This is a genomic window from Actinomadura sp. NPDC000600, from assembly GCF_040492135.1.
Lineage (GTDB): Bacteria > Actinomycetota > Actinomycetes > Streptosporangiales > Streptosporangiaceae > Spirillospora.
Window position 1 is genome coordinate 1 of the sequence record NZ_JBEUPD010000040.1, and the last position, 55,910, is coordinate 55,910.

The following is a 55,910-nucleotide window of genomic DNA, read 5'->3' on the forward strand; positions in this document are numbered from 1 at the left end:
GAGCCCGATGAACATGCCGTCCTCCCGGCCCGCGGGCGCCCCAGGGCGCGGCGGTCCCGGCGGTGGCGGCGGCGGTCGCGGTCCCGGCGGCGGCGGTCGCGGCCCGGGTGGCGGCGGTCGCGGTCCCGGTGGCGGCGGCCGTCCCGGTGGCGGCGGCGGCTTCGGCGGCCCCCGCGCGGGTGCCGGCGGTCGTCCCGGCGGTGGCGGCGGCTTCGGCCCCCGTCCCGGTGGCGGAGGTCGCGGTCGCGGCGGCACGCAGGGCGCCTTCGGTCGCCCCGGCGGTCGCCCGGCGCGCGGACGCAAGTCGAAGCGGGCGCGTCGTCAAGAGTTCGAGAACATGCAGGCGCCCGCCGTCGGCGGCGTCTCGGCTCCGCGCGGCAACGGCAAGACGATCCGGCTGCCGCAGGGCGCGTCCCTGACCGACTTCGCCGAGAAGATCGGCGCCAACCCGGCGTCGCTCGTCGCGATCATGATGCACCTCGGCAAGATGGTCACCGCGACCCAGTCGGTCGACCCCGACGACCTGATGGCGCTCGGGCTCGAGTTGGACTTCGACGTCCAGGTCGTCAGCCCCGAGGACGAGGACCGCGCGCTGCTCGAGTCCTTCGACATCGAGTACGGCGAGGACGAGGGCGGCGAGGAGAACCTCCAGTCGCGTCCGCCGGTGGTCACCGTCATGGGCCACGTCGACCACGGTAAGACCAAGCTGCTGGACGCCGTCCGGCACGCCAACGTGCAGGCGGGCGAGGCCGGCGGCATCACCCAGCACATCGGCGCCTACCAGGTCGAGACCGAGGTCGACGGCGAGGAGCGCAAGATCACCTTCATCGACACCCCGGGCCACGAGGCGTTCACCGCCATGCGTGCCCGCGGTGCCGACACCACCGACCTGGTGGTGCTGGTGGTCGCGGCCGACGACGGCGTCAAGCCGCAGACCACCGAGGCGATCGACCACGCCACCGCGGCGGGGGTCCCGATCGTCGTCGCGGTCAACAAGATCGACGTCGAGGGCGCGGACCCGAACCGGGTCCGGGCGCAGCTGACCGAGTACGGGCTGGTGGCCGAGGAGTTCGGCGGCGACACGCAGTTCATCGACGTGTCCGCCAAGCAGGGCACCAACATCGACGGGCTGCTGGAGGCGATCGTCCTGACCGCCGACGCCACGCTCGACCTGAAGGCCAACCCCGACATGCCCGCCCAGGGCTCGGCCATCGAGGCCCACCTGGACAAGGGCCGGGGCGCCGTGGCGACCGTGCTGGTGCAGCGCGGCACGCTGCGGGTCGGCGACTCGATCGTCTGCGGCGTGGCCAACGGCCGCGTCCGGGCGATGCTCGACGAGAACGGCAACAGCGTCGAGGAGGCGGGCCCGTCCCGTCCGGTGATGGTGCTCGGCCTCGCGGCCGTGCCCGGCGCGGGCGACAACTTCCTGGTCGTCGAGGACGACCGGGTCGCCCGGCAGATCGCCGACAAGCGGGTCGCGCGCAAGCGCAACGCCGAACTGCTCAAGAGCCGCAAGAGCAGCTCCCTGGAAGAGCTGTTCAAGGACCTGGAGCGGGGCGAGCGGCAGGAGCTGCTGCTCATCCTCAAGGGCGACGTGTCCGGTTCCGTCGAGGCGCTGGAGGACTCCCTCCTCAAGATCGACGTGGGCGACGAGGTCAACCTGCGGATCATCCGCCGCGGCGTCGGCGCGATCACGCAGGACGACGTCAACCTGTCGCTGGCGTCCGAGGGCGCGGTCATCATCGGCTTCAACGTGCGGCCGGAGCGCAACGCGCAGGAGCTGGCCGACCGCGAGGGCGTCGACATCCGGTACTACTCGATCATCTACCAGGCGATCGAGGAGATCGAGGCGGCCCTCAAGGGCATGCTCAAGCCGGAGTTCGAAGAGGCCCAGCTCGGCACCGCCGAGGTCCGCGAGATCTTCAAGGTGCCGCGGATCGGCAACGTCGCGGGCTCGATGGTCCTCTCGGGGATCATCCAGCGCAACGCCAAGGCCCGCCTCGTCCGCGACGGCGTCGTGGTCGCCGACAACCTCACGGTGTCGTCGCTGCGCCGCTTCAAGGACGACGCGACCGAGGTCCGCGAGGGCTTCGAGTGCGGCATCGGTGTCGGATACAACGACATCAAGCTCGGTGACGTCATCGAGTGCTTCGAGATGCGGGAGAAGCCCCGCGACTGAGGCGGTCGGCAGGTCCGCGCGGCCCCGCGAGGGGCCGCGCGGGCGGTCGGCACGGCGGGCCCGTCCGGGCTCGCCGGCGACGTGATCGTTTAATCGGGTGACAGGGCGCCAGGCGGATCTTCTAGCCTGGCGTCCGTCATGTCCTGCCGGGAACACGGCGGAAGACCTCCGTCGTTCCACCTTCTGACGACCCCCGAGGTGATCGACCAGGTGTACGTGGGTGCGTTGACGCTCGACCTGCTGCTGGGAGACGTCCGCTCGCTGAAGCAGAAGCGGTCCGTCCTCCGTCCCCTCATCGCCGAGGTGCACAAGCGCTTCCCGGCGGTGGCCGTCGCCGAGACCGGTGACCACGACCTGCACCGCAGGGCGGAGATCGGGGTGGCGGTGGTGTCGGGCACGGCGGCGAACTGCACCGAGGTCCTCGACCAGTGCGAGCGGCTCGTGGCCGGACGGCCGGAGATCGAACTGCTGTCCGCCCGGCAGCGGCTGTTCAGCAGCGAGGACTGACGGCCGGGCGCGGAGGCGGGCGCCGCCTCACAATGAAGGAGCGGGGACCGACCTTCCCGCTCAGACCATAGAAAGGGAGTGCGATCATGGTGGACGCAGCTCGGGCGCGCAAGCTCGCCGACCGCATCCAGCAGATCGTCGCCGAGATGCTGGAGAGGCGGATCAAGGATCCGCGGCTCGGCTTCGTGACCGTGACGGACACCCGCATCACCAACGACCTGCGCGACGCCACCGTGTACTACACGGTGTACGGGTCGGATGGCGAGCGCGCCGAGACGGCCGCCGCGCTGGAGAGCGCCAAGGGCGTCATCCGGTCGGAGGTGGGCAGGAAGACGGGCGTCCGCCACACGCCCAGCATCACCTTCGTCATGGACTCCCTCATGGAGAACGCGGCGCACATCGACGACCTGCTGGCCCAGGCCCGCGCCAAGGACGCCGAGGTGGCACGGGCCGCGCAGGGCGCGTCTCCCGCGGGCGACGCCAACCCCTACCGCGAGCCCGGTTCGGCCGAGGACGAGGACGACCTCGACGACGACCTCGACGACGACTTCGACGAGGACGACCTCGACGAGGACGGGCCCGCCTTCGACGGGCGCGACGCCGCTGGGGACGGTGAGGACGGCCGCCCCGGACGCCCGTCGTCGTGAACGGCCCGGCCGACACCGCGGCCCCCGCCGAGCCGGGCGCACCGCCCGCCGACCTCGAATGGGACCGCGCGGTCGAACTGATCCGCGGTGCCCGTGAGATCTGCCTGGCGTGCCACGTGGCGCCCGACGGCGACGCGCTCGGCTCGATGCTGGCGCTCGGGCAGGCGCTGCGCGCGTGCGGCAAGCGCTGCGTGGCCTCGTTCGGGGAGCCGTTCGGCGTCCCGGCGATCCTGCGGTTCCTGCCGGGCCAGGAGCTGCTGGTCGAACCGTCCCGGGTGCCGCGCGCCCCGGAACTGATGATCTCGCTGGACGCGGCGGGCCGGGCGCGGCTCGGCTCGCTCGCCGGCGCCGCCGACCGGGCCGGCGCCCTGATCGTCATCGACCACCACGCGTCCAACACCGGGTTCGGCGGCGTGCGGCTGGTCGACCCGGCCGCCGCCGCGACGGCGGTGCTGGTCGAGGAGCTGATCCGCAGGCTCGGCGTGCCGCTCGACCGCGACATCGCCCAGGGCCTGTACGCGGGCCTGGCCAGCGACACCGGCTCGTTCAAGTACCCTTGCACCACCCCCGAGGTCCACGACCTGGCGGGACGGCTGCTGACCGCGGGCGTCCGGCCGGAAACGGTCAGCCGCGAGCTGTGGGACCGGGCCCCGTTCGGCTACCTGCAGGTCCTCGCGAGCGCGCTGGCGCGCGCCCGGCTCGAGCGCGACGCGGCCGGCGGCCGCGGCCTGGTCTGGACGGCGATCGCCCGTGCCGATCGGCGTGGACTGCCGTACGAGCAGCTCGAGGGGATCATCGATCAGCTGCGCCGGACCGACGAGGCAGAGGTCGCCGTCGTCTGCAAGGAGACCGATGACGGCCACTGGTACTTCTCCGTCCGGTCCAAGGGCCGTATCGATCTGAGCAGGGTGTGTGCGGCGCTCGACGGCGGCGGTCACCGCGAGATGGCGGGCTTCGTCTGGGCAGGGCCGGTCGACGAGGCGCTCGACCGGCTGCGCGCCCTGCTGCCCGCCGAACACTGACCGGTCGGGCGCCGGGTCGGCGGTCAGTCGAACCGCTGTTCCCGGCGGGCCCGGTCGGCCACGTGCCTCATCCGGCGCCGCGCCCAGCAGAGCAGCAGCGGCCAGACCACGGCGGTCGCGACCGATCCCGCCCCTGCCGTGACCGCGCTGCCGGCCTCGAAGGCCATGCGGACCGCCGCCGCGGCGGCTCCACCGTACGCCGCCGCGGTGATCAAGCCGATCTGGCGCCGGTTGACGCTGCGCGGCCGCGTCACCCAGGTCGAGGGGCCGTCGGTGTGGCGCCAGCTCACGTGGGGGGCGAGGCGAGGGTACTCGGTCACGAAATAGTGCCGGATCCGCGCGGCGTTGCGTGCGCAGGCGTCGGTGCCGATGTCGCGGACGACCAGGCCGATGTAGGCGTTGGTGCCGACGACCGCGATGAACAGTGCGGCGGCCAGCATCACCCGGAGCAGAGCGTCGGAGGCGAGCCCCTTGGCGCCGCTGAGGGCCGCGACGAGGCCGAGGGTGGCGCCCACCAGGGTCAGGAAGCCCGTCATCCGGGCGTGGCCCTCGGCCCGGAGCCGACGGAACTCCGCTTCGGCGTTGTGCAGTTCCTCCAGCAGGAAAGCGGTGGCGTGCTCCTCTTCGCGCCTCCTACGCGCACGCATCGCGGATCCGCGCGATCGCAGCGGTGGCCGGCGCCGGCGCCGGGCGGAGCCCCCGCATGGCGAACAGCTCCTCGACCGCCACGTCGTCGTTCGCGTGAACGGACCAGCTCCGCATCGGCGTCGCCCTCTCCTTGGTGCCGACCGGCCTCAGCCAGAAGCCGGGATCCGTTCTCCGGCAGAACGGATTGTAAGCGGGTATGCGCTCTTCGTATGGCGACGTCGGCGGATCTGACTGGTAGGCACCGGCCCGGACGAGGATCCGCCAGCCCGGCATCGGAGCGGCGCCAGGCCGGTGAACCGCGCGGGCCCCGAAGGAGACAGCGCGCCCGTCCCCGCAGGGAGTGCATGGACGGCCGGCCGAGATCCATGTCCTGATGTGCTCGGCCACATCCCGGCTCCGGGCCCATCCGCCGGGAAGCGGGAGGCCGCCCGGTGCCATGGCGAACTCGGTGCTCGCCTCCGAGGTGTGAGCGTCCGGCGCTCGATGTGGGGCGGGCGCCTCCGGGCTGAACAGGCTGACCAGTGCGAAGCTGCGCCGATGCGTGAGGTCAGAGGTGTCGTAGCGTTCCAGCGCACCGGTCCCCGCGATGGCGCCGGCCCGGTCGATGTGCCAGTCGGGCCGTGCACCGGGAACCTGGCCCCGGTCGAGCCACAGGGCCGCGACGGTGATCCGGATGACGAGCCCGTGGTCGGCCTGGACCGATTCGATGATCCCGTCCAGGGCGCCAAGGGTGAGGAGTGCGTCGAGAGCAGAGGCTCCTACGGGACCGGCATACCGGGCGAAGGCTTCGAGGGAGCAGAGCGTCAGCGACGGCTCGTGCGCGAGAGAGCCGACGCTCGCCGGTTCCACCCTCCCATGGATCCGGCAGGGTGCGTCCGGGGCGCTGAAGACGCCGGGCTCGGGCTGTCCTCTGCTCATGGTCGGACCTCGCCGGGGACGTACGGCTAGGAGGCACAGTGGATCGCGGCGGAGCGCGCCCCGCAAGGGAAAAGGACACAGAACAGACCCTTCGCCGCGTGGAGGCGGCGCTGTGCGGGAAACCCGCGAGGGCGACGGGACGGCTAGTATCGCCGTCCTCCGTTCGCCCGCCGTCTTCGAGGTGAAGCAAGAGCATGGATTCGGGACTCGTCATCGTGGACAAGCCCGCCGGCTGGACCTCGCACGACGTCGTGGGGAGGATGCGGAGGCTGGCGAAGACCCGGCGGGTCGGCCACGCGGGCACGCTCGACCCGATGGCGACGGGCGTGCTCGTCCTCGGGATCGGCAAGGCCACCCGCCTGCTCGGGCATCTCGCGCTGACCCGCAAGGGCTACGACGCCACGATCCGGCTGGGCGAGTCGACCAACACCGACGACGCGGAGGGCGAGACCACCGCGACCGCGTCGGCTGCGTCCGTCACCGAGGAGGCGCTGCGGGCCGGCGTCGCGGAGCTGACCGGGACGATCCAGCAGGTCCCGCCGCAGGTCAGTGCGATCAAGGTGAACGGGGAGCGGGCCTACAAGATGGCGCGCAAGGGCGAGGAGGTGGAACTCGCCGCCCGGCCGGTGACCGTGGACGAGTTCACGATCCTGGACGTCCGGCGGCACGGCGACCTCGTCGACGTGGACGCCTCGGTGTCCTGCTCGTCCGGGACCTACATCCGGGCGCTGGCCCGCGACCTCGGTTCCTCGCTCGGCTGCGGCGGCCATCTCACCGCGCTGCGCCGCACCCGCGTCGGACCCTACGACCTCTCCATGGCGCGGACGCTCGACCGGCTCGGCGAGGAACTGGAGATCCTGCCCATGGCCGAGGCCGTGGCGGCGGTGTTCCCGCGCCGGGACGTGTCCGAGGACGACGCCCGCAAGGTCGCCCACGGCGGACGGCTGGCGGCCGCCGGTCTCGGGCCGGGCCCGGTGGGCGTCTTCGCGCCGGACGGGACCCTGCTCGCGCTGGTCGAGGAGCGGGGCCCGGTGGCCAAGCCCCTCGCCGTGTTCGTCCCGTGAGGGGCCCGCGGCGGAGCCGTGGCGAGCATCACCGGGCGAATTGGATGCGCAGTCAACCTACGCACGCGTAACCTACGTAAGCGTAGGTTAGTGAGGAGGTGTCCGTGACCACGGTGAAGGACAATCCCCCGGTGGCGTCCCCCACCCGGCCGCGGCTGCGCGGCTGGCTGCACCTCGGCGCGTTCCCCGCGGTGCTCGTCGCGGGGCTCGTGCTGGTGGCGCTCGGCCCCAGCCTGGAGGCGCGGCTGGCGTCGGCGCTGTACGTGGCGACATCGGGGATGCTGTTCGGGATCTCGGGAACGTACCACCGGCAGCAGTCGCACCGGCTGATCGAGGTGCTGCGCCGCTTCGACCATGCCAACATCTACCTGATCATCGCGGGGACGTACACGCCCTTCGCGGTGCTGGCGCTGGACGGCGGCGTGCGCGTGGCCGTCCTCGCCATCGTGTGGACCGGGGCCGTCGCCGGGGTCGTCTTCCGGACGACCTGGATCGGCGCTCCCCGCGCCCTCTACGTCGCCCTCTACATCGCGCTGGGCTGGGTGGCGGTGCTCTTCCTGCCGCAGTTCCTGTCCGGGGCGGGCGTGGCCGCCTGCCTGCTGGTCGCGATCGGAGGCATCTGCTACAGCGTCGGGGGAGTGGTGTACGGGCTGCGCCGCCCCGACCCGTTCCCGGACTGGTTCGGGTTCCACGAGGTGTTCCACGCCTGCACGCTGGCGGCCTACGTGCTCCAGTACATCGCGGTGTCCCTCGTCGTCTACCAGTCCGGCTGAGAGCGTCGACCCGGCCCGTGCCGGGCCGGGTGCCGCACACCACGCACCCTGGGTGCGACCGGTACCGCCCCCGCATGGCACTCTTGAGGACGGCAAGAAGTACCGGACAGGAACGTCCTACGCAGGGAGAGCATGGTGCGGCGCTGGAATGGCCTCGACGAGGTTCCCGCAGACTGGGGCCGTTCGGTGATCACGATCGGGGTGTTCGACGGCGTGCACCGCGGCCACCAGCGGATCGTGGGGGCCGCCGCCGAGGAGGCGCGCCGCCGCGGGCTGCGCTCGGTGGTCATCACGTTCGACCCGCATCCGGACGAGGTCGTCCGGCCCGGCACGCACCCGCCGCTGCTCGCCACCACCAAGCGCCGCATCGAACTGCTGGAGGGCCTCGGCACCGACGCGGTCGTGGTCGTGCCCTTCACGCTGGAGCTGTCGAAGGTGCCGCCGGACGAGTTCGTCCAGTCGGTCCTGGTCGACCGGCTGCACGCCGCCCACGTGATCGTCGGTGAGGACTTCCGGTTCGGGCACAAGGCCAAGGGCGACGTGGCGCTGCTGCGGGAGCTCGGCGAGAAGTACGACTTCACGGCCGAGGGCATGCCGCTGGTGGCCGACGGCGACACGATCTCGTCCACCTACATCAGGGGACGGCTCGACGCGGGTGACGTCGAGGCGGCCGCGCACGCGCTCGGCCGCCCGCACCGGGTCGAGGGCGTCGTCGTGCGGGGCCACCAGCGGGGCCGCGCGCTCGGTTTCCCCACGGCGAACCTGGAGACGCTGCCGCACACCGCGATCCCGGCGGACGGCGTCTACGGCGGCTGGCTGGCCTGCGACTCCGACCGCTACCCCGGCTTCCGCTGGCCGGCCGCGATCTCCATCGGGACGAACCCGACCTTCGAGGGCGCGGGCGAGCGCACCGTCGAGGCCTACGCCCTGGACCGCGACGACCTCGACCTCTACGGCGAGCACATGGCCGTGGACTTCGCCGCCCGCATCCGCGACACGTTGAAGTTCGACTCGATCGAGGCCCTGATCGAGGAAATGCACCGAGACGTGGCCCGCGCCCGGGAAATCACGTCCTAAGCCCGTTCAAAGCGCCCCGCCAAGCTGGTAAGGAAGCCTCAACCGCCACGCGAGCGCGCGACGTGACCGGTGGTCGAAGCCGGCACCAGAGAACATCAGCCGTCACGCGAGCGCGCGACCTGACCGGTGGGACGAAGCCGAAGGCGAGCCCACCGGGAAGCTCGCGAAGCGAGGTCGCGCTCGCCTCAAGAACGGTCGAGGTGCGAGCCGCCAGGCGAGCATCTCGGGCCGGTCTTGTATCCAATACAGCATGGTACGGTGAAGAGTCGCCGGGAAGGGCCCCGGCGCGGCTGGCTGCACCCTCATGCGGCCCGCCACCCTCTTAACACGCACCATGCGGACCCGTGCGCCCTCCGGGCCAGGATCTGCGGGTGACGAATCCATCGAAGGAGCCACGTGTCGCTCGACACCGCCACCAAGAACCAGATCATCGCCGAGTACGCGACCACTGAGGGTGACACCGGATCCCCGGAGGTCCAGGTCGCGCTGCTGACGCGCCGCATCAACGATCTGACCGAGCACCTGAAGGAGCACAAGCACGACCACCACAGCCGCCGCGGTCTGCTGCTGCTGGTCGGTCGTCGTCGCCGCCTCCTGAAGTACCTCGCGAACAAGGACATCAACCGCTACCGGCAGCTGATCGAGCGACTCGGGCTGCGCCGCTAGCACGGTGAGGGAGTGGCCCGCGGGGCCACTCCCTTCCTTTATGGCCGGCGGGCCCGCCCGGCCCCGGCCGCCAATTACAGAGCAAGCCTCGCGGACACCGCTGGTGCGGGCCGGTCCTCGGTAGTGGCTTCCGGATCCGTTCCGCCGCATCGGCGGCGCTCTCGATCCGGGTGCTTCGATCGAAGACCGGCAGCGTGAACAGCCAACGGGAAACGGCCGCGAGGACCGACATGGAACCCTGAGGAGGTTTCCCGTGACAGAAGCCGTGCGCATCGACGGTGCGCAGAGCACCGAAGCCGTGATCGACAACGGCACGTTCGGCACCCGCACCATCCGCTTCGAGGCCGGCCGGCTGGCCCGGCAGGCGGCCGGCTCGGCCGTCGCCTACCTCGACGACGAGACGATGGTGCTGTCGGCGACCACCGCGTCGAAGAAGCCCAAGGAGAACCTGGACTTCTTCCCGCTGACCGTGGACGTCGAGGAGCGGATGTACGCGGCCGGGCGCATTCCCGGCTCGTTCTTCCGCCGCGAGGGCCGTCCCTCCGAGGACGCGATCCTGACCTGCCGGCTGATCGACCGGCCGCTGCGCCCGTCGTTCACCAAGGGCCTGCGCAACGAGATCCAGGTCGTCGAGACGATCATGGCGCTGCACCCCGACCACCTGTACGACGTCGTGGCGATCAACGCCGCCTCGATGTCCACGCAGCTGGCGGGCCTGCCGTTCTCCGGCCCGATCGGCGGCGTCCGCGTCGCGCTGATCGACGGCCAGTGGGTCGGCTTCCCCACCCACCCCGAGCTTGAGCGCGCGACCTTCGACATGGTCGTGGCCGGCCGCGTGCTGGCCGACGGCGACGTCGCGATCATGATGGTGGAGGCGGAGTCCACCCGCGACACCATCCGGCTCGTCGGCGAGGGCGCGACCGCCCCGACCGAGGAGACCGTCGCCGAGGGCCTCGAGGCGGCCAAGCCGTTCATCAAGGTGCTGTGCAAGGCGCAGAGCGACCTCGCGGCCGTGGCCGCGAAGGAGACCGCCGAGTACCCGATCTTCCTGGACTACCAGGACGACGTGCTCGCCGCCGTCACCGACGCCGTCAGCGGCGACCTGGCCCAGGCGCTGACCATCGCCGGCAAGCAGGAGCGCGAGGCCCGGCTCGACGAGATCAAGGCGGCCGCCGCCGAGAAGCTCGCCGAGCAGTTCGAGGGGCGCGAGAAGGAGATCTCCGCCGCCTACCGCGCCGTCACCAAGAAGCTGGTCCGCGAGCGGGTCATCCGCGACGGGCTGCGCATCGACGGCCGCGGCACGAAGGACATCCGCCAGCTGACCGCCGAGGCGCACGTCGTCCCGCGGGTGCACGGCTCGGCGCTGTTCGAGCGCGGTGAGACGCAGATCCTCGGCGTGACGACGCTGAACATGCTCCGCATGGAGCAGACGATCGACACGCTGAACCCCGAGCGCACCAAGCGCTACATGCACAACTACAACTTCCCGCCGTACTCCACCGGCGAGACGGGCCGCGTCGGCTCCCCGAAGCGCCGCGAGATCGGCCACGGCGCCCTCGCCGAGCGCGCCCTGATCCCGGTGCTGCCGTCGCGCGAGGAGTTCCCGTACGCGATCCGGCAGGTGTCGGAGGCGCTCGGCTCCAACGGCTCCACCTCGATGGGCTCGGTCTGCGCGTCCACCATGTCGCTGCTGGACGCGGGCGTCCCGCTCAAGCAGATGGTGGCGGGCATCGCGATGGGTCTGATCAACGAGGGCGGCGAGTACGTCACGCTGACCGACATCCTCGGCGCCGAGGACGCGTTCGGCGACATGGACTTCAAGGTCGCCGGCACCCGTGACCTGATCACGGCGCTGCAGCTGGACACCAAGCTCGACGGCATCCCGGCCTCGGTGCTGGCCGCCGCGCTGAAGCAGGCCAAGGGCGCCCGCCTGGCGATCCTGGACGTGATGCAGGAGGCCATCGAGGCGCCCGCCGAGATGAGCCCGAACGCGCCGCGGATCATCACGATCAAGGTCCCGGTCGACAAGATCGGCGAGGTCATCGGCCCCAAGGGCAAGATGATCAACTCGATCCAGGACGACACCGGCGCCGACATCACGATCGAGGACGACGGCACCATCTACGTCGGCGCCACCGACGGGCCGTCCGCCGAGGCCGCGCGGCAGGCGATCAACTCGATCGCCAACCCGCACATGCCGGAGGTCGGCGAGCGGTTCCTCGGCACCGTCGTCAAGACCACGACGTTCGGCGCGTTCGTGTCGCTGCTGCCCGGCAAGGACGGCCTGCTGCACGTCTCGCAGATCCGCAAGCTGCACGGCGGCGCCCGGATCGAGAACGTCGAGGACGTGATGGGCGTCGGCGAGAAGATCCAGGTCGAGGTCACCGAGATCGACCAGCGGGGCAAGCTGTCGCTGGTGCCGGTCGAGGTGGTCGAGCGCGAGAGCGCCGAGAAGGCCGAGCGGGCCGACGGCGGCGCGGGCGAGGAGCCCGCGACCGCGTCCGGCGACGGCGACGGCGACACCGGCGAGCGCCGGGAGCGCCGGGACGACGGCCGCGGCGGTCCGCGGCGCCGCCGCACCCGGCGCGGGTCCGACGACGCCGGCCAGCGCAACTCCTGATCCAGACGATGACCGGCCGGCCGGTTCCGCAGCGCGACGAGCACTGCGGGACGGCCGGCCGGCCGCTTTCCCCCGACGGAATGTGAGCGACACGTGACCCTGCCGGCGAGGGCGCAGGAGCCCGGCACCACCACCACGATCCACACCGACGAGGCCGGCGCGGTGCGCCGCACCGTCCTGCCCGGCGGGCTGCGGATCATCACCGAGACGATGCCGACGGTGCGCTCCGCCGCGTTCGGCATCTGGTCGGCGGTCGGCTCCCGCGACGAGGACCCCGCCGACGCGGGCGCCAGCCACTACCTGGAGCACGTGCTGTTCAAGGGAACGAGGCGGCGGTCGGCGCTGGAGATCTCCGCGGCGGTCGACGCGGTCGGCGGCGACCTCAACGCGTTCACCGCCAAGGAGTACACCTGCTACTACGCGCGGGTGCTGGACTCCGACCTCCCGCTCGCCGTGGACGTGGTCTCCGACATGGTCGCGGAGTCGGTGAACCGCCCCGAGGACGTCGAGGCCGAGCGCGGCGTGATCCTCGAAGAGATCCACATGCGCGACGACGACCCGGGCGACCTGATCCACGACGAGTTCTCCACGGCGCTGTACGGCGACACCCCGCTCGGGCGCCCCATCCTCGGCACCGAGGAGTCGATCAACGCGCTGTCCCGGGACCGGATCCACGGCTACTACCGGCAGCACTACGTCCCGTCCAACCTGGTGGTGTCGGTGGCGGGCAACATCGACCACGACGAGGTGGTCCGGCTGGTGTCCGCGGCGTTCGCCGAGCACCTGCACGGCGACGACGCGCCCGCGCCGCCCCGGCTGGACGGCGCGGCCGTGCCGCTGGACCCGCGCAGCGTGGTGATCGACAAGGACACCGAGCAGGCCCACATCATCCTCGGCGGCGCCGGGACGTCCCGCACCGACGAGCGCCGGTTCGCGCTCGGCGTGCTGAACGCGGCGCTCGGCGGCGGCATGTCGTCCCGCCTCTTCCAGGAGATCCGCGAGAAGCGGGGCCTCGCGTACTCCGTCTACAGCTACACGGCGCAGTACGCCGACTCCGGCGTCTTCGGCGTGTACGCGGGCTGCCAGCCCGCCAAGGCCGAGGAGGTCCTGTCGATCTGCCGTGAGGAGCTGGCCGGCGCCGCCGAGGGAGGCCTCACCGACGAGGAGCTGGAGCGCGGCAAGGGCCAGCTGCGCGGCGCCATGGTCCTCGGGCTGGAGGACACCGGCTCGCGGATGAGCCGCATCGGCAAGAGCGAGCTGGTGTACGAGTCGCTGCTGCCCGTCGACGAGGTGCTGGCGCGCATCGAGGCCGTCACGCTCGACGACGTCCGCGCCATCGCCCGCGACGTGCTCGCGGGCCCGCAGGCGCTCACCGTGATCGGCCCGGTGGGGGACCGCGAGTTCGGCGCCTGACCCGCGGGGCGGCCGCCTCGCCGGCGGCGCCGGACACCCCGACTTGTTAACCGGACCAGGGTCCGCTACTCTCCAGGGAGTAAGCGGACTCTGGTCCGTATGCTTGTCGGAGAGGATCCCTCATGTCCCGTCTGCTGCACGTTTCCGCCTCCCCGCGGTCCGCCGCCTCCGAGTCGCTGGCGATCGCCGAGGTGTTCCTGGACGCCTACCGCGAGACCCACGGCGACGTCGTCGACCACCTCGACCTGTGGGAGGCCGGCCTTCCCGCGTTCGGCCCCGCCGGAGCCGGCGCGAAGATGTCCGTCTTCGCGGGGGAGGAGCTGTCCGGGGAGCAGGCCGCCGCATGGCAGGCCGCCCGGGAGGTCTTCGAGCGTTACGACTCCTACGACCGCTACCTGTTCAGCGTCCCGATGTGGAACTCCAGCGTCCCCTACATCCTGAAGCAGTTCATCGACGTGGTCTCGCAGCCCGGCTGGGTGTTCCGGTTCGACCCGGAGAAGGGCTACTCGGGCCTTCTCCAGGGCAAGAAGGCCGCCGTCGTCTACACGAGCGCCGTCTACGGCGAGGGCCGCCCGCCCGCGTTCGGCAGCGACCACCAGGCCCCGTTCTTCGAGGGCTGGCTGCGCTGGACGGGCGTCACCGACATCAGCACGGTCGCGTTCCGCCCGAACCTCGCCACGGCCGATGCCGAGACCGGGCGCCGCGCCGCGCACGCCGAGGCGAGGGAGCTGGGCAAGCGCTTCTGACGATAGGGTCGGGGCGAGGCCAACCAGGAGGAACACGTGACAAAGGTCGGGGTGCTGGGCGCGCAGGGGCGGATGGGCGCCGAGGTGTGCCGTGCCGTCGACGACGCCGACGACATGGAGCTCGTCGCCGCCGTCGACCAGGGCGACAAGCTCGACGCGCTGACCGCCGCCGAGGTCGTCGTCGACTTCACCCATCCCGACGTCGTCATGGACAACCTCCAGTGGTGCGTCGAGCGCGGCCTGCACGCGGTCGTCGGCACCACCGGGTTCGACCCGTCCCGCCTCGACACGGTCCGCTCCTGGCTGACCGACGACTCGTCCGGAAACGTGATCATCGCCCCGAACTTCGGGATCGGCGCGGTGCTCATGATGCACTTCGCGCAGAAGGCGGCCCCGTTCTTCGAGTCCGTCGAGATCGTCGAGACGCACCACCCGAACAAGGCGGACGCCCCGTCCGGCACCGCCTACCGAACCGCCGAGCTGGTGGCCGCCGCGCGCGCCGAGGCGGGCGTCGCCCCGCCCCCGGACGCCACCACCTCCGAGATCGACGGCGCCCGCGGCGCCGACGTGGACGGCGTGCGCGTGCACGCCGTCCGCATGTCCGGCGCCGTCGCCCACCAGGAGGTGGTCCTCGGCGGCCACGGTGAGCTGTTCACCATCCGGCACGACGCGATGAACCGCGAGTCGTTCATGCCCGGGGTGCTGCTGGCCGTCCGCAAGGTCCCCGAGCTCGACCGCCTCACGCTCGGCATCGAGGCGCTCCTCGGCCTGTGATGGACTTCGACGCCGAGCCCTGGGACTACCTCGCCGCGTCCGAGGCGGTCGACATCGAGCATCCGCTCGTCCAGTCGATCGCCTCGGAGCTGCGCACCGGCGACGACATCGCCTACGCGCACGCGGCGTTCGACCACGTCCGCGACCGGATCTCGCACCCCATGGACACCGGCGACACCCGTGTCCCCTGGAGGGCCTCCGACGTCCTCGAACAGGGCACCGGCCTCTGCTTCGCCCAGTCCCACGCCTACGTCGCCCTCCTGCGCGCGGGCGGCATCCAGGCGGGCCTGTGCTACCAGCAGCGCCCCGGCTTCGTCCACGGCCTGGTCGCCGCCCTCATCGACGACCGCTGGGTCCGCCTCGACCCCCGCGACCCGGCCGTGCGGTTCTCCGCGTCCGCCGACGCCCTGGCCTACCCGGACGACCCGATCCACCCGACGGTGCACGCGGCCCCGCATCCCACGGTCCTGAACGCCCTGAAGGGCATGACGGCCCTGGACGCCGCGGCCCTTCCCGCCAGCCTGTGATGCGTGTCCGCCCGGCGGCCCCCGCCGACTACGACCGCATCATCGCCGTCGTGGACGGCTGGTGGGGCCGGGAGGTCCACGGCATCCTGCCCCGCCTCTTCCTCGACCACTTCCATCGCACCAGCCTCGTCGCCGAGGCCGGTGACGACCTCGCGGGCTTCCTCGTCGGTTTCCTCTCCCCGTCCCTCCCCGACACCGCCTACATCCACTTCGTCGGCGTGAACCCGGCCTTCCGCGGCGCGGGCCTGGCCCGCCGGCTGTACGAAGACTTCTTCGCGCTCGCCCGCGCGGACGGCCGCACGACCGTCCGCGCCCTGACCTCGCCCCAGAACACCGGCTCCATCGCCTTCCACAAGGCGATGGGCTTCACCGCCGGCCACGCCCCCGCCCACGACGGCCCGGAGACGCCCAGAGTCCTCTTCCGGCGCTCCCTCACCTGAGGCACGTCAGCCGGGGTAGGCGACGTCGAGGGCGGCGAGGCGGTCGGGGTCGGCGAGGATCTCGATCGCGGTGACCCTGTCGTCGGTGACCGTGAAGGCCAGCACGGACCGCGGGCGTCCGTCCTCGAACCACACGATCCCCGCGGTCCCGTTGACCAGGGCGGGCATGACCTCGCCCGGGGTCTCCCTGCGGAACATGAGGGCCCGGCCGGCGACGTTCTCGGCGCCGTCGACCCGGGTCCATCCGCCGGCCGTGGCGCCGGCGTCGGCGCGCAGCACCACGTCCGGGTGGAGGACGGCGACGAGCGCCTCGAAGTCGCCGTCGCGGGCGGCGGCGTTGAAGGCCTCGACGACCGCGCGCTGGCGGACCGGGTCGCGCTCGGGCTCCGGGGCCGTCCCGCGCACCCGGCGGCGGGCGCGGCTGGCCAGCTGGCGGGCGGCGGCCGGGGACCGTCCCACGATGGGCGCGATGTCCTCGAACGGCACCCCGAAGGTGTCGTGCAGGACGAACGCCAGCCGCTCGGCCGGAGTGAGCGACTGCAACACCACGAGGAGGGCGAGCCCGACCGAGTCGGCCACCAGCGCCTCGTACTCGGGGTCGGGGCCGTCGGCGGGCCTGATGACCGGGTCGGGGAGGCGCTCCTCCAGCGGGTCCTCCCGGCGGGACGTGCGCGAGCGCAGCATGTCGAGGCACACCCGCCCCACGACGGTGGTCAGCCAGCCGCCCAGGTTCTCGATGTCGTCCGCGTCGGACCGGTTGAGCCTGAGCCACGCCTCCTGGACGGCGTCGTCGGCCTCCGCGAGCGAGCCCAGCATCCGGTAGGCGACCGCCTTCAGATGCGTGCGGTGGCCCTCGAACCGCTCTGCCAGGAACTCGCGCTCGTCCATCACGTCCCCCTCGGTATCACTCGGTCGTAACACTGACGGACGCCGCGGCCCGGATGTGACCGGGGGTTGTGCCCGGAGAGCGGCGGGCCTAGCGTTCGGCGGGTGGAAGCGTCGTTCGCGCGGGACATGTGGAAGGTCGTCGAACCGCTGCACGCGGTGACCTACTTCGCCGAGGAGTGCCGGAAGGCCAACGGCGACGTCGGCCTCAAGGGCTTCTGGATGGGGTACTTCGGAAGCCGGGGGGCGCCGCTCGGCGCGGTGTCCGCGGGGACGATCCAGGCCACCTTCTTCGGCTTCCACCCGGCGCGGGTGCGGCGGGCCGTTCCGGACGCGTGGCGGTTCGCGTCCCCGGAGAGCATCCTCCGGGCACGGAGCGACGCGGCGGCACGCGTGCTGCGCAGGACCGTCCCCGGCATCGAGGACGTGGCGGTGAAGGCCGCACCGCTCCTGCAGGAGGTCGTGATGGCGGCGGACGCCTCCGGCCGCCCGCTGTTCGCTGCCAACCAGGACCTGCCGCTCCCAGAGGACCCCGTTGAGGCGCTCTGGCAGGCGACGACGTCCTTGCGCGAGCACCGAGGAGACGGGCACGTGGCCCTGCTCGCCGCCGAGGGGCTGAGCGGCCTGGAGGCGAACGTCCTCGTCTCTGCCATCGGCGTGGTGCCCCCGGAGCGCTTCTACGAGAGCCGCGGCTGGTCGCCCGAGGACTGGGCCGAGGCCACCGAGGAACTGACCCGACGCGGCCTCGTGGCCCAGGGAGAGGCCACCGCAGAAGGACGCGGCCTGAAGGCGCGCATCGAACAACGCACGGACGAACTGGCAGCAGTCCCCTACAACGTCCTGAGCGACCCCAAAACGCTCTACGAGTCCCTCATACCGGCCTCCAAGGCCGCAGCGACCGAGATGCCCTTCCCCAACCCGATAGGCTTTCCTAGACCCGCGTAGACCCGACGGGGACGCTCCTCAGCCCTGCCCGCCGGGGGTCAGTGGTGGGATTTTGAGAGGTCTACTTCGCGGATGGTGCGGTCGATGCCGGCGGCGGCGTAGGCGGCGGCCTCGTCGAGGGTCTCGTTCTCCAGGAGGGCGGCGGCGAGGGAGTCCAGCTTGTCGCGGTTGGCGCGGAGGGTCTCCACGGCCTCGGCGTAGCACTCGTCGACGATCCGGCGGGCCTCCAGGTCGACGGCGTCCAGGGTGCCCTGGGCGGCGTACTGGCCCATCGGGTCCGATCCGTCCGCGGGCAGGATCGACAGGGGGCCGATCTTCTGCGACATGCCCCAGCGGCCCACCATCCCGCGGGCGATCTTGGTGACCTGCTCCAGGTCGCTCTCCGAGCCGGTGGTGACCACGCCGAAGACCAGCTCCTCGGCCGCCATGCCGCCGAGCGCGCCGATGATGCGGCCGCGCAGGTAGCGCTCGTCGTAGGCGTAGCGGTCGTCGTCCGGGGTGGACACGGTGACGCCGAGCGCCCGGCCGTGCGGCACGATCGTGATCTTGCGGACGGGGTCGGCGCCCGGCTGCAGCATGCCGAGCAGGCCGTGCCCGGACTCGTGGTAGGACGTGCGGCGGCGCTCCTCGAACGGCATGACCAGGGAGCGCCGGGTGCCGAGCTGCACCTTCTCCAGCGCGCTCTGGAAGTCGTCCATGTCCACGGCGCCCTTCTCGCGCTTGACGGCGAGCAGGGCGGCCTCGTTGACCAGGTTGGCCAGCTCGGCGCCGGTCATCCCCGGCGTCATCCGCGCGATCGAGGTGAGGTCGGCGTCGGCGGCGAGCGGGACTTCGCGGGTGTGCACGCCGAGGATCGCGACGCGGCCTTCCAGGTCGGGCGGGGACACCGCGACCTGCCGGTCGAACCGGCCGGGGCGCATGAGGGCGGGGTCCAGGATGTCGGGGCGGTTCGTCGCGGCGACCACGACGACGCCCTCGGAGCCGGAGAAGCCGTCCATCTCGGTGAGGATCTGGTTGAGGGTCTGCTCGCGCTCGTCGTGCCCGCCCATGCTCGCGCCGCCGCCGCGCGCCCGCCCGATCGTGTCGATCTCGTCGATGAAGATGATCGACGGGGCGGTCTTGCGGGCCTCGGTGAACAGCTCGCGGACGCGGGCGGCGCCGACGCCGACGACCATCTCGATGAACTCCGACGCGGCCGCGGAGTAGAACGGGACGTCCGCCTCGCCGGCGACCGCGCGGGCGAGCAGCGTCTTGCCGGTGCCGGGCGCGCCGGTCAGCAGGACGCCGCGCGGGACGCGGGCGCCCATCCGGCGGTACTTGCCGGGGTCCCTGAGGAAGTCGACGACCTCGCTGAGCTCCGCCTCGACCTCGTCGATGCCGGCGACGTCGGCGAACGTGGCGCGCTTGTCGTCCGCCGCGACGGGCTTGGGGGAGCGGTTGAAGCCGCCCATGAGGCCGCCCCCGCCGGCCATGCGGCGCTGCAGCCACACCATCACGCCGATCCACAGGCCGACGAACAGCAGCGTCGGCAGCAGTGACAGCAGCAGGTTGGCGAGCAGGCCGCGGTCCTCGTTGACCGGCTTGGCCTCGACCTCGACGCCCTTCTGCACCATCTCGGTGTAGATCTTGTCGTCGGCGAACGCGGGGCGCAGCGTCTCGAACGAGGTGTAGGTCTTCTCCCCGTGCCCGGGGACGGGCTGCCTGCTCTTCAGCTGGCCCTGGATCTGGTAGCCCTTGGTGTAGACGTCCTTGACGTTCCCGGCCGCGACCTGCTGGGTGAACGCCGTGTAGGGGACCGTCACCCGCTCCTTCTGGCCGCTGAGGTGCATGGAGACGTAGCTCAGACCGAAGACGACCAGCAGCAGCGCCCAGAAGACCGCGTTGTTGCGGTTCGGCTTCCACCCGCCTCCGCGCAGGCCTGGCGCCCGGCCGTCCCGCCGGTCGGGGACGCCTTCGGCGCGCCAGGGCTGCTCGGGGTCGCGGCGGGGCGGCACCGACTGGCGCCTGCCGGGCTCGGCAGTGCCGGAGCGATGCGCGCCGGCGCTCGGCGGCGTCCCGTTCGGTCGCGGTGTCCCGTCGGGCTGTGGCGCGGGTCGCTCGTCCGGCACGTCTCGCATCTCCCCGTCCAAGGCGCCCCGCGGACCGGGGCGGTCAGGTGGTCGTACTGGGGCCCGGCGCCGCGGCGCCGTGCCCGGAACCCTGGGGGCTCCGGGGAGGTAAACGGAAGTCGGCGCCCATCCGTTCCCCGCGCGTCACTGGGGGGCGGTCGGTGTGACGAAGCCGTACTTGTTGAACAGCCGCTGCGCTCCGGGCGTGAGCAGCCACGACACGAACGCGTCCGCGGTGTCCTCGTGCTCTCCGCCGCGGACGGCGGCGGCGGGGAAGGCCGCGGTGACGTTGAGGTCCGCGGGGATGGGCACGCTGCTCGCCGCGATCCCGGCCGAGCGGAGGTCGGTGATGAAGACGAGCCCCGCGTCGGCCTCGCCGGCGCGGATCCGGTCCAGGACGGCCCGGGCGCTGGTCTCCTCGCTGGTCCACCGCACCTGGACACCGGCCCTGGCGAGGACCTGGCGGGTGTAGCGGCCGACCGGGACCGTCCCGGCGCCGACGGCCACCCGCAGGCCGGGACGCGCCAGGTCGCGCAGGTCCCGGACGCGGCGGGGGTTGCCCGGCCCGACCGCGATCGTGAGCGAGTCGTGGGCGATGACGCGGCGGCGCCCGCCGAGGTGCTCGCGCTCCTCGTCCATGCTCGCCCCGTCGGCCGTCACCAGGACGTCGGGGGGCTCGTGCTCGGCGAGGCGGTCGGCGATCTCGGGCGTCCCGCCGAAGGCGAACCGCACCCTGACGTCCGGGTTCTCCTGCTGGTAGGCCGTCCCGATCTCGCCGAGCACCTCGGTCATCGAGGAGGTCGCGAGGACGGTGAGCGTGACCCGCCCAGACGAGTCGCCGCAGCCGGCGCCGAGGGCGGGCAGGACGAGCGCGGCGAGCAGCGCGGACGCGCGGAGGCGGCGCCGACGGGGGGAATCGGGCATTTGATCTCATCCTAGGGTCGAGGGGTCCGGAGTCCCCGGATTCGGCCCTGGCGTGTCAGAGGCCCGCACTAGTGTTCCGACCAACTGGAGATCACTTCTCGGAGGCCCGACGATGTCCCTCGACCTGATGGAACTGCTGCCCGGCGACTGGCGGGAGCGGCTCGAACCGCTGCTCGACCCGATCGGCACCGCCGCGCTGGGCGCGTTCGTCGCGGGGGAGTACGCCGGGCAGACCGTCTACCCGCCGCGCGAGGACCTGTTCAACGCGTTCCGGCACTGCCCGTTCGAGGGCGCCCGGGTCCTGATCCTCGGGCAGGACCCCTACCACGGCCCCGGCCAGGCGCACGGGCTCAGCTTCAGCGTGCGCGAGGGCGTGCGCCTCCCGCCGTCGCTGCGCAACATCTACAAGGAGCTGGCGGCCGACCTCGACGTCCCGGCGCCGGTGTCGGGCGACCTGACCCGCTGGGCCGACCAGGGCGTCCTGCTGCTGAACGCGGTGCTGACCGTCCGCGGCGGCGAGGCGGGCTCGCACGCGGGCAAGGGCTGGGAGGACTTCACCGACGCCGCGATCCGCGCGCTGAACGACAAGAGCGAGCGCGTCGTGTTCGTCCTCTGGGGCGCCTACGCCCGCAAGAAGGCCCGCCTGATCACCGGCCCCCAGCACACCGTGATCGAGTCGGCGCACCCGAGCCCGCTCAGCGCCAAGAAGTTCTTCGGGACGCGCCCGTTCAGCGCCGTCAACAAGGCCCTCGTCGACGCCGGCCGCCCCGAGATCGACTGGGCCTAGCGGGCCTGTCTCGAAGCGGCCTCGGCCACGCGCGAACGCGTGACCTGCCCGGTTCTGCGAAGCCGGAGGCGAGCGGAACCGGGCTGATCGCGAAGCGATGCCGCGTTCGCCCAGGCCCGGTCACGTAGCGAGCCGCCAGGCGAGCGAAGCGGGCCGGGACTCTGAAACACGGCGGCCTCACCCGCGCGGGGGACGGGGGCGCCCGGGCTCACCCCGCGGCGGGAGGCGCGGGGCGGCCGGTCCGGTGGATCGTCGTCGCATGACCGTTTCCGTTCACCGGCCCGCCGTACGCGCGCGCGCCGCGCACGGCGGGCCCGGGCCGCTGCGCCTGGCCGTCTGCGCGGCGACGATCGCCGCGTGCGTCCCCTACCTCACCATCAAGATCGCCTGGCTGTCCGGCAGCACGGTCGGCTGGAACGACGCGTCCGCCGCCGAGGGCTCCGCGCTCTACGTGGGCAACGCGATCACCCTGGGCATGGACGCGGCGGCCGTGCTGGTGGCGCTGGCGTTCACCTTCCGCTGGGGCCGCCGCATCCCGGCGTGGCTGGTGCTGGCGCCGATCTGGATCGCGGTGGGGCTGCTCGCGCCGATCGTCCTCGCCGTCCCGCTGGGGACGCTCCTGCAGGCGCTGTTCTCGTCCGAGCCGCTGACGGGCGGTGACAACGCGCTCCAGGGCTGGGTGTACGGCATGGTCTACACCGGCTTCACCGTGCAGGGCGTCGGGCTGCTGGCGGCGTTCGTCCTGTACGCGCGCGACCGGTGGCCGCGGATCTTCGAGATCCGCACCAGGAGCGTGCCCAAGGGGCCGACCCACTCGCTGCAGGTGCTGCTGGCGCGCGGGGCGGCCGTTCCGGGCGCGGTCTTCGCGGCGGCGCAGCTCTTCTGGGCGTTCGGGGGGACGGCCGGCCTGCGCGGCCACGAACTCGCCGACCGGAACCTGGCCCAGCAGCTGGCCGACGGCGTGGAGGGCCTGCTCGGGGCCGCCTGCGTGGTCGCGCTCATCCTGATCGTCCAGCGCGCGGGCCGCCCGGCCCGGTTCGCGGTGCCGCTCGCCGTCGCCTGGGCCGGCTCAGGCGCGATGTTCGCGGCGTCCCTCTACGGGCTGCTCGTGGTGCTCGCCCAGCCCGGCTTCCTGGCCCCGGACGCCGCGTCCGCCACGGGGCTGGTCGCCCTCGCCGGGGTGCTCACCGGGCTCGTCACCGGCCTCACCGGCGCGTTCCTGCTGGCCGAGGGTCAGAGCGCCAGGCCGATGGCCAGCAGCACGCCGTAGGCGATCTGGAGCCGGCCGGTCTCGCCCAGCACCGGGATCAGGGCGGGGCCGGTCGCGCCGTTCAGGACCTTCTGCGTCGGCGGCAGCGAGAGCGGCGCCGCGAGCAGCGCGAGCAGCGCCCACGGGTGCGCGGCCCCCAGGACCAGGGCGAACATGAACGGCAGGGCGGTGCACGCCGCGTACATGATCCGGGTCCAGCGGTCGCCGAGCACGACGGCGAGGGTCCGCTTGCCCGACTCCCGGTCGGTGGGGATGTCGCGCAGGTTGTTGGCGACGAGCAGCCCACACGCCAGCAGCCCGATCGGCACGGCGGCCGCCCACGCCTCCCACGGCAGCTCCTCGATCAGGACGTAGGTCGTCCCGACGACGGCGACCAGGCCGAAGAAGACGAAGACCGAGACCTCGCCCAGCGCGCGGTAGCCGTAGGGCGTCTTGCCGCCCGTGTAGAACCAGGCCGCGAGGATCGCGAACGCGCCGACGAGCAGCAGCCACCACGTCGTGACGGCGGCCAGCACGAGCCCGGCCACGGCGGCGGCGAGGAAGCAGCCGAGCGCGGCGGCGAGCACCTGCTTGGGCGGCGCGACCTTCGATCCGACGAGCCGCAGCGGGCCGACGCGGTCCTCGTCGGTGCCGCGGATGCCGTCGCTGTAGTCGTTGGAGTAGTTCACCCCGATCTGGAGGACGAGGGCGACGACCGCGGCGAGGGCCGCGCGCCACCAGACGGGGTCGCCCGCTCCGGCGGCGGCGCCGGTGCCGACGACGACGGGTACGAGGGACGCGGGCAGGGTGCGGGGCCGGGATCCGGCGACCCATTGGGAGAGCGTGGCCACAGTTACCGCTTGTTCTCGTAGGACGACAGGGGGACTAGCGCTTCGATTCTTCCCGATGATCATCAGTGCTCGGGCGCAGCCGCAGCGCCGGCCCGAGCCCGAGCGCGAGGATCGCCGCGGTGGTCAGGGCGGCGTTCCGGGTCGCGACGGCGAGGCTGGCGTCCGCGGCGTGCGCCTCGGCGGCGAGGCCGGGGGTGGCGTGCAGCTCGCGCCCGTACGTCCCGGCGCTGCCGCGCAGGTCGTGGGCGACGGCCGCGCGCCGCTCCGGACTCAGCGACGAGCCCGCGAGCCGGTCGGTCATCGCGTGCCCGAGGCTCGTCGCGAACACCGTCCCGATCGCGGCGATGCCGAGCGCCGCGCCGACCTGCCGGGCCGTCGACTGGGTCCCGGACGCCTGGCCCGACTGCGCGGCCGGGACGTCCGCCAGCGACACGTTGGCCAGCTGCGCCGAGGTCAGCCCGAGGCCCAGCCCGTACAGCAGCATCCACGGCGCGAGGCCGAGCCCGCCCGTCGTCGCGGAGACCGTGAGGGCCAGCGCGACGACCGCGGCCACCTCCAGCACCATGCCGATCTGCACGACGCGGTGGGCACCGCGCCGGTTCGCGAGCCTGCCCGCGTACCCGCCGGACAGGAACGCGCCGACGGCGAGCGGCAGGATCGCCAGGCTGATCTGCAGCGGGTTGGTGCCGTGCACGCCAAGCAGGAAAAGCGGCAGAACGAACAGCAACCCGAGCTCGCCGACGCTGATCAGTGCGGAGGCCAGGTTGCCGCGCCGGAAGTTCGGGACGCGGAACAGCGCGAGGTCGAGCATCACCGGCCGCCCGGACGCCGCCCGGGCCCGCTCCACCAGGACCAGCGCCGCGATCAGCACGACGCCGAACGCCAGCACCGCCGGGACGGGCGACAGGGCGGACTCCGGCCAGTCGAACCCGGCGGCGGAGAACGGGCGCGTCGGGGCCCACCAGCCGTACGTCTGCCCCTCGATGATCCCCCACACCAGCGCGCCGAGGCCGAGGGCGGCGAGCGCGCCGCCCGCCCAGTCGATCTCGTGCCGCGCGCCGCCCGGCGCGGGCGAGCGCGTCTCGGGCAGGAACCGCAGCGCCCCGGCGATCAGGGCGGCGCCGAGCGGCAGGTTGATCCCGAACGCCCACCGCCAGCCGCCGCCGGTGGCGAGCGCGCCGCCGGCGAGCGGCCCGAGCGCGGCCATGCCGCTGATCATCGAGCCCCAGACGCCGAAGGCGACGGCCCGGTCCCGCCCGGTGAACACCGCGTTCAGCGTGGACAGCGTCGCGGGCATGACCATGGAGGCGCCGACGCCCTGCAGCGCCCGCGCGCCGATGAGGGCCGAGCCGCCGGGGGCCAGCACGGCGCCGAGGCTCGCCGCCGCGAACACCGCCACCCCGAGCACGAACATGCGGCGGCGCCCGACCAGGTCGCCCGCCCGCCCGAACGGGATGAGCAGCGCGGCGAACACCAGCGAGTAGACCGAGGTCGCCCATTCGGCGTCGGACGTCGACAGGCCGAGGTCGGACACGATCCGGGGCAGCAGCACCCCCATGATCGTGGCGTCCACCACGACCAGCGAGACGCCGAGGCTCAGCACGACCAGGCCGAGCCGGCGATGCCGGCCGGAGGGCGCCGGCGCGGAGGCACGAGGCGGCGTCAGGGAGGTGGACTCGGGCACGACCTCAAAGATATGGCCGGGGCGCCGGTGCGTCTCACCGGCCCCTCGCTAGGAGCCCGCCTCGTCCGGCGCGGTGCTGATGTCGGTGTGCAGCCGGATCTGCCGGACGGGCTCGCCCATGTCGAGCGTGCGGGCCGTCCCGTCGGGGGCCCACCCGGCCGAGCCGAGGAACGTCCGGGTGGCCTCGTCGCCTTCGAACACCCAGGAGACGAGGGTGTCGAAGCCGTCCTCGCGGAGCAGGTCCACGGTGGCGGCGAGCAGCCGGCTGCCGTGCCCGGCGCGGGTGTGCGGCGGGTCGACCAGCAGGGTGATCAGCTCGGCGGCGCCTGCGGGGTCGAGGTCGGCGTCCTCGGCAGGGCCGTGCGCGGCGAACCCAACGACCAGGTCGGACGCCACCGCGACCAGCAGCCGGTGCCGGGGGCTCGGCGGCGCCGTCGCCGCCTCGGCCCACTTCTCCCGCCACCGCTCCAGAGCGGCGTCGCTGGTCACCTGGCTCAGGACGTCCGCCGGAAGCAGGTCGCCGTACCCGTGCCGCCACGCCCGCACCTGGACGGCGGCGACGGCGGCCGCGTCCGCGCGCCGCGCGGGCCGCACCCCCACATCCGCCATGCCGTCCCACGTCCTCTCGCCGGGATCCGCGCCCTCCGCCGGGCTCGCGGTCCACCCTAGCGAGCGCCGGCTACCCGGGAGCGCGCCGCCGTGCCCGGTAGGCGCGGGTCTTGGCGCGGTTGCCGCAGACCTTCATCGAGCACCAGGTGCGCGAGCGGTTCTTGGAGGTGTCGAGGAACGCCCAGCGGCAGTCGTCGACCTGGCAGGTCTTCAGCCGCGGCCAGGTCCCGGCCGCGACCGAGTCCATGATCGCGGCGGCGATCCGGGCGAGCCCGCCGGCGGCGGTGCCGGGCGGGTCGATCGGGACGAGCGCGGGACGCGGGCCGGTGAGGACGACGCGCAGTGGCAGGGCGGCGAGGGCGTCCTCGAGTTCGTCCGGAAGGTCGGCGTCCTGCGTCCCGTGGTGGGCGGCCATGGCCTCGCGCAGGCCCTCACGAAGGGCGACGGCGGTGCCGAGGTCGGCCTCGGCGGCGACGGTGCCGCCGGGGACGAGCCCGCGCCCGGCCAGCCATCCGGCGAGCCCGGCGGGCGTCGCGATGTCGTCGGCGGCGGATTCGACGTCGAGGGTGTTGACGAAGTCGATCAGCAGCGCCGCGGGGTCGCTCGGCGGCGCCGCGGGCTCGTCGCCCGTGTGAGTGCCGGCCATTGCGTCCTCCCGCTCGTCCACGGAGAACTCTACCAAGTGGCGACACCGGCATAAAGCTTTTACTGGTTGCGCGGACCGGGACACCGGCATTACGGTTTAGATGGTGTCAACGAACGAGGGGACGACATGAACGAGCTGCCGTACTTCGGGGTGCTCGCGATGCGCCATGCCTGGGCCGACCGCGAGTACGCCCGCCTGCACGCCGACATCGTCGAGGCGCGGCTCGTCGCCCGCGCCCGGGCGGAGGAGCGCGCCGCGCGGCGGCGGGCCCGGGTCCTCGGCATGGTCGGCGGGCTGCACCGGGCGCGCCGCACGCCGCCCGGCCCGTACTGCGCCCGCGCCGCGGCGCACTCCGCGCCTACGGCGGGAGGCGCGCGATGATCCCGAAGGTGGGCAACCTCGTCATCGACTGCGTCGACCTGGACGCCATGGCCGCCTTCTGGGGCGGCCTCCTCGGCATGAAGACGACGGCGGCGAGCGGCGACTGGCTCGACCTGGAGCCGCTCGGGACCGGCGGGCCGATCCTGTCGTTCCAGCGCGTCCCCGAGGGCAAGAAGACCAAGAACCGGCTCCACCTGGACCTCGACGTCCCGGACATCCGCCTCGCCGGCGAGCGGGCCGCGAGCCTCGGTGCGACCCCGGCCGCCGGGCCCATGGGGAACCCCGCGAACCCGTTCCAGGTCTGGCGCGACCCCGAGGGCAACGAGTTCTGCTTCTGCACCGCCTCCTGACCGACACCCGCCCGTAGGGGCCGACGCGGCACGGCCGGGGCGGTTCAGGAGTGCAGGACGGCGGCTAGGCGGCGCACGCCCTCGGCCAGTTCCGCCTCAGAGGCCGCCGTGCCGTAGCTGATCCGCAGGTGGGGAGCGGGCGCCTCGGCGGGGAAGAACGGCCGGCCCGCGCTGACCAGGACGCCGGCGCGCAGCGCGGCCTCGGCCAGTGCGGTGTCGTCCACGCCGTCCGGCAGCCGGGCCCACAGGTGCAGCCCGCCCGCCGGGCGGTTCGCCCGCAGTTCCGGCAGGTCGCGGGCGAACGCGGTGAGGAGGGCGTCCCGGCGCGACCGCAGGGCGGCCCGGACGGTGCGCAGGTGCCGCGGCCAGCCCGGCGAGCTGACCAGTTCGAGCAGCGTCTCCTGCAGCGGCCTGGCGGGGAAGAACTCCTCGACGAGTTGTGTCGCGCGGATCCGCTCGGCGACCGGGCCCCGGGCGATCACCGCGGCCACCCGCAGGCTGGGCGCGGTCGCCTTGGTGAGCGAGGCGATGTGGACGACCCGGCCGTCGGCGTCCTGCGCGATCAGCGGCGGCGGGGGCGGCGGCGCGTCGATGCCGAGGTACCGCGCGAAGTCGTCCTCCACCACGAACGCGCCCGCCGTGCGCGCCGCGGCGAGGACCCGCTCGCGCCGCTCGGCGGCCAGCACCGTGCCGGTCGGGTTGTGGAAGGCGGGCTGGGTGTAGAAGGCGCGTGCCCCGCTCATCGCGAACGCCTCGGCGAGCAGGTCGGGACGGACGCCGTCCGCGTCCACCGGCACGGGCACCGGATGCAGCCCGCTCGCCCGCGCAACCGCGAGGACGCCGAGGTACGTGGGCGACTCGACCAGCAGCGGGGCGCCCGGCGGGAGCAGCGCGCGCAGCACGGTCGTCAGCGACTGCTGGCCGCCGCTCGTGATCAGCACGTCGGCGGGGGAGACGCCGCCGCCGACCGTGCGGGCGAACCAGGCGCACAGTTCCGGCACGCCGCCGAGCCGCGGCATCTCCCACGCGTCCGGCCGGCGGGCCGCCCGCGCCGCCGCCGTGGCGAGCGCCCGCACCGGCTGGAGCGTCGGATGCAGGTAGCCGCCGCTGAGCGCGGCCGTGCCGTCCGGCGCCGGGGTGAGCAGCCACGACACCCCCGACGCGTCCACCGACCGGTCTCCGAGCGTCACCGCCTGCCAGTCGTGGTCGGGCGGTTCACAGGCGGCCTCGGGCCGCGGTGCGGCGAACGCCCCGCTGCCCGGCCGCGTCACGACGAGGCCCTCGGCGGCCAGGAGGCCGAGCGCCCGCGACACCGTGACCGGGCTGACGCGGTGCCGGTCGACCAGCGCCCGGCTCGACGGGAGGCGCTCCCCGGGGCTCATCCGGAGGAGCTCCGCGCGCAGCCTGCCGGCCAGCGCCGCCACGCTGCTATCGTCTTTCATGAGGACACAAGATAGCGCTACTGCCCCCCGGGCGATAGCGGCCGGAACTTCGGGGGCTGGGCTGGGGCTCGCTGCCCTTGGCGTCCTGACCTTCTCATTCACCATTCCGACCACGGTCCTCGGGCTCGAAGGGCTCGACCCGTACGTCATCGGCATCGGCCGTTCCGCCGCCGCGGGCGTCCTCGCCGTCATCGCACTGCTATCGGTCCGGGCGCGCCCGCCGCGCCGCGGGCAGTGGGCGAGCCTGGCGGTCGTCGCCGCCGGAGTGGTCTTCGGGTTCCCGCTGTTCTCCACCCTCGCGCTGGACCACGGCGCCTCCGCCGCCCACTCGGCCGTCGTCGTCGGGCTGCTGCCCGCCGCCACCGCCGTGCTCGGGGTCCTGCGCGCGGGAGAGCGCCCGTCCCGCGTCTTCTGGCTGGCGAGCGCGGCCGGCGCGGCCTGCGTCACCGGCTTCGCCCTGGTCCGCGGGGCGGGCCGCGTCACGCCCGCCGACCTGCTGCTGTTCACCGCCCTCCTCACCTGCGCCGCCGGCTACGCGGAAGGCGCGCGCCTGGCCCGCGACATGCCGGGCTGGCGCGTCATCTCCTGGGCGCTCGTGCTGGCGGTCCCCGTCACCGTCCCGGTCACCGGGTGGCTGCTCGCCACGACCCGTCCCGGCTGGACGGCCCACGCCGTGCTCGGCTTCGGCTACGTGTCCGTCTTCTCCGCCTACCTGGGCTTCTTCGCCTGGTACGAGGGCCTGGCGCGGGCAGGGATCGCCCGCGCCAGCCAGATCCAGCTCACCCAGCCCATGCTCACGCTGCTCTGGTCGGGTGTGCTCCTCGGCGAGCGGATCGACGCCACGACCGCGCTGGCGGCCGTGGCCGTGCTGGTCTGCGTGGCCCTCACCCAGCGCGCCCGGATCCGGCGCACCCTGCCCGATCTCGCGCAGGAGCGCGCGGTCGGCATGCCCGCCGGGCACGCCCGGCACGGGTGAGGTCAGTCCTTGACGATCTGGGCCAGGAGCGTGACGACCGCCACGCCCACCCCGATCGGGATCGCCAGATCCGGGGCGGCGGCGGCGAGCGCGGCGGCGCCGACCGCCGCGAGGACGATCACGAGGGCCCGCGTACTGATCAGGGGGCGGGGCTCGCCCTGCCTCGGTGGGACTCGCATGCCGGTTGACCTCCATCCGCGTGGACGGTAAGGGCCGAGCGGCTCCCCATCGTGACCAACGGGCCGACACCACGAGCCGCCTCGTGAATACAAGGTTCCCCCGTTGTCAACCGCTGCCGCGCGCGGCGCGCGAACACGTCCCAACCATGATCATTTTATGGCCGGACCGTGGGGCGCGGCTGGGGCGCCGCTGGGACGGCGGCGCGCTCGCGCCCGGCTCATCCGCCATGATTGCGCGATGCGGGTTTTGGGGCGGGTCGGACGGATTCTGGGGTGGGCGGCGGCCTACGTGCTCGGCCTGGCCGCGCTCGTGCTCGCCGGGGCCTGGGTGTGGTGGCAGCCCGAGCCCCTGGCGCGCGGCACCGAGGCCAACGCCCTGTGGGCGCGGCACCAGTGGGTGGGGGAGCCCCACAGCGACGCCGAGTACCAGGCGCTCGGAAAGCTCCTGGCGGAGAACCGCATCACCGACGTCTTCTTTCATACGGGGCCGTTCGAGGCGGACGGCACCGTGCCGGAGAGCAAGTACCGCTACGCGCGGCAACTCATCGCCGCCATGCGAAAGTACGCGCCGGGCGTCCGCGCGCAGGCGTACCTGGGGCAGATCCGGATGGTGGACGGCAAGGGCGTCATCGACCTGGACGACCCCGCCGTGCGCGCCCAGGTGGTCAGGACGGACGCGACCCTCCTCGACCTCGGGTTCGACGGCATCCACTACGACTTCGAGCCGATCTACCCCGACGACCGCGCCTTCCTCGCGCTCATGGACGCCACCCGCGAGCTGACCCGGGCGAAGGGGAGGCTGCTGTCGGTGGCGCTGGAGCAGCCGACTCTCCTGGACGCCGTCCAGCCCGTCTACAAGGCCCTCATCCCGCGCACGGGGAAGATCCACTATCCGCCGCGTCCGACGGAGGACTTCCTGCGCGCCGTCGCCGACCGCGCCGACCAGGTCGCGATCATGACCTACGACGTGGCGCTGCCGACGCGCGCCCTCGCCGGGTGGCACTTCGCCCGGCACACCCGCAGGACGCTGGAGCTCATCGGCGACCGGACCACGGTCTTCATGGGCGTCCCCACCTACCGGCCCCTCGCGGAGTGGGCGGAGGACCTGTCCGTCGCGCTGCGCGGCGTCCGGCGGGGGATCGACGACCTGGAGCGGCCGCCCAGGCGCCCGTACGGGGTGGGCGTGTACGCCGACTGGACCACGAACCCGTCCGAATGGTCACGTTACCGCGCAACCTGGCTACCCCGGGCGACAGGAAGTTTTGGCGGCTGAGAAACCCGCGCCGTCACGTTCCGAAACGCCGGTATCCCCAGGTAAAAAGGGGTGGATATCCGTACATCCACGGGGGTAGTGGAGGGTGCGGAAGGTCAAGCTTCGACTGGCGGATGCCAAAGGAAGTGGAGACGGCCGATGGGCACTCAGCAGTCCGCGCGGTACGACGCCGACCGGATCGGCGAACTGGCGGCCGAGTTCGCCGACTGGCGGATCGGCAGGGGCGGGTCCGGCCAATGGTGGGCGGTCCGGGGGAACGACCTCGTGCGCACCTCCGACGTCGAGGAGCTGCGTGTCCGACTCCATGAGATGACCGATGGGTCACGTTATCCAACCGAGTCCGGGACGTGGCCGGACTGACCCCGTAACGCGGCTTTTGCGTGCCACGATGTGCGTTGTGGGAGCCGCCGCCACGCGTACCCCCGAGCGTGTGGCGGCGGCTTCCTTCCGTTTTCGCTCGTTCTGCTTCGACCTGCGGGTCCAAGTGGATGGGCCGGAACGGTACCGTTCGTTGCATGGCACCCAGCACATCCACTGGCGCTCCGTTCGGACGGATGCTGACCGCCATGGTCACCCCGTTCCTGCCCGACGGCGGCGTCGACTACGACGGCGCCGCGCGCCTCGCGACCCACCTGGTCGATGAGCGGCGCCATGACGGCCTCGTCGTCAACGGGACGACGGGCGAGTCGCCCACGACGAGCGACGAAGAGAAGAGCACGCTCCTTCGCGCGGTCATCGAGGCGGTCGGCGACCGCGCGGTGATCGTCGCCGGTGCCGGGACCAACCACACCGAGCACAGCCTGAAACTCGCGCGGCAGGCCGAGGCGGCGGGCGCGCACGGCCTGCTCGTGGTCACGCCGTACTACAACAAGCCCCCGCAGGAGGGCCTCGTCCGCCACTTCACGGCGGTGGCCGACGCGACGGGGCTGCCCAACATGCTGTACGACATCCCGGGGCGCGCCGGGGTGCCGATCCAGAACGACACGCTCGTGCAGCTCGCCGAGCACCCGCGGATCGTCGCCGTCAAGGACGCCAAGGGCGACCTGTTCGGCGCCTCCAGGGTGATGGCCGAGACCGACCTCGTCTGGTACTCCGGTGACGACAACCTCAACCTGCCGTGGCTGTCGGTCGGGGCGGCGGGGTTCGTCAGCGTGGTCGGCCACGTGGTCGGGACCGAGCTCCATGAGATGATCGACGCCTATCTGGCCGGCGAGCACGGCCGGGCGCTGGAGATCCACCGGCGGCTGCTGCCCGTGGTCGCCGCCATCATGACCCGTACGCAGGGCGCCATCGCCGTCAAGGCAGCGCTGAACCTGCTCGGCCTCCCCGGAGGCGGCCCGCTCCGCGCGCCGCTGGTGGAGGCCTCGCCGGAGTTCGCGGCGCGCCTGCGAGAAGACCTCACGATAGGGGGAGTCAAAGTGCCGGAGGTCGTCATCCCGGAGGTCGCCCGGTGAGCCATCCTCACCCGGATCTCTCGGAACCGCCCGCACCGCCCAAGGGGGGCCTGCGGATCGTCGCGCTGGGCGGGCTCGGGGAGATCGGCCGCAACATGACGGTGTTCGAGTACGGCGGCCGCCTGCTCATCGTCGACTGCGGCGTGCTCTTCCCCGAGACCGAGCAGCCCGGCGTCGACCTGATACTGCCCGACTTCGAGTACATCAGGGACCGGCTCGACGACATCGAGGCCGTCGTCGTCACGCACGGCCACGAGGACCACATCGGCGCCGTCCCGTACCTGCTGCGCGAGCGCCGCGACATCCCGCTGGTCGGCTCGCGGCTGTCGCTGGCGCTGCTGGAGGCCAAGCTCACCGAGCACCGCATCAAACCCGTGACCGACGTGGTCGCGGAGGGGGAGCGCCGCTCGTTCGGGCCGTTCGACTGCGAGTTCCTCGCCGTCAACCACTCCATCCCGGACGCCCTCGCCGTCGCCGTGCGCACGCCCGCCGGGCTCGTCCTGCACACCGGCGACTTCAAGATGGACCAGCTCCCGCTGGACGGCCGGCTCACCGACCTGCCCGGGTTCGCCCGGCTCGGCGCCGAGGGCATCGACCTGCTGATGTCGGACTCGACGAACGCCGAGGTGCCCGGCTTCGTCACCAGCGAGCGCAACATCGGGCCGGTCGTGGACGAGGTGTTCCGCACCGCGCAGGGGCGGCTCATCGTCGCCTGCTTCGCCTCGCACATCCACCGCGTCCAGCAGGTCCTGGACGCGGCCGTCGCCAACGGCCGCAAGGTCTGCTTCGTCGGGCGGTCCATGGTCCGCAACATGGGCGTCGCGCGCGAACTCGGGTACCTGAACGTCCCCGAGGACATCATGGTCGAGCAGAAGGTGATCGACGACATCCCCGGCGACCGGCTCGTGCTGGTGTGCACCGGGTCGCAGGGCGAGCCGATGTCGGCGCTGTCGCGGATGGCCAACCGCGACCACTCGATCCGCATCACCGAGCGCGACACCGTGATGCTGGCGTCGTCGCTGATCCCGGGCAACGAGAACGCGGTCAACCGCGTCATCAACGGCCTCACCCGGTGGGGCGCCCGCATCGTCCACAAGGGCAACGCGCTCGTGCACGTGTCCGGGCACGCCTCGGCGGGCGAGCTGCTGTACGTGCTCAACATGACGAAGCCGGCGAACTTCATGCCGATCCACGGCGAGTGGCGGCACCTGCGCGCCCACGCCAAGCTCGCCGCGCTCACCGGCGTGCCGGACGAGGGCATCGTCATCGCCGAGGACGGCGTCGTCGTCGACCTCGTCGACGGCCAGGCCAAGATCGTCGGTGCGGTCCCCGCCGGGTACGTGTACGTGGACGGCCTGTCGGTCGGCGAGGTCACCGAGACCTCCCTGAAGGACCGGCGCATCCTCGGCGAGGAGGGGTTCGTCTCCATCGTCATCGGCGTCGACTCCAGTTCCGGCAAGCTCGTCGCCGGGCCCGAGGTGCACGCCCGCGGCGCCGGCATCGTCAACGAGGACTTCGACGAGGTCATCGCGCGGATCGAGGACGTGCTGCGGGACGCGGCCGGCGACGGCGTGAACGACGTGCACCAGCTCAACCAGCTGATCCGGCGCACCGTCGGCAAGTGGGTGAGCGAGAACTACCGCCGCCGCCCGATGATCATCCCGGTGGTCGTCGAGGTCTAGCGGCGCCGCCGTCCGGACGGCCGCGGACCGGTCCCCGACCGGGGCCGGCGACCGCGGCCGTCCGCTCGACACGCCCGCCCGCCATCCCGGGAACCGGGAGGGTCCTTGGTTACTCTCATAACCATGGCCACACGTGCGTCTGGAGGCGCGAAAGCCTCCTCGCGTGCGGGGGGCACGGCGGCTCGCAAGCCCGCAGGTTCGTCCCCCCGGAAGCGACCGAGCGGCAACCCCAAGGGGAGCGGCGGCTCCAGGGGGGGCCGCGGCTCCGGCCGCGGGCGCCCTCCCCAGAAGCCCGACCCGTTCTCGCAGGCGGTGCTCGGGTTCTTCAAGCTCCTGTTCAGGCTGTACCTGCTCGCCGCGGTGACGGTCGGATCGGTGTTCCGCGCGTACGGGAACGGCGCCCGCAACCTCGACCCCGAGCACCGCCGCGACGGCCTCGGCCTCGCGCTGCTCGGCTCGTCCATCGTGCTGGCCTCCGTGACCTGGTTCCGGCCCGACGGCGTCGTCACCATCGCGCTGGAGAAGGTCGCGCGCGGCGGGCTCGGCATCCTGGCGATGGCGCTGCCCGTGCTGCTGGCGCTGCTGGCGTGGCGGACGCTGCGCCACCCCGAGCACCACGAGGACACCGGCCGCGTCGTCATCGGCATCACCGCGCTCGGCGTCGGCGTCCTGGGCATCCTGCACATCGCCGCGGGCGTCCCGTCCCCCGCGAAGGACATGGACGGCGTGCGCGGGTCCGGCGGCGTGGTCGGCTGGCTGGTGTCGGCCCCGCTGGACGCGGCGCTGAGCGGATGGGTGGCCGTCCCGCTGCTGCTGCTCCTGTCCGGGTTCGGGCTGCTGGTCGTCACCGCGACGCCGATCGCGAAGGTCCCCGAGCGGGTCGCCGACCTGTGGGCGATGGCGACGCTGCAGAACCGTCCCGAACGCCCCGCCGCCGAGGAGGCCGAGGGCGAGAGCGCGCCGAAGAAGCGGCGCCGCAAGAGCAAGTCCGAGGACGGCGACGAGCTGGAGGTCGGCGAGCACTCACGGCCGTACGACACGCCGCTGCTGGAGGACGCGCCGAAGAAGGCCGACCGGCCCCGCCGCGACCTCGCCGACGAGCTGTTCGAGCCCGACCCGTTCGGCGGGCAGGTCCCGCCCCCTGCCCCGGCCCCCGACGACGAGCCGATGGACGAGCACGTCGCCGGCGCGTCCATGGTCGACGATCCGATGGCCGCCGACCCCGTGTCCGCCGATCCGGCGACCGAGGCCGACCATCCCGAGGTCCGCGACCCGACGCCCGCCCCGCGCCGGACCGAGCAGCTGCCGCTGTCGTCGTCCGGCGAGATCTACGTGCTGCCCGACCCGTCGGCGCTGCGGCCCGGCAGCGTGTCCAAGCCGCGCACGAAGGCCAACGACACGGTGGTGAACGCGCTCACCGGCGTGCTGGAGCAGTTCGACATCGACGCGCAGGTCACCGGGTTCACCCGCGGCCCGACGATCACCCGGTACGAGATCGAGCTCGGCCCGGCGGTGAAGGTCGAGAAGGTCACCGCGCTGACCAAGAACATCGCCTACGCGGTGAAGAGCGCCGACGTGCGCATCATCTCCCCGATCCCCGGCAAGTCCGCGATCGGCGTGGAGATCCCCAACACCGACAAGGACATCGTCAGCCTCGGCGACGTGCTGCGCTCGCCCGCCGCGACCAACGAGCACCATCCGATGATCGTCGGGCTCGGCAAGGACGTCGAGGGCCGCACGGTCGTGGCGAACCTGGCGAAGATGCCGCACATCCTGATCGCGGGCGCCACCGGGGCCGGCAAGTCGACGTGCATCAACGGCCTGATCACCTCGATCCTGATGCGCGCCACCCCCGACGAGGTGCGGATGATCCTGGTCGACCCCAAGCGGGTCGAGCTGACGATGTACCAGGGCATCCCGCACCTGATCACCCCGATCATCACCAACCCCAAGAAGGCCGCCGAGGCCCTGGACTGGGTCGTCGGGGAGATGGACCGCCGCTACGACGACCTGGCCGCGTCGGGGTACCGGCACATCGACGACTTCAACAAGGCGGTGAAGGCGGGCAAGCTCACCGCGCCGCCCGGCAGCGAGCGCGTCTACACCCCGTACCCGTACATGCTGGTGATCGTGGACGAGCTGGCCGACCTGATGATGGTCGCGCCGCGCGACGTGGAGGACTCGGTCGTCCGCATCACCCAGCTGGCCCGCGCCGCCGGGATCCACCTCGTCCTGGCGACGCAGCGCCCGTCGGTCGACGTCGTCACCGGGCTCATCAAGGCCAACGTGCCGTCGCGGCTGGCGTTCGCGACCTCGTCGCTGTCCGACAGCCGCGTCATCCTCGACCAGCCGGGCGCGGAGAAGCTCGTCGGGCAGGGCGACGCGCTGTTCCTGCCGATGGGCGCGAGCAAGCCCATGCGCATCCAGAACGCCTACGTGTCGGAGAAGGAGATCCACGGCGTCGTCGACCACTGCAAGGGGCAGATGGAGGCGAGCTACCGGGAGGACGTCGCCGCGGCCGGCGCGCCGAAGAAGGAGATCGACGAGGAGATCGGCGACGACATGGACCTGCTCGTCCAGGCCATCGAGCTGGTCGTGTCCACCCAGTTCGGGTCGACGTCGATGCTGCAGCGCAAGCTGCGCGTCGGGTTCGCCAAGGCCGGGCGGCTGATGGACCTCATGGAGAGCCGCGACATCGTCGGACCCAGCGAGGGCTCCAAGGCGCGGGACGTGCTGGCCAAGCCGGATGATCTCCCCGGGGTGCTCGCGGAACTGCGCGGCGGCGGCTGAGCGCGCGCTGCCGGGGCATTGCGGAATGATGCGAAATCTTGCCCTGTTTCGAACGTGTTGGCTGTCGCCGAACGGGCACGCCCGTTCCTAGACTGGTTTCACAGTCGTGCGTGATCGGCCACGAGCTCCTCAGAGGAGGCCCGGCGTGAGCATCGGTGAGACCTTGGCGGAGGAGCGTCAGCGGGCCGGTCTCTCGGTGACACAGGTGAGCCTCCAGACGCGGATACGCGAGACGGTCGTCCGCAGCATGGAGGCCGACGACTTCTCCGCATGCGGGGGCAACTTCTACGCCCGCGGCCACATCCGCAGCATCTCGCGCGTGATCGGCATCGATCCGGAACCGCTCGTCGCCGAGTTCGACGCCGCGCACGGCGGCGCCCCGCAGCCGGTCTCGGCGGTGTCGGCGTTCGAGCCGGAGCAGCCGGTCGCGTTCCGCGAGCGCCGGTCGCCGAACTGGAGCGCCGCCATGGCGCTCGCCCTCGCGCTCGTGGTGATCTACGGCATCGTGCAGGTGGTCGGGCACGGTGGCGGCGAGCGGCGCACCGCGCGGCAGGTCGCCGGGACGCCCGCGCCGCGCACCCCGTCCGCCGCCCCGACCGCGCCGCCGACGAGCAGCTCCCCGGTCGCCGAGGCGCCGCGCACCAAGGTCGAGGTGCGGGTCGAGGCGAAGCGGACCACGTGGCTGAACGTCCAGGGCGACAAGGGCAAGACGCTGTTCAGCGGGATGCTCCGCCAGGGCGACCAGAAGGACTTCACCGCCAAGAAGAAGGTCCGGCTGGTGGTCGGCATCGGCGGCAGCGTCAACCTGACCGTCAATGGCAAGGACCTCGGATCGCCCGGCAAGGGCAAGGGCGTCCAGCGGCTGACCTTCGACCGCAACGACCCCGAGTCCGCCTGATCCGGCCCCGGGGGCTCCGGGGCGGGCGCGTCGGGCGGGACGACTTCCCACGCCGATGCCGCGGGCCGATGGTCCGCTCCGGCGCGGGCGCCCATTACCTTAGGGGCATGTCCACTCGCCGCAAGGTCTCACTCATCACGCTCGGCTGTGCCCGCAACGAGGTCGATTCCGAGGAGCTCGCCGCGCGCATCGAGGACGCGGGCTGGGACCTGGCGGACGGCGCGGACGGCGCGGACGTCGTGGTCGTCAACACCTGCGGGTTCATCGAGGCCGCCAAGAAGGACTCGATCGACACGCTGCTGGCCGCGCACGACTCCGGCGCCAAGGTCGTCGCGGCCGGGTGCATGGCCGAGCGGTACGGCAGCGAGCTGGCCGAGGCGCTGCCCGAGGCCGACGCGGTGATCGGCTTCGACGACTACACCGCGATCGGCGAGCGCCTCGACGACGTCATGGCGGGACGCCGGCGCGACGCGCACACCCCGCGCGACCGCCGCACCCTCCTGCCGATCAGCCCGGTCGAGCGGCACGGCGCCCGGGTCGCCGTCCCGGGGCACGGCGGCCAGGACGACCTGCCGGACGGCGTGGCCCCGGCGTCCGGTCCGCGGGTGCTGCGGCGGCGCCTCGGCGGCGGCCCGGTCGCGCCGCTGAAGCTGGCGTCCGGCTGCGACCGGCGCTGCACGTTCTGCGCGATCCCCGCGTTCCGCGGCGCGTACGTCTCGCGCCCGCCCGCGGAGGTGCTGGAGGAGGCGCGCTGGCTCGCCGGCCACGGGGTCCGCGAGGTGGTCCTCGTCAGCGAGAACTCCACGTCCTACGGCAAGGACCTCGGCGACCTGCGGGCCCTGGAGAAGCTGCTGCCCGCCCTCGCCGCCGTCGACGGCATCGAGCGGGTCCGGGTCAGCTACCTGCAGCCCGCCGAGACGCGCCCCGGACTCATCGAGGCGATCTGCGGCACGCCCGGCGTCGCCCCGTACTTCGACATGTCGTTCCAGCACGCGAGCGGCCCGGTGCTGCGCTCGATGCGCCGGTTCGGCGACCGGGAGCGGTTCCTCGGGCTGCTGGACCAGATCCGCGCGCTGGCGCCGGAGGCGGGCGTGCGCTCCAACTTCATCGTCGGGTTCCCCGGCGAGACCGAGGACGACTTCGAGGAGCTGGTGGAGTTCCTGTCGGCGGCCCGGCTCGACGCCGTCGGCGTGTTCGGCTACTCCGACGAGGAGGGCACGGAGGCCGCGAACCTGGACGGCAAGCTCGATCCCGCCGACGTCGCCGCCCGCGTCGAGGAGTTGTCCGGCCTCGCCGAGGAGCTGACCGCGCAGCGCGCGGAGGACCGCGTCGGCGGCCGGATCCGCGTCCTGCTGGAGGACAAGGCCGAGCAGGAGGGCGGCTTCGAGGGCCGCGCCGAGCACCAGGCGCCGGACGTGGACGGGACGGTCCTCGTCCGCGGCGAGGGGCTCGCGCTCGGCGACATCGTGGAGGCCCGGGTCGTGGGCAGCGACGGGGTGGACCTCATCGCGGACGTGTCATGATCGCCGGCACCCCGGATCCGGTCGCGGGCGCGCAGGACCCGCCGCCGGCCGGCGTCTGGAACATCGCCAACGCCCTGACGCTCCTCAGGATCGCGCTGGTGCCGCTCTTCGTCTGGCTGTTCTTCCTGGACGGCACCGCCATGCGGCTCGCCGCCTTCGCCGTGTTCGCGGTCGCCTCGATCACCGACAAGATCGACGGTGACATCGCCCGGGCGCGCGGCCTCGTCACCGACTTCGGCAAGATCGCCGACCCGATCGCGGACAAGGCGCTCACCGGCGCGGCGCTGGTCAGCCTGTCGGTGATGGGCGAGCTGTGGTGGTGGGTGACCGCCGCCATCATGGTCCGCGAGATCGGCATCACGCTGATGCGGTTCGTCGTGATCCGCCGCGGCGTGATCCCGGCGAGCAAGGGCGGCAAGCTGAAGACGATGCTCCAGGTCATCGCCATCGGCTTCTACATCCTGCCGGGCCCGCTCGACTACGTCCGCTGGGCCACGATGGGCGCGGCCCTCGTCGTCACGGTCGTCACCGGCGTCGACTACGTCGTCCAGGCCTGGCGCATGCGCCGTCCGTCCGCCGACGCCTCCTGAGCCTTCAGGACGCGGCCGGCTCAGAAGTCGCGCTCAGTTCGTCGTCCACATGGAGGGCGCCGAGCGCGCGCGGGATGCCGAGCCGGCCGAACATGATCTCGCGGACGCCGGCGAAGCGCTCGGTCCGGTAGCGGGCGAGGGCCCGCAGCGGCTCGGGGGACCGGCGCGCGGTCTCCTGGTCGGTGTTGACGATGACGCAGCGGCCGCACGGCCGGACGAGTTCGATCTCCACCCGGTCGCCGCGCAGCCGGGTGACGGCGTCCTCGCCGTAGGGGCCGAGGCCGCGCAGGACGATGTTGGGACGGAAGCGCGCCATGGAGAACCGGGCGTCCGCCCGCCGGTTCAGGTCGTCGAGCGACTCGGCCGACAGCACCGAGACGGGGTAGCCGTCGGCGTACGTCAGGGTGCCGCCGCCGAGGAGGGTGGGACGGGTCCCGGTGAAGCGGACGAGGCGGCAGGGGAGTCCGAGGATCTCGGAGAACCAGCCGGCCGCGTCGTCGCCCTGGTCCATCCCCTGGCACGGGCGGCGGTGCACGGTCACGTCGAGGGCGGGGCCGTCCACCGCCTCGCACACCAGGGGCGACGGCGCGAGCGGGGTGTGGACGCTGAGCTTCACACCGTCGAAGGCGGGGTGCAGCAGCGCCAGTTCCGGGGCCTCTCGCTGCGACAGGTGCCGCCCGTTCGGGCGGACGAGCATGAACTCCCGGTCGTGGCGCAGCCCGTCCGGGGTCAGTTCGGCCTCGGCGACCGGGACGGCCCCCGCGCTCTTGATCGGGAAGACGTTCAGCCCGGCGACGATGGCGTTCATGCGACGGACGTTACGGACCGGTTCGACCCGGTGGCCAGGGGCACGGGCCATACTTGACGCGGATTCGTCAGTTTGGAGGCCGGAGGGCATGACCGGGGACGACTTCACCTACGCCGAGGTCGGCGCGACGCGCGATGCGGAGCGCCCGGCCGGGTACCGGCACATGCGGCAGCGCATGCTCGTCGGGCAGGGGCCCGCGGCGTTCCGGAACGCCGCGGACGCGGTCATGGAGTTCTGGATGCACCGCGCGCTCCCGGTCCGGGTGGAGGCGTCGGCGCCGCGTGCCGCGCCGGGCGTCAGCGTCGTGATCGGGCTGGGCGTCGGGCCGCTGCGCCTGAAGGCGCCCTGCCGCATCGTGTGGACGCGCGAGGAGGAGCGCTACGCCGGATGGGCGTACGGCACGCTCCCCGGCCACCCGGAGTCGGGGGAGGAGTCGTTCGTCGTGCACTTGGACGACGAGGGCGACGTGTGGCTGACGGTCACCGCGTTCAGCCGTCCGGCGACGGCGGCGGCGAAGCTGGCGGGCCCGTTCGGAAGGCTGTTCCAGCGCGCCTACGCCCGCCGCTGCGGTGCCGTGCTGCGCCGCCTGTCGCGGGCCTAGGTGGGCCGCGGGACCACGCCCACCCCGGTCGTGGCCCCGCGGCCCCGCTCCAAGGGGTGCCGCGGTATTCGATTATCCCTGCCGGCGTCCGCCCGCACGAATCCACCGAATGAGTTTTGACTCACAATGTGACCTGCGCTTCTCTCGCTTGTCGGCTGCCGGAGCGGCGACGTGCGGCGACGATGCGCGTTCCGCGCGGGGCCCGTGCCGCGCGCGGTGTTCCGAGGCCCGCGCGCGGCGGACAGAAAACGCGGCCGTCCCAATTCTCGACGACGGAAAAGCGTTATGCGGGTTGGACCGTGCGAAGCGGCCGGGGCCGGTGTCGTCCTCATTCGGCCGATTCTTACGGTGAACCGGCGGTCCGCCGGGCCCGTCGTCGGTGCCCGCCGGTAGATTCGGGGGCGCCTGGGATTCGGGGCGCCTGCGCAACGGGGACGGATGGGGACGCGATGCGGGTCGAACTGCTCACCGTCGGGGACGAGCTGCTCCTCGGCGACACCATCAACGGCAACGCCGCGTGGCTCGGCCGCCGGCTCGCCGACCACGGCGTCGAGGTCACCCGCAGCGTGGTCGTCGGCGACGAGCTGGACGTGATCGTCGCGGCGGTGGAGTCGGCGCTCGACCGGGCCGACGCCGTCATCACCACCGGCGGGCTCGGCCCCACCTACGACGACGTGACGCGCGACGCGCTCGCCAAGGCGGCCGGCGTCGCCCTCGTCCGCGACCCGGAGCTGGAGCGGCGGCTGCGCGAGCGGGTGGCGCGGGCCGGCCGCGAGCTGCAGCCGATGGCGCTGCGCATGACCGACGTCCCCGAGGGCGCCCGGCCGCTGACCAACTCCGCCGGTTCGGCGCCCGGCCTGCGCGTCGAGCTGCCCGGCGGGGTCGTCTACGCCCTGCCGGGCGTCCCGTTCGAGATGCGCACGATCATGGACGAGATCGTGCTGCCGGAGCTCGCGGAGATCGCCGGGCTGCCCGCGGTGGCGCGCCGCACGCTGCGCACCGCCCGGCTGTGGGAGTCGGTCGCCGCGACCCGCCTCGCCGAGGTGGAGGCGATGGACGGCGTGAAGCTCGCCTACCTGCCCGATCCCGCCGAGGTGAAGATCCGCATCACCGTGTCCGGCGAGGACGCGGCCGGGCGGCTGGCGGGCGTGGAGTCGCGCGTCCGGGAGCTGCTCGGCCCGTCGGTCTACGGGGTCGAGGACGAGTCGCTCGGGCTGGTCGTGCACCGGCTGCTCCTGGACCGGGGCGAGACCGTCGCCACCGCGGAGTCGCTGACCGGCGGCCTCGTCGGCGCAGAGCTGACCGCGACGCCCGGGTCGTCCGCGACGTACGCGGGCGGCGTGGTCGCCTACGCGACCGGGCTGAAGGAGAGGCTCCTCGGCGTGCCGGGCGACCTGCTCGCCGAGCACGGGGCCGTCCACCCGGACGTGGCCGCCGCGATGGCCGCCGGCGTCCGCGACGCGCTCGGCGCGACCTACGGGCTCGCGGTGACGGGCGTGGCCGGTCCCGACCCGCAGGACGGCCATCCCGTGGGAACGGTCTATGTCGGTTTGGCCGGACCTGGAGCCTCGCCGACGGTGGTCGGCCCGAAACTCCCGGTGCCCGGCGCGGGGCCGGAGATCCGCGCGGTGATCCGGCGGATGACCGTCGTACACGCGCTTGAGCTGCTGAGACGCCGCCTTCTGGGGCTTGACGTCGAGGCCGGGAGCGGAGAGGCTCAGGAAGATCGGGAAGATAGGGGCTGATTACAGCGTTACGTTCCGAGCGAACACGAAATCAACGGTCTGCCATCGCCGCCGTCAGGGCGGGTACGGTGGAACCGGCAGATGGTCCGAACTGAGGGAGGGAGCGAGACGATGGTCCTGCTTCGCCAGCTGCTCGGTGACGTACTGCGGCAGCTGCGGCTGCGCCAGGGACGCACCCTCCGTGAGGTGTCCGCGGCAGCGCGGGTGTCACTCGGCTATCTCTCCGAGGTCGAGCGGGGGCAGAAAGAGGCCTCTTCGGAGTTGCTGTCCTCTATCTGCAAGGCCCTGGGCGTTCCGCTGTCGCACGTGCTGAGGGAAGTCGCGGATCAGCTCGCCCTCGCCGAGCTTCAGCACGAGCCCGTCATGGCGGGTGCGCCGGAGCACGAGCGGATCTCCGCCGAGAGCATTCCGGAGACCCCGGAGGAGATCACCGGCGAGTTCCGCGCCGACATGGTCGCCGCCTGACCGCAGACGGCGCGTTCATGCCCCTGGCCGGGGCCGCGGGTGTGCGCGGCCTCACGGCATGAACTCGGCATTCGCGGGGATTCTCCCGTGTTGTAACGGATAAACCGTAACGATGCGGAAGGAGCCCGTTCATGGCGTCGGTCAAGAGCCCGCTCACCGAGTCGGACCTGAAGGCCGCCGGGGACGCCTTGCAGGGCGCTCTCGTCGACTTGATCGATCTTTCTCTGGTGGCCAAGCAGGCGCACTGGAACCTCACCGGCCGCAATTTCAAGGTCGTCCACGAGCACCTCGACGAGATCGTCGCGCTGGCCCGCAGCGGCCAGGACGACGTCGCCGAGCGAGCGGTGGCGATCGGGGCGAACCCCGACGGCCGCGTCCGCACGGTCGCCGACCGCACTCAGCTCCCGCAGCTGGAGGCCGGCTACCTCGACGACGACAAGGTCGTCGCCGCGATCACCGACATCCTTGCGCAGATCATCGCGCGGTTCCGGGAGCGCATCAAGGCGACCGACGAGCCGGACCAGGTGACCCAGGACCTGCTCATCGGCATCACCGCCGAGCTCGAGAAGCAGCACTGGATGTTCCAGGCGCAGACCTGACGGACGCGATCGGTCCCGAGGCGCCGCGGCCCCGGTGCCCGTGCCGGACCGATCGATGAGCCCCGGCCCCGCCGTCTCCCGACGGGGCCGGGGCTTTTCCGCGTTCGGCCGCGCTCTGCCCGCGATGCAGTGATGATGGGGGTATGCACCCCCTCTCCCGAGCCGTGCCGCTGGCCGCCGCTCTGCTCGCCCTGGCCGCCTGCGGCTCCGAAGGCGACGGCGCGGGACGGCTCTGCACGCTGATCGGGACCGATCCCGGGGTGAGCCTGGTCATCCCCGACGGGTCCCGTGCCGCGTCCGCGTCCCTGCGGGTTTGCTGGGACGGGACGTGCCAGGAACCCCGGATCGAGCTGGGCCCGACCTCGAAGACCGTGTCGACCGGCTGCGACGGCGACGGGCCGGACGCCGTCTGCGGCGCCTCCGCCTCCCCTGACGGGGGCAAGAGGGCCTTCGCCCGAATCGAGGGACTGCCCAAGGCGCCCGTGCGGGTGACGCTGAAGCTGCGCGACGCGGAAGGGCGGACGTTCGTCGACGAGCGGCTCGACGTCACGCCGAAGGCGACGTTCCCGAACGGGCGGCACTGCCCCGAGGGCGCGCCGCAGGTGGGGCTGACCGTCGCGAACGGCCGGGTGACCGCGCGCTGATCACGTGCGCAGGTGCGCCAGGACGGTCTCGGCGAACTCGACGGCGAGCGGGCTCAGGGCGTCCCAGCGGCGTGCCGCCCATCCCGCGGTGAGCGGCGGCAGGTCGGGGATCGGCACCAGCCGCACGTCGCCCGAGCCGTCTCCCCAGCCGGGCAGCGCGGGCAGGATCGCCTGGCCGAGGTCCAGTTCGGCCAGCAGGAGCGCGGTGTCCCAGTCGGCGACGCTCGTCGTGGACGTGAGGCGCACCCCGTGACGTTCCAGGTGCATTTCGAGGTGGACGCGGGACGTCGAATGCGCGGGCAGTTCGATGTAGCGGATCCCGGCGAGTTCGTCCAGCGCGACGGACGCCCGCTCGGCGAGCGGATCGCCGGCGTGCACGGCGAGCACCCACGGCAACTCCCGCGACGCCCGCTGCTCCACGCCCTCCAGCGGCGGCCCGATCGTGACCCACGCGAGATCGGCGGTGTGCGACCGCACCGCCTCCAGGCAGCGGCGGCTCGACCCGGCGGTCTCGAACTGGAGCGCGGCGTCGGGGTGCCGCGCCCGGAACGCCGCCACCCCCGCCGCCATGAAGTGCCGCACGGTCGTGGCCCCGGTCGCGACGCGGACCGTGCCCCCGACCCCGCGGCGCAGATCGTCGAGCCGGCGCAGCGCGGCGTCCAGCCCCGCGATCCCCTCGGCCGCGGCCGCGTGCAGGATGCGCCCCGCGCGGGTCGGCACCACGCCCCGCGGCCGGCGCTCCAGCAGCACGAGCCCGGTCTCGCGTTCGAGCCGCTTGACGTGCTGGCTGACGGCCGACTGGCTGCACGACAGGTCCCGTGCCACCGCGCTCAGGTTGCCCGCCGCGCAGACGGCCACGAACACGCGAAGGTCGTCCAAGGTCACAAATCCCCAAGCTAGACCTGGGGAGCCGCCAAGAAAACCCGAGAATTGACTTGGAGTGGTCCCCGGGCAGACGATCTCCATGAGGGCGCAGGATCCGGCGACCCGGAAAGGCGGCGACCCGCCCTGGATTCTCAGGGGGCAGGGCGGGCGCCGACCGGCTGGCAGCGCGGGCACCAGAACGTCGCCCGCGCCGCGCCCGGAGGGCCCTGGTCCGCCCGCTCGATCCGGGCGCCGCACCGCCGGCACGGACGGCCCGCCCGCCCGTACACCCAGTGCTCCCGCCCGCGTCCCAGCTCACCGGTCGTGATGTGGCCGTGCCGCTCCTTGTTGGCGTCCAGAAGGCGCTGAGAGAGCTGCACGAGGCCCGAGATGTCGGGAACGTTCCCAACGGCGGTCCACGGGTTCACGCCCCGCAGGAACAGGACCTCGGCCTTGTAGACATTGCCGATCCCGGCGACCCTCGTCTGGTCGAGCAGCGCCTCGCCGACCGCCCGGTCCGGGTCCTCCGCCAGCCGCGCGACCGCCTCGGCCTCCAGCCGCGGCCCCCAGTCCGGATCGAGGAGGTCGGGCCCGAGGTGCCCCACCGCCGCGTCCTCCTCGTCCGTGCGCAGCAACTCGACCAGCCCCAGCGAGGACCCGACCGCCTGCCACTCGGCGTTCGCCAGCACGAGCCGCACCCGATGGTCGCGCGGAGGAGGCCCGGGCCGGCGGATCTGCCAGCGCCCCTCCATCATCAGGTGCGTGTGGACGGTCAGCCCGCCCTCCACCCGCACCAGGATGTGCTTGCCGCGCGACACCGCGTCCAGCACGGTCCGCCCGCGCAGGTCGGCCGTCGCGTACCGCGGCACGCGGAAGTCCGAACGCGTCAGCACCCGCCCCTTCAGCGCCTCGCGCAGGCGCCGGGCGGTCAGCCAGACGACGTCGCCTTCGGGCATCTCAGATCAGCGAGGGGCTTTCCCAGGCGGAGGGGTCCTCGGTCAGCTTCCGGACGGGCTCCGGCAGCTCCCCGGCGGCGATGTGCGCAAGCGTGACCTGCTCCAGGATCGCCCGCTCGCTGGCGCGCAGCGCGATCCACACCTCCTGCAGGGAGTGCGCGGGCCCCTCGTACCCCACGTGCTCGGGCCGCTCGCCCCGCACGCCGAGCAGCGGCCCGTCGATGGCGCGGATGATGTCGGCCAGCGAGATCCGCTCGGCCGGACGCGCCAGCCAGTAGCCGCCCTCGGGTCCCCGCTGGCTCCGGACGATCCCGGACCGGCGCAGCTGTCCGAGGATGTTCTCCAGGAATTTGGGCGGAATCTGCTGGGCCTCCGCGAGCTGCACCGCGGTCACCGGATGACTCCCGGCGACCGCCAGCTCGGCGGCGGCACGCAACGCGTAGTCGACCCGGGCGGACAATCGCATAGCCCCATTATCCCTTGCCGATCGAACTACTTCGGTTCCTTGCCCGCCAGGCTTTGTACCTACAAGTATGTACACTCCGATGACGACCCGATCCCCGAAGGGACACGTGACCATGCCGCTCGTCCGCATCGATGCCCTCCGTATGGACCCGCACCGGCTAGAGGTCCTGGGGGACGCGGTACATCAGGCCCTGATGGACTCGATCGGGTTTCCCGCCGAGGACCGCTTTCAGATCCTGACAAGCCACGACGGCGCCGCGAGCACGCTCCGGCACGGCACCTACCTGGACATCCCCCGCGACGACGGCATCGTCTACATCGACATCACCATGCGCGCCGGCCGTACCGACGACCAGAAGAAGAAGCTCTACGCGCGCGTATGTGCCCTAGCCCACGAGCGCGCCGGCGTGGCCCCCCACAACGTCTTCATAGTCATCCACGAGAACACCCCCGCAGACTGGTCCTTCGGCCACGGCCAAGCCCAGTACCTCCCCTGACACGACGCGCCCCCCGGAACCGGGCTCTTGTCCGTAGGGCGCGCCGTGGGTCTCGTCAGCCGCGCGACGACTTCGTGGCGCGGAGGAGAAGGGGAGTGATCAACCCAGACCCAGGAGTTCTGCTGCGGCTTGGGCGTTGGCGGCGGCGGCGCCGTAGGTGGCCAGGTGGACGGCGGGGGCGGGGCGCCAGACGGGGAGGCCCATCTCGACGACGACGGTGTCGGGGCGGGCGGCCAGCAGGGCCGTGGTGAGGGCGCGTTGGGCGGCGTGGCGGTGGGCGTCCCGCAGGACGACGATGAGGCCGCGTCCCTTGGCACGGTCCAAGACATCCTCCACCGTCCCGTCCGCGCCGTCGGCCCGGACGGCGTCGGGCGCCCACGGGTGCAGGCCCCAGGGGGTCGGGCCTACCGCGATGTTGCCGGACGACTCGGTCTCGACGACCAGGGGCGTCCCGCTCCAGGCGGGCAGCGTGCCGGTCAGGCGGAGGGCGCGGCGGGCGGCCTCCAGGCCGGCGGACCGGTCGACGACGGCGGGGCTTCGCCCGGCGAGCCACTCCCGGAGCAGGCGGGTGCGCTCGGCCGCGGCCGCCAGCCTGACGAGGGGGAGGCGTCCGGTCCGGACGGCCTCGTCGATCGCCGCGAGGGTGGCCTCCACGGTCTCGGCGTGCTCGTTCGGGCCGAGGCACAGCAGGTCGGCGCCCGCGATGAGGGCCCGCACGGACGCCTCCGGGATGCCGATCGCGCCGCTCGCGCCCTCCATGTCGAGCGCGTCGGTGACGATCACGCCCTCGTAGCCGAGGCGCTCGCGCAGGAGTCCGGTGATCGCGTCCTGGGAGAGGGTGGCGGGCGCTCCGCGCGTGATGGACGGCAGGTTGAGGTGCCCGGTCATCACCGCGCGGGTGCCGGCCGCGATCGCCGCCCGGAACGGGACCAGCTCGCGCCGGTCCAGCAGGTCCAGGTCGGCGTCGACGAGGGGGATCGCCAGGTGGGAGTCCTCCACGGTCGCGCCGTGGCCGGGGAAGTGCTTCGCGCAGGCGGCGACGCCCGCCTCCTGAGTGCCGGTGACGGCGGCGGCGGCGTGCCGCGCGACCAGCGCGGGGTCGGAGCCGAACGAGCGGGTCCCGATGACCGGGTTGTCGTCGGCGGTGTTGACGTCGACCGACGGCGCGAAGTTGAAGTTGACGCCGACCTCGGCCAGTTCGGCGCCGAGCGAGCGGTAGATGCGGCGGGTCAGCTCCGGGTCGTCCACGGCGCCGAGCGCGGCGTTGCCCGGGTAGGGGCTGCCGGTCGCGTGGCCGCCGAGGCGGGTGACGTCGCCGCCCTCCTCGTCGATCGTGACGAACGGGTCGCCGGCCTTGCGCATCTGCGCGGTGAGCGCGGCCAGCGACTCCGGGCTCGGGATGTTGCCGGTGAGCGCGAACAGCGTGACGCCGCCGAGCCCCGCCTCCAGTTCGTCCAGGAGCCAGCGCGGCGCGGTCGCGCCGGGGAACGACGGGAGCAGCGTGCCGCGGGCGAGCCGGGCGATCTCCGCCGTGGTCGTGGTGTCGTCGGTCGTCACCCCTTCACCGCCCCGGCGGTGAGGCCGGACACCATGCGGCGCTGGACGACGAGGAAGAAGGCGATGACGGGAATGGTGAGCAGCGTGGACGCTGCCATGATGGGCCCCCAGGCGTTGCCGCTGCGGCCGAAGAAGAACTGCAGCATGATCGGCAGGGTGTACTTGGTCTGGTCGTCCAGGAACGTGAACGCGAAGATGAACTCGTTCCAGGCGGTGATGAAGGAGAAGATGCTGGTCGCCACCAGGCCGGGGGCGACGAGCGGGAGCAGGACCCGGAAGAACGTCCGGACGGGCCCGGCGCCGTCGATGGCGGCGGCCTCCTCCAGTTCGCGCGGCACCGCGGCGACGAAGCCGCGCAGCATCCAGATCGCGAACGGGACGGCGAAGCCGATGTAGACGACGACGAGGCCGGCCAGGCTGTTCAGCAGGTCCAGCTGCTTCAGGTCGAGGAACAGGGGGATGACCAGCGCCTCGCACGGGACCATCTGCACCACCAGCAGCATGATCAGGAAGGTGGTGCGGAAGCGGAACCGGAAGCGGGCGACGGCGATCGCGGCCATCAGCGAGAGCAGCGCCGACACCAGGACGGTGACGAGCGCCAGGATGGCGCTGTTCCGGAAGTACTCCCAGAAGGAGACCTCCGCGATGCCGCCGTTCAGGACCAGGTCGAAGTGCTCCAGCGTCGGGTGGGACGGCAGCGGCTTCGGCGTGGTGCTGAAGATCTCGGTGTTGGGCTTGAAGGCGGTGGAGGCCATCCAGAAGACGGGGAACACCGCGATCGCGAAGACCAGCAGCCCCGTCCCGTTCAGCAGCAGCTTGCGCGGCAGGCGCCTCATCGGGTCTCCCCCTGACGGACCATGACCCGCACGTAGAGGGCGGTGACGACGAGCAGGATGAGCGTCAGCACGAGCGCGATCGCCGAGCCCATGCCGAGCTTCGGATTCAGCGAGCCGAACGCCTCGGAGTAGCCGTACAGCGACAGGTTGAACGCGTCGCGGTTGGCCATCCCGGCCATGATGAACAGCTGCGTGAACACCTTGAAGTCCCAGATGATCGACATGACGATCAGCACGAGGAAGATCGGCTTGAGCATCGGGTAGGTGAGGCTCCAGAACGTCCGCCACGGGCCCGACCCGTCCACGCGGGCCGCCTCGTACAGCTCGCCCGGGACGCTCTTCAGCCCGGCCAGCACGGACACCGCGACGAACGGGCACGCCTGCCAGACGACGCACACGGTGAGGACGGTGTAGGTGGACAGGGGCGTGGCGAACCAGTTGTAGTCGCTCCAGCCGCCGCCGACGAGGAAGTCCGGCAGCAGGTCCAGGCACCAGTTGACGAGGCCGCCGGTGGTGCCGAACAGCCAGCTGAAGATGATCGCGGCGGTGACCGGCGGGGTCGCCCAGGCGACCATCACGCCGCCCGCGACGAAGCCCGACATCCGCTTGCCGAGCTTGTGGAGCAGCAGCCCCACCAGCGTGCCGACGACCAGGGTGAGGGACACCGCGACGGCGGCGAACAGCACGGTGTGCCGGAGGGTCTGCCAGAAGAACGGGTCGTTGAAGATCTTGTCGAAGTTCTCGGTCCCCACCGACTCGGCCGGCTCGCCGCGCAGCTGGCGGTTGCCGACCTTCTGGAACGACATGATCCCGATCTGGATCATCGGCCAGAACATCAGGACGGCGATCACGACCACGGTGGGCGCGATCAGCAGGTAGGGCCCGAGGCGGGGCCGGCGGCGGGGCCGCGCCCGGCCGGAGGATCTCCGGCCGGGCGCTTTCCGCACCGCGGGAGCGGTGTCGAGCATGGACGTTCCGATCAGCCGGGTACTAGGGGTTCAGCAGCGTGTTGGCCTGCTCGTTCGCCTTCTTCATCTCCTCCTCGGCGGACTTGCCCTGCATGATGGCCTTGACCGCGTTCGGCAGCACCTTCTTGGCCTGCTCGAACTCGCCCCAGCCGGCGCTGATCGGCGGGAACTTGGTGTTGCCGGCGATCGAGGTGAAGACCTCCAGCTTCGGGTCGGAGAACTTCACGTCCGACCGCATGGAGGAGAAGCCGCTGTAGTCCGCCCAGATCTTGGCGTTCTTGGCGTTGTTGAGGATCGTGATGTAGTCGAAGGCCGCGGCCTTGGCCTTGCTGTCGTTCCACACCGCGAGGTCGGAGCCGCCCGCCATGACCGGGGCGTTGCCGCCGGTCTTGCTCGGGATCGGGAAGACGCCCCACTTGTCGGCGTTCTTCGCGGAGACCTTCTTCATCTCCTTGAGCGCCCAGCTGCCGTCGACGTACATGCCGAGCTTGCCGAGCGCGAAGTCGCGCTGCGGGCCCTCCAGCTCGTTCTTGCCCACGTACTTCTCGGGCGCGACCTTCTCGGTCGTGACGAGGCCGGCGTAGTACTTGACCGCCTCGACCGCCTGCGGCTGGTCGAGCTGGCCCTTGAAGCCGCCCTTGCCGTCGTCGACGGCGACCTCGCCGCCGTTGCCCCAGATGAAGCTGAGCAGCGCGTTGGTCTGGTCGCTCGGGATGCCGATGCCGGGGACCTTCTTGGAGTCCTGCACCTTCTTGGCCGCGGCGGTCAGGTCCGCCCACGTCTTCGGCGGCTGGATGCCGAGCTCCTGGAACCAGTCCGTCCGGTACCAGACGCCGCGCACGCCCCCGTACCACGGCACGGCGTAGGTCTTGCCGTCCGCGGTGTCGTTGCCGAGGGCGGTCTTGTTCAGCGTCTTGCCGTCCGCCCAGCCCTTGTACTCGTCGGTGATGTCGGCCAGGCTGCCCTGCTCGATGTGGGACTGGACGTCGGTGTTGCCGAGCTCGGTGACGTCGGGCCCCTCGCCGCCGGCCGCCGCCTTCTGGAAGGTGGTGGCGACCTGCGGCCACGGCACGTACTTGATCTGGACGTCGGTGTTCGGGTGCTTCTGCTTGAACTCCGCCTCGACGCCGTCGAGGATCTTGGTCTGCTCGGGCGTGCCGTCGCCCATCATCCAGACCTTGAGCTGCGCCGGGTCCTTGCCCCCGTCCTTGCCGTCGCCGTCCTTGCTGTCGCCGCCGCAGGCCGTGGCGGCCAGGGCGATCGCGGCCGTCGCGGCCGCAACCTTGATGTACTTCACTGGGGATCCTTTCCGGCATCGCCTCGCGCGGCCTTGTGGCCTGCGGTGCGGGTGGAGACGGCGCGGACCCTTTAGGGTCCCAGCCATGCCCTCCTCGCGTTCGCATCGCTCGCGGGCGCCCTGCTCGCCAGTCCGCGCTCTGCGCGCGCCTCCAGCCCGGGGTACCGTGCCGGTCGGCGCTTGGGCGTAAACTAACAAGAAACTTTCCTAAACAAAACTGCTCGTTAGCGGATTGAGACATCAGGGGTGCCAGGATGGCAAGACGCCCGGGAACGCCGCGGCTGCTGCGTGAGCTGAACGACCGCGCGGCGCTGGACCTGCTCGTGGAGCAGGGCCCGCTGACGCGCGCCCAGATCGGCGAGCACACCGGGCTGTCCAAGGTGACCGCGTCCCAGTTGCTGTCCCGGCTGGAGGAGCGCGGGCTGGTCTCGGTGGTGGGGGAGCAGGCCGGGGGGCGGGGCCCGAACGCCGCGCTCTACGCGGTCGTCCCGTCCAGTGCGTACGTCGCGGGCCTGGAGGTGGGGCCGGACGGGGTCACGGCCGGCGTCGCCGACATCACCGGGAACATCGTCGCCCAGGTCACCGTCGACCCGAACGGCGCCGACGAGCCGGTGAAGATGGTGCACAGCGCCGTCGTCAAGGCGTGCCGCTCGGCCAAGGTCGCGGTGTCGAGGCTGAGCGCGTTCGTCATCGGGACGCCCGGCGTCGTCGACCCGCGCTCCGGCGACGTCCAGTTCTCCTTCGACCTGCCCGCCTGGCACGAGGGCGTCCTCGCCGCGCTGCGCACCGACCTGCGCCGCCCCGTGACCATCGAGAACGACGTGAACCTCGCCGCCATCGCCGAGCGGGCCTACGGGGCCGCGCGCGACGCCGACGACTTCGCGCTCATGTGGTTCGACCGCGGCATGGGCCTGTCGGTGATGCTGGGCGGGCGGCTGCACCGCGGCCGGTGGGGCGGCGCGGGGGAGATCGGCTACCTGCCCGTCCCGGGGGCGCCGCTGCCGGTCGGCGCCGCCCGCCGCGCGGCGCAGGACGAGGGCGTCACCGAGTCGACGACCTGGGGGATCCCGACCCTCGCCGGCGGCTACGGGGCCCTGGTGGGCGCGGACGCGGTCCGCGCGCTCGCCCACCAGCACGGCATCGCCGAGCCCACCGCCATCGACTGCGTGCGGGCGGCCGCCGCCGACGAGGACCGCGGCGGGGCGTTCCTCGACGAGCTCGCCGACCGCATCTCCTACGGCGTGACCTCGGTCAACATCGTCCTGGACCCCGGGCTCGTGGTGCTGTCGGGCAGCCTCGGCCGGGCCGGCGGATGGCCGCTCGCCACCCGGATCGAGGCGATCGTCGGCCGGATCAGCCCGACCCGTCCCGCCGTCGCCGTCACCGGCGTCACGGGCAACCCCGTCCTGCGCGGCGCGCTGCACGCGGCCCTGGAGCAGGCCCGCGACGACGTCTTCTCGGCCGCGGGGGCCTAGGAGGGCGACGCGTGCGGGAGAACGCGCCCGCGGAAGCGGGAAGCGCCCCCGCCCGGCCGGCGGAGGCGCTTTCCGATCGCGCGATGGACCGTTCCCCTACGCGTCCCCTACTTGTCCCCTTAGCGTCCCCTACTTGGCGGCCGCCGCCGCGACGGCGGCCTCCTTGTGCCGCCGCGGGTCGTTCAGCGCGCGGTCGATGACCGTCTGGCTGATGATCTGGCGCTTGCGCCGGAGCGCGGCGGCTTTGCGTGCCGTAGGTGTCATGGCGAAACCCCGTTCCGCGGTGGCGCTTTCCCCTTGGCCACCGCAAACCCCGTGATGCGTCCATGGTCTCAAACTAAAGGGCCGGGGGGTATCCGCCCGAGGAATGAATTCGAGGTCAGACCAACAGCGGAGGACCACCCTGGACACCCCCCGGGGCCGCGCGCTGAGATCATGGGAACGCCGTCTTCCACCTGCCCGTTGGGGGAACCGTGAGCGACGAACCGAGGGGACGCCATGGCGCTGCGTGACCGGCTGCGGCGCCTCGTCCAGAAGCCGGGGAGCGTCGATCTGGCGCCGCTGCGCGCCCTGGCGGACGAGGCCGGGGCGCGCGAGTCCCGCGTCCGGGGGCTCTCCGACGCCGAGCTGACCGCCGCCGCGTCCGTCCTCCGCGAGAAGGAGGACCTCGCCGAGCTGTGCGCCCTCGGCCGGGAGGCCGCCCGCCGGACCCTCGGGGAGCGCCCCTTCGACGTCCAGCTCGTCGGGACGCTCGCGCTGCTGTCCGGGCACGTCGCGGAGATGGCCACCGGCGAGGGCAAGACCCTGGCCGGCGCCCTGGCGGCGGCCGGGTACGCGCTGCGCGGCCGCCGGGTCCACGTGATGTCGGTCAACGACTACCTGGCGCGGCGCGACGCCGAGTGGATGGCCCCGCTGTACGCGATGCTGGGGGTCACCGTCCGCTGGGTCGGCCAGTCGTCCACGCCCGACGAGCGGCGCGAGGCGTACCGGGCGGACGTGACGTACGCGCCGGTCAGCGAGGTCGGGTTCGACCTCCTGCGGGACCGGCTCGCCACCGGCGCCGCCGACCTCGTGCTCCCCGAGCCGTCCGTCGCGCTCATCGACGAGGCCGACTCGGTGCTGGTGGACGAGGCCATGGTCCCGCTCGTGCTCGCGGGCGCGGCCGACTCGGGCGCCGCCGACCCGCGGCACGCCGACCTGGTCCGGCGGCTGCGCCCCGGGCTGCACTACTCGACCGACGACGAGGCGCGCAACGTCCAACTCACCGCGGCCGGAGCCCGCGAGGTGGAGCGCGTCCTCGGGCTCGACCTCTACGCTCCGGAGAACCTCGGCACGCTCACCGCGGTGAACGTGGCGCTGCACGCGGAGGTGCTGCTGCAGCGCGACGTGGACTACATCGTCCGGGACGGCGCGGTGAAGCTGATCAGCGAGTCGCGGGGCCGCGTCGCCCTGCTGCAGCGCTGGCCGGACGGCCTGCAGGCGGCGGTCGAGGCGAAGGAGGCGCTCGACGCCTCCCCCAGCGGGGAGATCCTCGACTCGATCACCGTGCAGGAGCTGATCGGGCGCTATCCCGTGCGGTGCGGCATGACGGGCACCGCGATGGCCGTCGCCGGGCAGCTGACCGAGTTCTACGGGCTGCAGATCGCGGTCGTCCCGCCGAACCGGCCGTGCGTCCGCGTGGACGAGCCCGACCGCCTGTACGCGACCGCCGCCGACAAGGAGGTCGCGATCGTCGAGGAGATCGCCGCCGCGCACGCCGGGGGCCGCCCGGTCCTCGTCGGGACCGGCGACGTCGCCGAGTCCGAGCGGCTCGCGCGCCGGCTCGCCCGCGCCGGGCTGGACCGGGTCGTCCTCAACGCCAAGAACGACGCCGAGGAGGCCGCGAT

55 protein-coding genes and 1 pseudogene (1 of these 56 running past the window's edge) are annotated in these 55,910 nt (G+C 72.7%); 36 read left to right on the plus strand and 20 right to left on the minus strand.

Annotated features, from left to right (window positions below; genetic code table 11):
- The 4 genes and pseudogenes from infB to ABWI07_RS36995 all read left to right on the plus strand — a co-directional run.
- The coding region (infB, locus tag ABWI07_RS36980; protein WP_353821404.1) for a translation initiation factor IF-2 at positions 1-2,179 on the plus strand (2,179 nt) is incomplete at its 5' end.
- Between the two features lie 210 nt (positions 2,180-2,389).
- Positions 2,390-2,686, plus strand: a complete 297-nt coding sequence (locus ABWI07_RS36985) for a DUF503 domain-containing protein (protein WP_353821427.1) — start codon at positions 2,390-2,392, stop codon at positions 2,684-2,686.
- An 86-nt stretch (positions 2,687-2,772) separates the two neighbouring features.
- Positions 2,773-3,222: pseudogene (rbfA, locus tag ABWI07_RS36990) on the plus strand (30S ribosome-binding factor RbfA); the annotation flags it as partial.
- Positions 3,223-3,329: 107 nt separating this feature from the next.
- Positions 3,330-4,355, plus strand: coding sequence for a DHH family phosphoesterase (locus ABWI07_RS36995; protein WP_149257702.1), 1,026 nt, complete (start codon positions 3,330-3,332; stop codon positions 4,353-4,355).
- Positions 4,356-4,378: 23 nt separating this feature from the next.
- Here the strand turns inward: ABWI07_RS36995 and ABWI07_RS37000 are convergent, their stop codons facing one another.
- Together ABWI07_RS37000 and ABWI07_RS37005 are read right to left on the minus strand one after the other, a co-directional pair.
- Positions 4,379-5,002 (minus strand): hypothetical protein, encoded by a 624-nt coding sequence (locus ABWI07_RS37000; protein WP_149257701.1) that lies wholly within the window; start codon positions 5,000-5,002, stop codon positions 4,379-4,381.
- A complete protein-coding gene (locus ABWI07_RS37005; RefSeq protein ID WP_353821405.1) occupies positions 4,989-5,921 on the minus strand; it encodes a hypothetical protein in 933 nt (310 codons plus the stop codon). The genes ABWI07_RS37000 and ABWI07_RS37005 overlap by 14 nt, the downstream gene beginning before the upstream one ends.
- Positions 5,922-6,115: 194 nt before the next feature.
- Between ABWI07_RS37005 and truB the strand changes: the two genes are divergently transcribed.
- The 10 genes from truB to ABWI07_RS37055 all read left to right on the plus strand — a co-directional run bounded on the left by truB (position 6,116) and on the right by ABWI07_RS37055 (position 16,021).
- Positions 6,116-6,985: a tRNA pseudouridine(55) synthase TruB gene (truB, locus tag ABWI07_RS37010; RefSeq protein WP_353821406.1), complete on the plus strand. Its 870-nt coding sequence runs from the start codon at positions 6,116-6,118 to the stop codon at positions 6,983-6,985.
- A gap of 104 nt (positions 6,986-7,089) precedes the next feature.
- Positions 7,090-7,758 carry a PAQR family membrane homeostasis protein TrhA gene (trhA, locus tag ABWI07_RS37015; RefSeq protein ID WP_235036593.1) on the plus strand — a complete coding sequence of 223 codons (669 nt, stop codon included), beginning with the start codon at positions 7,090-7,092 and terminating at the stop codon, positions 7,756-7,758.
- Between the two features lie 135 nt (positions 7,759-7,893).
- Positions 7,894-8,835 (plus strand): bifunctional riboflavin kinase/FAD synthetase, encoded by a 942-nt coding sequence (locus ABWI07_RS37020; protein WP_149258059.1) that lies wholly within the window; start codon positions 7,894-7,896, stop codon positions 8,833-8,835.
- Positions 8,836-9,231: 396 nt separating this feature from the next.
- On the plus strand, positions 9,232-9,501 hold the full coding sequence (gene rpsO, locus ABWI07_RS37025) for a 30S ribosomal protein S15 (RefSeq protein WP_067792110.1): 270 nt from the start codon (positions 9,232-9,234) through the stop codon (positions 9,499-9,501).
- A gap of 271 nt (positions 9,502-9,772) precedes the next feature.
- On the plus strand, positions 9,773-12,121 hold the full coding sequence (locus tag ABWI07_RS37030) for a polyribonucleotide nucleotidyltransferase (protein WP_149258058.1): 2,349 nt from the start codon (positions 9,773-9,775) through the stop codon (positions 12,119-12,121).
- A gap of 93 nt (positions 12,122-12,214) precedes the next feature.
- Positions 12,215-13,534, plus strand: coding sequence for a M16 family metallopeptidase (locus ABWI07_RS37035; RefSeq protein WP_149257698.1), 1,320 nt, complete (start codon positions 12,215-12,217; stop codon positions 13,532-13,534).
- 122 nt (positions 13,535-13,656) lie between these two features.
- On the plus strand, positions 13,657-14,280 hold the full coding sequence (locus ABWI07_RS37040) for an FMN-dependent NADH-azoreductase (protein ID WP_149257697.1): 624 nt from the start codon (positions 13,657-13,659) through the stop codon (positions 14,278-14,280).
- A gap of 36 nt (positions 14,281-14,316) precedes the next feature.
- Positions 14,317-15,054: a 4-hydroxy-tetrahydrodipicolinate reductase gene (gene dapB / locus ABWI07_RS37045; RefSeq protein ID WP_149257696.1), complete on the plus strand. Its 738-nt coding sequence runs from the start codon at positions 14,317-14,319 to the stop codon at positions 15,052-15,054.
- A complete protein-coding gene (locus ABWI07_RS37050; protein WP_353821428.1) occupies positions 15,054-15,581 on the plus strand; it encodes a transglutaminase-like domain-containing protein in 528 nt (175 codons plus the stop codon). Before dapB ends, ABWI07_RS37050 begins: the two co-directional genes overlap by 1 nt.
- Positions 15,581-16,021 (plus strand): GNAT family N-acetyltransferase, encoded by a 441-nt coding sequence (locus tag ABWI07_RS37055; protein WP_353821407.1) that lies wholly within the window; start codon positions 15,581-15,583, stop codon positions 16,019-16,021. The genes ABWI07_RS37050 and ABWI07_RS37055 overlap by 1 nt, the downstream gene beginning before the upstream one ends.
- Before the next feature lie 6 nt (positions 16,022-16,027).
- On the opposite strand, the gene sigJ is transcribed toward ABWI07_RS37055, so the two are convergent.
- Positions 16,028-16,909 (minus strand): RNA polymerase sigma factor SigJ, encoded by an 882-nt coding sequence (gene sigJ, locus ABWI07_RS37060; RefSeq protein ID WP_149257694.1) that lies wholly within the window; start codon positions 16,907-16,909, stop codon positions 16,028-16,030.
- A 102-nt stretch (positions 16,910-17,011) separates the two neighbouring features.
- Between sigJ and ABWI07_RS37065 the strand changes: the two genes are divergently transcribed.
- On the plus strand, positions 17,012-17,851 hold the full coding sequence (locus tag ABWI07_RS37065) for an SCO6745 family protein (protein WP_353821408.1): 840 nt from the start codon (positions 17,012-17,014) through the stop codon (positions 17,849-17,851).
- 38 nt (positions 17,852-17,889) lie between these two features.
- Here the strand turns inward: ABWI07_RS37065 and ftsH are convergent, their stop codons facing one another.
- Positions 17,890-19,959 (minus strand): ATP-dependent zinc metalloprotease FtsH, encoded by a 2,070-nt coding sequence (ftsH, locus tag ABWI07_RS37070; protein WP_353821409.1) that lies wholly within the window; start codon positions 19,957-19,959, stop codon positions 17,890-17,892.
- Positions 19,960-20,103: 144 nt separating this feature from the next.
- Positions 20,104-20,883, minus strand: coding sequence for a molybdate ABC transporter substrate-binding protein (gene modA, locus ABWI07_RS37075; RefSeq protein ID WP_149257691.1), 780 nt, complete (start codon positions 20,881-20,883; stop codon positions 20,104-20,106).
- A 112-nt stretch (positions 20,884-20,995) separates the two neighbouring features.
- Between modA and ABWI07_RS37080 the strand changes: the two genes are divergently transcribed.
- Both ABWI07_RS37080 and ABWI07_RS37085 read left to right on the plus strand, forming a co-directional pair.
- Positions 20,996-21,670 (plus strand): uracil-DNA glycosylase, encoded by a 675-nt coding sequence (locus ABWI07_RS37080; RefSeq protein WP_149257690.1) that lies wholly within the window; start codon positions 20,996-20,998, stop codon positions 21,668-21,670.
- 259 nt (positions 21,671-21,929) lie between these two features.
- Entirely contained in the window at positions 21,930-22,940 is a 1,011-nt protein-coding gene (locus ABWI07_RS37085; protein WP_353821410.1) for a hypothetical protein, read from the plus strand.
- On the opposite strand, the gene ABWI07_RS37090 is transcribed toward ABWI07_RS37085, so the two are convergent.
- From ABWI07_RS37090 to ABWI07_RS37105, 4 genes are all read right to left on the minus strand, one after another.
- Positions 22,904-23,770 carry a 1,4-dihydroxy-2-naphthoate polyprenyltransferase gene (locus ABWI07_RS37090; RefSeq protein WP_149257688.1) on the minus strand — a complete coding sequence of 289 codons (867 nt, stop codon included), beginning with the start codon at positions 23,768-23,770 and terminating at the stop codon, positions 22,904-22,906. The two genes, ABWI07_RS37085 and ABWI07_RS37090, sit on opposite strands and share 37 nt — an antisense overlap.
- A gap of 34 nt (positions 23,771-23,804) precedes the next feature.
- The gene (locus ABWI07_RS37095; RefSeq protein ID WP_235036591.1) at positions 23,805-25,454 is read right to left on the minus strand and encodes an MFS transporter; all 1,650 of its coding nucleotides are present in this window, start codon (positions 25,452-25,454) and stop codon (positions 23,805-23,807) included.
- Between the two features lie 48 nt (positions 25,455-25,502).
- Positions 25,503-26,063, minus strand: a complete 561-nt coding sequence (locus ABWI07_RS37100) for a GNAT family N-acetyltransferase (protein WP_149257687.1) — start codon at positions 26,061-26,063, stop codon at positions 25,503-25,505.
- 70 nt (positions 26,064-26,133) lie between these two features.
- On the minus strand, positions 26,134-26,709 hold the full coding sequence (locus ABWI07_RS37105; RefSeq protein WP_353821411.1) for a CGNR zinc finger domain-containing protein: 576 nt from the start codon (positions 26,707-26,709) through the stop codon (positions 26,134-26,136).
- Between the two features lie 126 nt (positions 26,710-26,835).
- Between ABWI07_RS37105 and ABWI07_RS37110 the strand changes: the two genes are divergently transcribed.
- Both ABWI07_RS37110 and ABWI07_RS37115 read left to right on the plus strand, forming a co-directional pair.
- Positions 26,836-27,090, plus strand: a complete 255-nt coding sequence (locus tag ABWI07_RS37110; protein ID WP_353821412.1) for a hypothetical protein — start codon at positions 26,836-26,838, stop codon at positions 27,088-27,090.
- Positions 27,087-27,440, plus strand: a complete 354-nt coding sequence (locus ABWI07_RS37115; protein WP_353821413.1) for a VOC family protein — start codon at positions 27,087-27,089, stop codon at positions 27,438-27,440. Before ABWI07_RS37110 ends, ABWI07_RS37115 begins: the two co-directional genes overlap by 4 nt.
- Before the next feature lie 44 nt (positions 27,441-27,484).
- On the opposite strand, the gene ABWI07_RS37120 is transcribed toward ABWI07_RS37115, so the two are convergent.
- A complete protein-coding gene (locus ABWI07_RS37120) occupies positions 27,485-28,882 on the minus strand; it encodes an aminotransferase-like domain-containing protein (RefSeq protein ID WP_353821414.1) in 1,398 nt (465 codons plus the stop codon).
- Here ABWI07_RS37120 and ABWI07_RS37125 point away from each other — a divergent pair.
- Positions 28,881-29,858: a DMT family transporter gene (locus ABWI07_RS37125; RefSeq protein WP_353821415.1), complete on the plus strand. Its 978-nt coding sequence runs from the start codon at positions 28,881-28,883 to the stop codon at positions 29,856-29,858. The two genes, ABWI07_RS37120 and ABWI07_RS37125, sit on opposite strands and share 2 nt — an antisense overlap.
- Positions 29,859-29,860: 2 nt before the next feature.
- Here ABWI07_RS37125 and ABWI07_RS37130 read toward each other — a convergent pair whose 3' ends face one another.
- Positions 29,861-30,037 (minus strand): hypothetical protein, encoded by a 177-nt coding sequence (locus ABWI07_RS37130; protein WP_160160852.1) that lies wholly within the window; start codon positions 30,035-30,037, stop codon positions 29,861-29,863.
- Between the two features lie 238 nt (positions 30,038-30,275).
- Here ABWI07_RS37130 and ABWI07_RS37135 point away from each other — a divergent pair, with 238 nt between their 5' ends.
- The 8 genes from ABWI07_RS37135 to pgsA all read left to right on the plus strand — a co-directional run bounded on the left by ABWI07_RS37135 (position 30,276) and on the right by pgsA (position 40,247).
- Positions 30,276-31,310 (plus strand): glycoside hydrolase family 18 protein, encoded by a 1,035-nt coding sequence (locus ABWI07_RS37135; RefSeq protein WP_235036589.1) that lies wholly within the window; start codon positions 30,276-30,278, stop codon positions 31,308-31,310.
- 138 nt (positions 31,311-31,448) lie between these two features.
- Positions 31,449-31,670, plus strand: coding sequence for a hypothetical protein (locus ABWI07_RS37140; protein WP_149257682.1), 222 nt, complete (start codon positions 31,449-31,451; stop codon positions 31,668-31,670).
- Positions 31,671-31,825: 155 nt separating this feature from the next.
- Positions 31,826-32,764: a 4-hydroxy-tetrahydrodipicolinate synthase gene (gene dapA, locus ABWI07_RS37145; RefSeq protein ID WP_149257681.1), complete on the plus strand. Its 939-nt coding sequence runs from the start codon at positions 31,826-31,828 to the stop codon at positions 32,762-32,764.
- A complete protein-coding gene (locus tag ABWI07_RS37150; protein ID WP_149257680.1) occupies positions 32,761-34,446 on the plus strand; it encodes a ribonuclease J in 1,686 nt (561 codons plus the stop codon). The genes dapA and ABWI07_RS37150 overlap by 4 nt, the downstream gene beginning before the upstream one ends.
- Before the next feature lie 123 nt (positions 34,447-34,569).
- Positions 34,570-37,236: a DNA translocase FtsK gene (locus ABWI07_RS37155; protein WP_149257679.1), complete on the plus strand. Its 2,667-nt coding sequence runs from the start codon at positions 34,570-34,572 to the stop codon at positions 37,234-37,236.
- Between the two features lie 145 nt (positions 37,237-37,381).
- Positions 37,382-38,134, plus strand: a complete 753-nt coding sequence (locus ABWI07_RS37160; protein WP_149257678.1) for a helix-turn-helix domain-containing protein — start codon at positions 37,382-37,384, stop codon at positions 38,132-38,134.
- Between the two features lie 107 nt (positions 38,135-38,241).
- Positions 38,242-39,657, plus strand: a complete 1,416-nt coding sequence (gene rimO / locus ABWI07_RS37165) for a 30S ribosomal protein S12 methylthiotransferase RimO (protein ID WP_149257677.1) — start codon at positions 38,242-38,244, stop codon at positions 39,655-39,657.
- A complete protein-coding gene (pgsA, locus tag ABWI07_RS37170; RefSeq protein WP_149257676.1) occupies positions 39,654-40,247 on the plus strand; it encodes a CDP-diacylglycerol--glycerol-3-phosphate 3-phosphatidyltransferase in 594 nt (197 codons plus the stop codon). The genes rimO and pgsA overlap by 4 nt, the downstream gene beginning before the upstream one ends.
- A gap of 4 nt (positions 40,248-40,251) precedes the next feature.
- Here the strand turns inward: pgsA and ABWI07_RS37175 are convergent, their stop codons facing one another.
- On the minus strand, positions 40,252-41,055 hold the full coding sequence (locus ABWI07_RS37175) for an MOSC domain-containing protein (protein ID WP_353821416.1): 804 nt from the start codon (positions 41,053-41,055) through the stop codon (positions 40,252-40,254).
- Positions 41,056-41,143: 88 nt separating this feature from the next.
- On the opposite strand from ABWI07_RS37175, the gene ABWI07_RS37180 reads away from it, so the two are divergent.
- The 5 genes from ABWI07_RS37180 to ABWI07_RS37200 all read left to right on the plus strand — a co-directional run bounded on the left by ABWI07_RS37180 (position 41,144) and on the right by ABWI07_RS37200 (position 45,109).
- Positions 41,144-41,656, plus strand: a complete 513-nt coding sequence (locus ABWI07_RS37180; RefSeq protein ID WP_353821417.1) for a DUF1990 domain-containing protein — start codon at positions 41,144-41,146, stop codon at positions 41,654-41,656.
- Positions 41,657-42,105: 449 nt separating this feature from the next.
- On the plus strand, positions 42,106-43,401 hold the full coding sequence (locus ABWI07_RS37185) for a CinA family nicotinamide mononucleotide deamidase-related protein (protein WP_353821418.1): 1,296 nt from the start codon (positions 42,106-42,108) through the stop codon (positions 43,399-43,401).
- A 111-nt stretch (positions 43,402-43,512) separates the two neighbouring features.
- Positions 43,513-43,866 (plus strand): helix-turn-helix domain-containing protein, encoded by a 354-nt coding sequence (locus ABWI07_RS37190; protein WP_141577403.1) that lies wholly within the window; start codon positions 43,513-43,515, stop codon positions 43,864-43,866.
- A 131-nt stretch (positions 43,867-43,997) separates the two neighbouring features.
- Positions 43,998-44,465: a Dps family protein gene (locus ABWI07_RS37195; RefSeq protein WP_149257672.1), complete on the plus strand. Its 468-nt coding sequence runs from the start codon at positions 43,998-44,000 to the stop codon at positions 44,463-44,465.
- A 143-nt stretch (positions 44,466-44,608) separates the two neighbouring features.
- Positions 44,609-45,109 (plus strand): hypothetical protein, encoded by a 501-nt coding sequence (locus tag ABWI07_RS37200; protein WP_353821419.1) that lies wholly within the window; start codon positions 44,609-44,611, stop codon positions 45,107-45,109.
- Here the strand turns inward: ABWI07_RS37200 and ABWI07_RS37205 are convergent, their stop codons facing one another.
- From ABWI07_RS37205 to ABWI07_RS37215, 3 genes are all read right to left on the minus strand, one after another.
- Positions 45,110-45,994 (minus strand): LysR family transcriptional regulator, encoded by an 885-nt coding sequence (locus tag ABWI07_RS37205; protein ID WP_149257670.1) that lies wholly within the window; start codon positions 45,992-45,994, stop codon positions 45,110-45,112. It abuts the gene before it with no gap.
- A 131-nt stretch (positions 45,995-46,125) separates the two neighbouring features.
- The gene (locus ABWI07_RS37210) at positions 46,126-46,929 is read right to left on the minus strand and encodes a DNA-formamidopyrimidine glycosylase family protein (RefSeq protein ID WP_353821420.1); all 804 of its coding nucleotides are present in this window, start codon (positions 46,927-46,929) and stop codon (positions 46,126-46,128) included.
- A 1-nt stretch (position 46,930) separates the two neighbouring features.
- Positions 46,931-47,395 carry an RrF2 family transcriptional regulator gene (locus ABWI07_RS37215; protein WP_149257668.1) on the minus strand — a complete coding sequence of 155 codons (465 nt, stop codon included), beginning with the start codon at positions 47,393-47,395 and terminating at the stop codon, positions 46,931-46,933.
- Between the two features lie 79 nt (positions 47,396-47,474).
- Between ABWI07_RS37215 and ABWI07_RS37220 the strand changes: the two genes are divergently transcribed.
- Positions 47,475-47,891, plus strand: a complete 417-nt coding sequence (locus ABWI07_RS37220; RefSeq protein WP_353821421.1) for a tautomerase family protein — start codon at positions 47,475-47,477, stop codon at positions 47,889-47,891.
- Positions 47,892-47,990: 99 nt separating this feature from the next.
- On the opposite strand, the gene ABWI07_RS37225 is transcribed toward ABWI07_RS37220, so the two are convergent.
- The 4 genes from ABWI07_RS37225 to ABWI07_RS37240 are packed head-to-tail and all read right to left on the minus strand — an operon-like array spanning position 47,991 to position 52,549.
- A complete protein-coding gene (locus ABWI07_RS37225) occupies positions 47,991-49,448 on the minus strand; it encodes a glycoside hydrolase family 3 protein (RefSeq protein ID WP_353821422.1) in 1,458 nt (485 codons plus the stop codon).
- Positions 49,445-50,284, minus strand: a complete 840-nt coding sequence (locus tag ABWI07_RS37230) for a carbohydrate ABC transporter permease (protein ID WP_149257666.1) — start codon at positions 50,282-50,284, stop codon at positions 49,445-49,447. The genes ABWI07_RS37225 and ABWI07_RS37230 overlap by 4 nt, the downstream gene beginning before the upstream one ends.
- Complete coding sequence (locus ABWI07_RS37235) at positions 50,281-51,252, minus strand: carbohydrate ABC transporter permease (RefSeq protein ID WP_149257665.1); 972 nt, start codon at positions 51,250-51,252, stop codon at positions 50,281-50,283. The genes ABWI07_RS37230 and ABWI07_RS37235 overlap by 4 nt, the downstream gene beginning before the upstream one ends.
- A 22-nt stretch (positions 51,253-51,274) precedes the next feature.
- The gene (locus tag ABWI07_RS37240; RefSeq protein ID WP_353821423.1) at positions 51,275-52,549 is read right to left on the minus strand and encodes an extracellular solute-binding protein; all 1,275 of its coding nucleotides are present in this window, start codon (positions 52,547-52,549) and stop codon (positions 51,275-51,277) included.
- 254 nt (positions 52,550-52,803) lie between these two features.
- Between ABWI07_RS37240 and ABWI07_RS37245 the strand changes: the two genes are divergently transcribed.
- Positions 52,804-54,024: an ROK family transcriptional regulator gene (locus ABWI07_RS37245; RefSeq protein ID WP_149257663.1), complete on the plus strand. Its 1,221-nt coding sequence runs from the start codon at positions 52,804-52,806 to the stop codon at positions 54,022-54,024.
- A gap of 129 nt (positions 54,025-54,153) precedes the next feature.
- Here ABWI07_RS37245 and ABWI07_RS37250 read toward each other — a convergent pair whose 3' ends face one another.
- A complete protein-coding gene (locus ABWI07_RS37250; RefSeq protein ID WP_268843210.1) occupies positions 54,154-54,288 on the minus strand; it encodes a hypothetical protein in 135 nt (44 codons plus the stop codon).
- A gap of 234 nt (positions 54,289-54,522) precedes the next feature.
- Here ABWI07_RS37250 and secA2 point away from each other — a divergent pair, with 234 nt between their 5' ends.
- On the plus strand, positions 54,523-55,910 hold the 5' portion of the coding sequence (gene secA2 / locus ABWI07_RS37255) for an accessory Sec system translocase SecA2 (protein ID WP_149257662.1). The gene runs 946 nt beyond the window's last position; 1,388 of the gene's 2,334 nt are visible here — the first part of the coding sequence; the start codon lies at positions 54,523-54,525; its stop codon lies off the right edge, out of view.

Bases quoted from the DNA above. Each gene is read 5' to 3' on its own strand.
- ABWI07_RS37000 (WP_149257701.1), bottom strand. From the start codon at position 5,002: ATGCGTGCGCGTAGGAGGCGCGAAGAGGAGCACGCCACCGCTTTCCTG.
- ABWI07_RS37005 (WP_353821405.1), bottom strand. From the start codon at position 5,921: ATGAGCAGAGGACAGCCCGAGCCCGGCGTCTTCAGCGCCCCGGACGCA.
- truB (WP_353821406.1), top strand. From the start codon at position 6,116: ATGGATTCGGGACTCGTCATCGTGGACAAGCCCGCCGGCTGGACCTCG.
- ABWI07_RS37040 (WP_149257697.1), top strand. From the start codon at position 13,657: ATGTCCCGTCTGCTGCACGTTTCCGCCTCCCCGCGGTCCGCCGCCTCC.
- ABWI07_RS37050 (WP_353821428.1), top strand. From the start codon at position 15,054: ATGGACTTCGACGCCGAGCCCTGGGACTACCTCGCCGCGTCCGAGGCG.
- ABWI07_RS37055 (WP_353821407.1), top strand. From the start codon at position 15,581: ATGCGTGTCCGCCCGGCGGCCCCCGCCGACTACGACCGCATCATCGCC.
- sigJ (WP_149257694.1), bottom strand. From the start codon at position 16,909: ATGGACGAGCGCGAGTTCCTGGCAGAGCGGTTCGAGGGCCACCGCACG.
- modA (WP_149257691.1), bottom strand. From the start codon at position 20,883: ATGCCCGATTCCCCCCGTCGGCGCCGCCTCCGCGCGTCCGCGCTGCTC.
- ABWI07_RS37080 (WP_149257690.1), top strand. From the start codon at position 20,996: ATGTCCCTCGACCTGATGGAACTGCTGCCCGGCGACTGGCGGGAGCGG.
- ABWI07_RS37085 (WP_353821410.1), top strand. From the start codon at position 21,930: ATGACCGTTTCCGTTCACCGGCCCGCCGTACGCGCGCGCGCCGCGCAC.
- ABWI07_RS37100 (WP_149257687.1), bottom strand. From the start codon at position 26,063: ATGGCGGATGTGGGGGTGCGGCCCGCGCGGCGCGCGGACGCGGCCGCC.
- ABWI07_RS37105 (WP_353821411.1), bottom strand. From the start codon at position 26,709: ATGGCCGGCACTCACACGGGCGACGAGCCCGCGGCGCCGCCGAGCGAC.
- ABWI07_RS37110 (WP_353821412.1), top strand. From the start codon at position 26,836: ATGAACGAGCTGCCGTACTTCGGGGTGCTCGCGATGCGCCATGCCTGG.
- ABWI07_RS37115 (WP_353821413.1), top strand. From the start codon at position 27,087: ATGATCCCGAAGGTGGGCAACCTCGTCATCGACTGCGTCGACCTGGAC.
- ABWI07_RS37125 (WP_353821415.1), top strand. From the start codon at position 28,881: ATGAGGACACAAGATAGCGCTACTGCCCCCCGGGCGATAGCGGCCGGA.
- ABWI07_RS37120 (WP_353821414.1), bottom strand. From the start codon at position 28,882: ATGAAAGACGATAGCAGCGTGGCGGCGCTGGCCGGCAGGCTGCGCGCG.
- ABWI07_RS37130 (WP_160160852.1), bottom strand. From the start codon at position 30,037: ATGCGAGTCCCACCGAGGCAGGGCGAGCCCCGCCCCCTGATCAGTACG.
- ABWI07_RS37135 (WP_235036589.1), top strand. From the start codon at position 30,276: ATGCGGGTTTTGGGGCGGGTCGGACGGATTCTGGGGTGGGCGGCGGCC.
- ABWI07_RS37140 (WP_149257682.1), top strand. From the start codon at position 31,449: ATGGGCACTCAGCAGTCCGCGCGGTACGACGCCGACCGGATCGGCGAA.
- dapA (WP_149257681.1), top strand. From the start codon at position 31,826: ATGGCACCCAGCACATCCACTGGCGCTCCGTTCGGACGGATGCTGACC.
- ABWI07_RS37155 (WP_149257679.1), top strand. From the start codon at position 34,570: ATGGCCACACGTGCGTCTGGAGGCGCGAAAGCCTCCTCGCGTGCGGGG.
- rimO (WP_149257677.1), top strand. From the start codon at position 38,242: ATGTCCACTCGCCGCAAGGTCTCACTCATCACGCTCGGCTGTGCCCGC.
- pgsA (WP_149257676.1), top strand. From the start codon at position 39,654: ATGATCGCCGGCACCCCGGATCCGGTCGCGGGCGCGCAGGACCCGCCG.
- ABWI07_RS37175 (WP_353821416.1), bottom strand. From the start codon at position 41,055: ATGAACGCCATCGTCGCCGGGCTGAACGTCTTCCCGATCAAGAGCGCG.
- ABWI07_RS37180 (WP_353821417.1), top strand. From the start codon at position 41,144: ATGACCGGGGACGACTTCACCTACGCCGAGGTCGGCGCGACGCGCGAT.
- ABWI07_RS37185 (WP_353821418.1), top strand. From the start codon at position 42,106: ATGCGGGTCGAACTGCTCACCGTCGGGGACGAGCTGCTCCTCGGCGAC.
- ABWI07_RS37190 (WP_141577403.1), top strand. From the start codon at position 43,513: ATGGTCCTGCTTCGCCAGCTGCTCGGTGACGTACTGCGGCAGCTGCGG.
- ABWI07_RS37195 (WP_149257672.1), top strand. From the start codon at position 43,998: ATGGCGTCGGTCAAGAGCCCGCTCACCGAGTCGGACCTGAAGGCCGCC.
- ABWI07_RS37200 (WP_353821419.1), top strand. From the start codon at position 44,609: ATGCACCCCCTCTCCCGAGCCGTGCCGCTGGCCGCCGCTCTGCTCGCC.
- ABWI07_RS37210 (WP_353821420.1), bottom strand. From the start codon at position 46,929: ATGCCCGAAGGCGACGTCGTCTGGCTGACCGCCCGGCGCCTGCGCGAG.
- ABWI07_RS37215 (WP_149257668.1), bottom strand. From the start codon at position 47,395: ATGCGATTGTCCGCCCGGGTCGACTACGCGTTGCGTGCCGCCGCCGAG.
- ABWI07_RS37220 (WP_353821421.1), top strand. From the start codon at position 47,475: ATGACGACCCGATCCCCGAAGGGACACGTGACCATGCCGCTCGTCCGC.
- ABWI07_RS37230 (WP_149257666.1), bottom strand. From the start codon at position 50,284: ATGAGGCGCCTGCCGCGCAAGCTGCTGCTGAACGGGACGGGGCTGCTG.
- ABWI07_RS37235 (WP_149257665.1), bottom strand. From the start codon at position 51,252: ATGCTCGACACCGCTCCCGCGGTGCGGAAAGCGCCCGGCCGGAGATCC.
- ABWI07_RS37245 (WP_149257663.1), top strand. From the start codon at position 52,804: ATGGCAAGACGCCCGGGAACGCCGCGGCTGCTGCGTGAGCTGAACGAC.
- ABWI07_RS37250 (WP_268843210.1), bottom strand. From the start codon at position 54,288: ATGACACCTACGGCACGCAAAGCCGCCGCGCTCCGGCGCAAGCGCCAG.